At 67.4% G+C, this 46,063-nt stretch carries 43 protein-coding genes and 1 other RNA gene (1 of these 44 only partly in view); 17 read left to right on the top strand and 27 right to left on the bottom strand.

All coding sequences use genetic code 11. The annotated features are described in order from the left end of the window. Positions 1-746, bottom strand: a 746-nt coding sequence (locus VGI62_RS04955; RefSeq protein WP_331503285.1) for a GAF domain-containing protein, incomplete at its 3' end; no start/stop codon positions are given. 190 nt (positions 747-936) lie between these two features. Here VGI62_RS04955 and VGI62_RS04950 point away from each other — a divergent pair. The 3 genes from VGI62_RS04950 to VGI62_RS04940 all read left to right on the top strand — a co-directional run bounded on the left by VGI62_RS04950 (position 937) and on the right by VGI62_RS04940 (position 4,601). After that, positions 937-2,667 (top strand): alpha/beta hydrolase, encoded by a 1,731-nt coding sequence (locus tag VGI62_RS04950; protein WP_331503284.1) that lies wholly within the window; start codon positions 937-939, stop codon positions 2,665-2,667. A gap of 100 nt (positions 2,668-2,767) precedes the next feature. Next, on the top strand, positions 2,768-4,171 hold the full coding sequence (locus VGI62_RS04945) for an MFS transporter (RefSeq protein WP_331503283.1): 1,404 nt from the start codon (positions 2,768-2,770) through the stop codon (positions 4,169-4,171). Positions 4,172-4,181: 10 nt separating this feature from the next. Next, the gene (locus tag VGI62_RS04940) at positions 4,182-4,601 is read left to right on the top strand and encodes a GNAT family N-acetyltransferase (RefSeq protein ID WP_331503282.1); all 420 of its coding nucleotides are present in this window, start codon (positions 4,182-4,184) and stop codon (positions 4,599-4,601) included. Between the two features lie 24 nt (positions 4,602-4,625). On the opposite strand, the gene VGI62_RS04935 is transcribed toward VGI62_RS04940, so the two are convergent. Next, positions 4,626-5,876, bottom strand: coding sequence for an aspartate kinase (locus VGI62_RS04935; RefSeq protein ID WP_331503281.1), 1,251 nt, complete (start codon positions 5,874-5,876; stop codon positions 4,626-4,628). A 125-nt stretch (positions 5,877-6,001) separates the two neighbouring features. Between VGI62_RS04935 and ubiG the strand changes: the two genes are divergently transcribed. Both ubiG and VGI62_RS04925 read left to right on the top strand, forming a co-directional pair. Beyond that, positions 6,002-6,760 (top strand): bifunctional 2-polyprenyl-6-hydroxyphenol methylase/3-demethylubiquinol 3-O-methyltransferase UbiG, encoded by a 759-nt coding sequence (gene ubiG, locus VGI62_RS04930; protein WP_331503280.1) that lies wholly within the window; start codon positions 6,002-6,004, stop codon positions 6,758-6,760. Positions 6,761-6,792: 32 nt separating this feature from the next. Further along, entirely contained in the window at positions 6,793-7,596 is an 804-nt protein-coding gene (locus VGI62_RS04925; RefSeq protein ID WP_331503279.1) for an FkbM family methyltransferase, read from the top strand. Between the two features lie 163 nt (positions 7,597-7,759). Here the strand turns inward: VGI62_RS04925 and VGI62_RS04920 are convergent, their stop codons facing one another. Beyond that, positions 7,760-8,092: a carboxymuconolactone decarboxylase family protein gene (locus VGI62_RS04920; protein ID WP_331503278.1), complete on the bottom strand. Its 333-nt coding sequence runs from the start codon at positions 8,090-8,092 to the stop codon at positions 7,760-7,762. A gap of 271 nt (positions 8,093-8,363) precedes the next feature. Further along, positions 8,364-8,897: a cytochrome P460 family protein gene (locus VGI62_RS04915; protein ID WP_331503277.1), complete on the bottom strand. Its 534-nt coding sequence runs from the start codon at positions 8,895-8,897 to the stop codon at positions 8,364-8,366. A gap of 184 nt (positions 8,898-9,081) precedes the next feature. Here VGI62_RS04915 and VGI62_RS04910 point away from each other — a divergent pair, with 184 nt between their 5' ends. Both VGI62_RS04910 and VGI62_RS04905 read left to right on the top strand, forming a co-directional pair. Beyond that, positions 9,082-10,713, top strand: a complete 1,632-nt coding sequence (locus VGI62_RS04910) for a long-chain fatty acid--CoA ligase (RefSeq protein WP_331503276.1) — start codon at positions 9,082-9,084, stop codon at positions 10,711-10,713. Between the two features lie 85 nt (positions 10,714-10,798). Then, positions 10,799-11,752, top strand: coding sequence for an alpha/beta hydrolase (locus VGI62_RS04905; RefSeq protein WP_331503275.1), 954 nt, complete (start codon positions 10,799-10,801; stop codon positions 11,750-11,752). On the opposite strand, the gene chrA is transcribed toward VGI62_RS04905, so the two are convergent. Next, positions 11,742-12,941: a chromate efflux transporter gene (gene chrA, locus VGI62_RS04900; RefSeq protein ID WP_331503274.1), complete on the bottom strand. Its 1,200-nt coding sequence runs from the start codon at positions 12,939-12,941 to the stop codon at positions 11,742-11,744. The two genes, VGI62_RS04905 and chrA, sit on opposite strands and share 11 nt — an antisense overlap. A 168-nt stretch (positions 12,942-13,109) precedes the next feature. Here chrA and VGI62_RS04895 point away from each other — a divergent pair, with 168 nt between their 5' ends. After that, the gene (locus VGI62_RS04895; RefSeq protein ID WP_331503273.1) at positions 13,110-14,195 is read left to right on the top strand and encodes a Zn-dependent alcohol dehydrogenase; all 1,086 of its coding nucleotides are present in this window, start codon (positions 13,110-13,112) and stop codon (positions 14,193-14,195) included. A gap of 107 nt (positions 14,196-14,302) precedes the next feature. On the opposite strand, the gene VGI62_RS04890 is transcribed toward VGI62_RS04895, so the two are convergent. The 5 genes from VGI62_RS04890 to ctrA all read right to left on the bottom strand — a co-directional run bounded on the left by VGI62_RS04890 (position 14,303) and on the right by ctrA (position 20,965). After that, the gene (locus VGI62_RS04890) at positions 14,303-15,814 is read right to left on the bottom strand and encodes a carboxylesterase/lipase family protein (protein WP_331503272.1); all 1,512 of its coding nucleotides are present in this window, start codon (positions 15,812-15,814) and stop codon (positions 14,303-14,305) included. 111 nt (positions 15,815-15,925) lie between these two features. Then, complete coding sequence (locus tag VGI62_RS04885; RefSeq protein ID WP_331503271.1) at positions 15,926-17,260, bottom strand: M23 family metallopeptidase; 1,335 nt, start codon at positions 17,258-17,260, stop codon at positions 15,926-15,928. A gap of 136 nt (positions 17,261-17,396) precedes the next feature. Continuing rightward, on the bottom strand, positions 17,397-17,747 hold the full coding sequence (gene arsC / locus VGI62_RS04880; protein ID WP_331503270.1) for an arsenate reductase (glutaredoxin): 351 nt from the start codon (positions 17,745-17,747) through the stop codon (positions 17,397-17,399). A 24-nt stretch (positions 17,748-17,771) separates the two neighbouring features. Beyond that, positions 17,772-20,156: a M20/M25/M40 family metallo-hydrolase gene (locus VGI62_RS04875; protein WP_331503269.1), complete on the bottom strand. Its 2,385-nt coding sequence runs from the start codon at positions 20,154-20,156 to the stop codon at positions 17,772-17,774. 107 nt (positions 20,157-20,263) lie between these two features. Next, positions 20,264-20,965: a response regulator transcription factor CtrA gene (ctrA, locus tag VGI62_RS04870; protein ID WP_331503268.1), complete on the bottom strand. Its 702-nt coding sequence runs from the start codon at positions 20,963-20,965 to the stop codon at positions 20,264-20,266. A 306-nt stretch (positions 20,966-21,271) separates the two neighbouring features. Here ctrA and VGI62_RS04865 point away from each other — a divergent pair, with 306 nt between their 5' ends. The 3 genes from VGI62_RS04865 to VGI62_RS04855 are packed head-to-tail and all read left to right on the top strand — an operon-like array spanning position 21,272 to position 23,885. Further along, entirely contained in the window at positions 21,272-22,081 is an 810-nt protein-coding gene (locus VGI62_RS04865; protein WP_331503267.1) for an SDR family NAD(P)-dependent oxidoreductase, read from the top strand. A gap of 59 nt (positions 22,082-22,140) precedes the next feature. Continuing rightward, positions 22,141-23,478, top strand: coding sequence for a flagellar protein export ATPase FliI (gene fliI, locus VGI62_RS04860; protein ID WP_331503266.1), 1,338 nt, complete (start codon positions 22,141-22,143; stop codon positions 23,476-23,478). After that, positions 23,475-23,885, top strand: a complete 411-nt coding sequence (locus VGI62_RS04855; protein ID WP_331503265.1) for a flagellar export protein FliJ — start codon at positions 23,475-23,477, stop codon at positions 23,883-23,885. Before fliI ends, VGI62_RS04855 begins: the two co-directional genes overlap by 4 nt. Positions 23,886-24,010: 125 nt before the next feature. On the opposite strand, the gene VGI62_RS04850 is transcribed toward VGI62_RS04855, so the two are convergent. From VGI62_RS04850 to ssrA, 12 genes are all read right to left on the bottom strand, one after another. Then, positions 24,011-24,376, bottom strand: a complete 366-nt coding sequence (locus tag VGI62_RS04850; protein WP_331503264.1) for a DUF4282 domain-containing protein — start codon at positions 24,374-24,376, stop codon at positions 24,011-24,013. 94 nt (positions 24,377-24,470) lie between these two features. Next, a complete protein-coding gene (gene flhA, locus VGI62_RS04845) occupies positions 24,471-26,561 on the bottom strand; it encodes a flagellar biosynthesis protein FlhA (RefSeq protein WP_331503263.1) in 2,091 nt (696 codons plus the stop codon). A 94-nt stretch (positions 26,562-26,655) separates the two neighbouring features. Then, the gene (locus tag VGI62_RS04840; RefSeq protein WP_331503262.1) at positions 26,656-28,026 is read right to left on the bottom strand and encodes a sigma-54 dependent transcriptional regulator; all 1,371 of its coding nucleotides are present in this window, start codon (positions 28,024-28,026) and stop codon (positions 26,656-26,658) included. A 26-nt stretch (positions 28,027-28,052) separates the two neighbouring features. Next, positions 28,053-28,400, bottom strand: a complete 348-nt coding sequence (gene fliN / locus VGI62_RS04835) for a flagellar motor switch protein FliN (RefSeq protein ID WP_331503261.1) — start codon at positions 28,398-28,400, stop codon at positions 28,053-28,055. Positions 28,401-28,403: 3 nt separating this feature from the next. After that, a complete protein-coding gene (locus tag VGI62_RS04830; RefSeq protein WP_331503260.1) occupies positions 28,404-29,093 on the bottom strand; it encodes a flagellar assembly protein FliH in 690 nt (229 codons plus the stop codon). Further along, positions 29,093-30,127: a flagellar motor switch protein FliG gene (gene fliG / locus VGI62_RS04825; protein ID WP_331503259.1), complete on the bottom strand. Its 1,035-nt coding sequence runs from the start codon at positions 30,125-30,127 to the stop codon at positions 29,093-29,095. Before fliG ends, VGI62_RS04830 begins: the two co-directional genes overlap by 1 nt. Beyond that, complete coding sequence (gene fliF / locus VGI62_RS04820; RefSeq protein WP_331503258.1) at positions 30,124-31,767, bottom strand: flagellar basal-body MS-ring/collar protein FliF; 1,644 nt, start codon at positions 31,765-31,767, stop codon at positions 30,124-30,126. Before fliF ends, fliG begins: the two co-directional genes overlap by 4 nt. A 130-nt stretch (positions 31,768-31,897) precedes the next feature. After that, positions 31,898-34,285 carry a serine hydrolase domain-containing protein gene (locus tag VGI62_RS04815; protein ID WP_331503257.1) on the bottom strand — a complete coding sequence of 796 codons (2,388 nt, stop codon included), beginning with the start codon at positions 34,283-34,285 and terminating at the stop codon, positions 31,898-31,900. Between the two features lie 41 nt (positions 34,286-34,326). After that, on the bottom strand, positions 34,327-35,115 hold the full coding sequence (locus VGI62_RS04810; RefSeq protein ID WP_331503256.1) for a C13 family peptidase: 789 nt from the start codon (positions 35,113-35,115) through the stop codon (positions 34,327-34,329). A 5-nt stretch (positions 35,116-35,120) separates the two neighbouring features. Then, positions 35,121-35,606, bottom strand: a complete 486-nt coding sequence (locus VGI62_RS04805) for a PaaI family thioesterase (RefSeq protein WP_331503255.1) — start codon at positions 35,604-35,606, stop codon at positions 35,121-35,123. 10 nt (positions 35,607-35,616) lie between these two features. After that, positions 35,617-36,114, bottom strand: coding sequence for an SspB family protein (locus VGI62_RS04800; protein ID WP_331503254.1), 498 nt, complete (start codon positions 36,112-36,114; stop codon positions 35,617-35,619). Positions 36,115-36,286: 172 nt separating this feature from the next. Then, positions 36,287-36,648, bottom strand: a transfer-messenger RNA (tmRNA) gene (ssrA, locus tag VGI62_RS04795). Between the two features lie 128 nt (positions 36,649-36,776). Here ssrA and VGI62_RS04790 point away from each other — a divergent pair. Further along, a complete protein-coding gene (locus VGI62_RS04790; RefSeq protein ID WP_331503253.1) occupies positions 36,777-37,367 on the top strand; it encodes an inner membrane-spanning protein YciB in 591 nt (196 codons plus the stop codon). Between the two features lie 21 nt (positions 37,368-37,388). Here VGI62_RS04790 and ilvN read toward each other — a convergent pair whose 3' ends face one another. After that, on the bottom strand, positions 37,389-37,937 hold the full coding sequence (ilvN, locus tag VGI62_RS04785) for an acetolactate synthase small subunit (protein WP_331503252.1): 549 nt from the start codon (positions 37,935-37,937) through the stop codon (positions 37,389-37,391). A 152-nt stretch (positions 37,938-38,089) separates the two neighbouring features. On the opposite strand from ilvN, the gene VGI62_RS04780 reads away from it, so the two are divergent. Both VGI62_RS04780 and VGI62_RS04775 read left to right on the top strand, forming a co-directional pair. Next, positions 38,090-38,455, top strand: coding sequence for a nuclear transport factor 2 family protein (locus VGI62_RS04780; RefSeq protein WP_331503251.1), 366 nt, complete (start codon positions 38,090-38,092; stop codon positions 38,453-38,455). A 43-nt stretch (positions 38,456-38,498) separates the two neighbouring features. After that, positions 38,499-38,810: a DUF6665 family protein gene (locus VGI62_RS04775; RefSeq protein WP_331503250.1), complete on the top strand. Its 312-nt coding sequence runs from the start codon at positions 38,499-38,501 to the stop codon at positions 38,808-38,810. 184 nt (positions 38,811-38,994) lie between these two features. Here VGI62_RS04775 and VGI62_RS04770 read toward each other — a convergent pair whose 3' ends face one another. Both VGI62_RS04770 and miaA read right to left on the bottom strand, forming a co-directional pair. Next, positions 38,995-40,800, bottom strand: coding sequence for an acetolactate synthase 3 large subunit (locus VGI62_RS04770; protein ID WP_331503249.1), 1,806 nt, complete (start codon positions 40,798-40,800; stop codon positions 38,995-38,997). A 171-nt stretch (positions 40,801-40,971) separates the two neighbouring features. Beyond that, positions 40,972-41,901 (bottom strand): tRNA (adenosine(37)-N6)-dimethylallyltransferase MiaA, encoded by a 930-nt coding sequence (miaA, locus tag VGI62_RS04765; protein WP_331503248.1) that lies wholly within the window; start codon positions 41,899-41,901, stop codon positions 40,972-40,974. Here miaA and serB point away from each other — a divergent pair. Together serB and VGI62_RS04755 are read left to right on the top strand one after the other, a co-directional pair. Next, positions 41,900-42,796 (top strand): phosphoserine phosphatase SerB, encoded by an 897-nt coding sequence (serB, locus tag VGI62_RS04760; RefSeq protein ID WP_331503247.1) that lies wholly within the window; start codon positions 41,900-41,902, stop codon positions 42,794-42,796. The two genes, miaA and serB, sit on opposite strands and share 2 nt — an antisense overlap. A 48-nt stretch (positions 42,797-42,844) precedes the next feature. Continuing rightward, entirely contained in the window at positions 42,845-43,516 is a 672-nt protein-coding gene (locus VGI62_RS04755) for an HAD family phosphatase (RefSeq protein WP_331503246.1), read from the top strand. Here the strand turns inward: VGI62_RS04755 and hflC are convergent, their stop codons facing one another. Next, a complete protein-coding gene (gene hflC / locus VGI62_RS04750) occupies positions 43,517-44,413 on the bottom strand; it encodes a protease modulator HflC (protein WP_331503245.1) in 897 nt (298 codons plus the stop codon). Then, positions 44,410-45,618 (bottom strand): FtsH protease activity modulator HflK, encoded by a 1,209-nt coding sequence (hflK, locus tag VGI62_RS04745; RefSeq protein WP_331503244.1) that lies wholly within the window; start codon positions 45,616-45,618, stop codon positions 44,410-44,412. Before hflK ends, hflC begins: the two co-directional genes overlap by 4 nt. 120 nt (positions 45,619-45,738) lie before the next feature. Here hflK and VGI62_RS04740 point away from each other — a divergent pair, with 120 nt between their 5' ends. Beyond that, positions 45,739-46,063, top strand: the 5' portion of a protein-coding gene (locus VGI62_RS04740) for an Mrp/NBP35 family ATP-binding protein (RefSeq protein ID WP_331503243.1). 782 nt of this gene lie beyond the right edge of the window; the window shows 325 of its 1,107 coding nt (coding positions 1-325); its start codon is at positions 45,739-45,741; its stop codon lies beyond the right edge, outside the window.

Here is a 46,063-nt window from a genome sequence, read left to right as displayed (position 1 = left end):
GCGTCGACCAGGCCGGCGTTGCCCTCCAGCATCTGATCGATCTGGGCCTGCAGGCTGCCGACGGCGGCATTCAACCGGGCCTCTTCGGCCACCACGTCGTCGGACAGGAGCTGGGAAGGCGCGACCGGGGGCTCGTGCAGGACGGCCACGCCGTAGGCCAGGCCGTCGCCGAACTTGGAGCCCTTGAGCCGCTCCGGCCGATGCGGCGCGATCTCGACGCCCTTGAGCTCAGCCTCGCCGATCAGCTCGCCGGCGGCGACCATCTCGGCCAGCACCATGGCGACGATCTGCAGGTCTTCGACCTCGTCCTCGGTATAGACCCGCGCCGTGCGGTTCTGGACCACCAGCACGCCGATCGATCGGCCGCCGCGCAGCAGAGGCACGCCCAGGAAGGCGTGGTAGGGGTCCTCGCCAGTTTCGGGGCGGTAGGAGAAGGCCGGGTGCTCAGGGGCGTCCGCCAGGTTCAGCGGCCGGCCGAGCTTCATGATCTCGCCCACCAGGCCCTCGCCCGGCTTCAGGCGAGTGACGTGGACGGCGTTCGGATCGAGGCCTTCGGTGGCGAAGAGCTCGAAGTCGCCGGCCGCGCGGCGCATGTAGAGCGAGCAGACCTCAGCCACCATCGAGCGGGCGATAATGCGCACCACCATATCCAGGCGAACCTGCGCGGGGCCGCCGCCCGCGAGGGCCTCCCTGATCTGCCGAAGCAGGCTGCGCTGACCGCGTATCGCGACGCCTGGAACCGCCATCTTGGTCGCTGTGTCCTCCCGAATGCTTTTTCGCGTCCTAGCAGGTTTATGTCTCCGAACGGAGACAGAAAGGGGTGATTGCCGCGTTAACCGCCTTCGCCCGGCAATTGGGCGCCCGCGCTTGAGCTTTTCTGTGGACGGACGCATCGTCACCGCCGACGGATCAAGAAAAGTCGTTCGGGGGGACGCCATGCTGCGAAACTGGGGCTTCCTAATCCTGGGGCTGGTGCTGATCCTTGGGGGGTCGTACCTGGCGCACGCCGTCCAGACGTCCGGCGGTGTGACCCTGAAAGACGTCCGATTCGCGGGCGATAATGGGCTCACGCAGTCGGGCCTGCTCTACGTGCCCTCGAGCGCCACCGTCCAGCGTCCGGCGCCGGCGGTGCTGGTCAGCCACGGCTACATCAACACCCGCGAGATGCAGAGCCCGTTCGCAATCGAGCTCGCCAGACGCGGCTTTGTCGTGTTGGCGATGGACATGATCGGCCATGGTTATTCCGACGGCGCGGTCGGCCAGTCGAAGGATCTTGGCGGACCTGCCGCCCTGCGATTCCTGCAGAGTCTGCCGTACGTGGACCGCGGAAGCATTGGGCTCGAGGGCCACTCGATGGGCGGTGTTCCGGTGATGTCGGCAGCCGCCTCGCAGCCGGACGGCTACCGTTCGATCGTGCTCGAGGGGTCGACGCCCGGTTTCCTGGGAGCCAACTCACCGGCCAGTCCGAGGGACCTGGCCGTGGTGTTCGGCCAGTACGACGAGTTCGCGCCATTGATGTGGGGCGTGCCCAAGGGATCTCTGGTTTCCCAGTCGCATAAGCTCGCCAAGGCGTTCGGCGTGCCGGGCCCCGTAGTCGTAGGCAAGATCTATGGGACCATCGCCGATGGGACCGCGCGTGTGTTGGAGAACCCGCCGGTGACCCACCCGTGGGAGCACTTCAGCCGCGCCGGCGTCGGCGGAGCGGTGGACTGGTTCGAGAAGACGCTTGCCGGGGAGGCCAATCCGCTGCCCCCCGGCGATCAGATCTGGGTCTGGAAGGACGTCGGCACGGCGCTCGCCTTCGTGGGCTTCATCTGTCTGTTGATCGGCGCCTTCGAGGTCCTGCTGACCCTGCCGGTGTTTGCGAGCCTGAACCAGCCGGCCCAGCCCATCAGCGAGCGGCGGGGCGGCAGGTGGTGGCTGGCGTTCCTGCTGACGGCGGCGGTCCCGGCGCTCACGTTCTATCCGCTGATGAAGCTTGGTGTGTTCTTCTTCCCGATGCAGCTCTTCCCGCAGTCGATCCAGAACCAGCTGATCGTCTGGGCGCTGATCAACGCGGTGATCACGGTGGTGCTGAGCCTGGTGGTGCGGGGCGGCAAGCCGGTGTTCACGACGGACTGGCCGAAGTCGGCGGCGATCGCGGTGGCGACCGTCGCGGTCGGCTACCTCTCGCTGGTGGTGGTCGATGCGGTGTTCAAAGTCGACTACCGCTTCTGGGTGCTAGGGCTGAAACCGCTGGATGGTCGCCATGCCCTGATGGCGATCCCCTATCTCGTGCTCTGGGCGGTCTTCTTCCTGGTGGCGCTTCGCGCGCTGGCGGCGAACCTGGCGGTCAAGGGCGAGGGCTTCCTGATGCAGGCCGGCAGCTGGAAGATCGCGATGTGCCTGGGCTTCATCGTCCTGCTGGTCGTGCAGTATGCGACGCTGTTCCGGACCGGGCTGTTATTCACGCCCAGCGAACCCCTGAACACCATCGTGGCGATCCAGTTCGTGCCGCTGTTGGCGGTCGTGGGGGCGATCGCAGCGGTGACCTACCGGCGCACCAACTCTTACGTCCCGGGCGCGCTGATCTGCGCCCTGTTGCTCAGCTGGTATGTGACGGCCGGCACAGCAACGCACTGGTACCCGGGATTCAAATTGCCGGCGGCGGCGGCGCGCTCGCGATAGGCCTCCGCCGCCCCCATCTTCGCAAGGCCCCGGCCCGCCGGGCGCTGAGCGCCCGGCTCTTGCTGTAAGGGTTTGGGACCACCCCGAGTCCGGAGCCTGAGTGACGCGGTCCCTCGAACTGACTGAGAACGGTTGGGCGGATCTGCTGGCGGACGGCCGGTTGCCGCGCTTTGCGCTGATCTGCCTGGGGGTCTGGCTGAATGCCGCCGACAGCCTGGTGACGGCCACCATCATGCCGAGCGTCGGGGCGCAGCTCGGCGGCTACGCCTACTTCAGCTGGGCCACGGCAGGGTTCCTGGTCGGCGCGATCCTGGCCGGTGCGAGTTCGGGGCGGGTGTCGGAGATCTTCGGCCTTCGCGGCGCGACGGCGATGGCAGGCGTGATCATGGCGTTCGGCTGCGTGATGAGCGCGCTTGCGCCCGATGTCGGGACGTTCCTGACGGGGCGGCTGATCCAGGGCCTGGGATCGGGCTGGATCTCCGGCTTCGCCATGGTGGCCATCGCGCTCCTGTTCCCCGAGCGGCACCTGGCGCGGGTGTTCGCCGCGGTGACCTTCATCTGGGGCATCGCGACTGTGCTGGGGCCGCTGTTCGGCGGGCTGGTCGTGCAGACCGGGAGCTGGCGAGACGTCTTCTGGCTGTTCGCGATCCAGTCGGTGGTGTTCAGCGCCGCCGCGCCATTTCTGCTGCGGGGTTCGGCCAAGGCCGGCGGCGGGCCAGGCATTCCCTGGACCCAACTCGGGGTGCTGGGCGTCGGGGTGGCGGCCATCGCGGTGGCCGACGTCTTGCGAAGCCCGACGCTCTCCATCGGCCTCGTGGTGGCTGGGCTTGCCGTGCTTGGCCTGGTCTTCTGGATCGACGCCCGGGCGCGGGTGCGCCTGCTGCCGCACCGGGCCGGCGACCTTCGGACGGTCTGCGGGTCCGGCTATTTCGCGATGTTCGCCATGACCGCGGCGACGATGGGCTTCGCCATCTACGGGCCGCCGATCCTGCAGCAGCTCCGCGGGTTCTCGCCGCTCGCCGCCGGCTACACGATCGGCGCGGAGTCGGCGGCCTGGACGCTTTCGGCGATCCTGGTGGCGGGCGCCACGGGCGTCTGGGATGGGCGCTGGATCAGGCTTGGGGTTGGGTGCCTGATCGCAAGCCTGATTATCCTGGCGTGGACCATGGCGGAAGGCGCCTTCGCCTGGGTGCTTATCGGCGGCTCCTTGATGGGCGTCGCCTTCGGTCTTTCGTGGGCGTTCATGAGCCGGCGCCTGCTGCTGGCGCTTTCGGAGGAGGACAAGGCCATCGGGTCCTCGGCGATCACGGCGGTGCGTCAGACGGGGGCGGCGGCGGGGGCGGCGATCTCCGGCGTGGCCGCGAATCTCGGTGGGTTCTCCGCGGGGCTCACGGCCGAGAGCGCCCAGTCCGCCTCATTCTGGGTTTTCGTCTCGGTGATCCCGCTGGCGGTGGTCGGCGGTTTGGCGGCGTTCCGGCTGACAGGGTCGGCGGAGAAGGCCTAGGTTAACGGCCATGGAAATCCGCGTGCTTGGGCCCGGCGACGAGGATCTGCTGGTCCGCGCGGTGGCCCTGACCGACGAGGGCCCCCTGCCGCACGAGCGAGCGACGGCTCACCTGGCGGACGCGAACCTCGTGAACCTGGTGGCGTTGGAGGGGGGCGAGGCCGTGGGCTTCGTCTACGGCCATATTCTGCAGCGCTTCGAGGCTGTGAGCTTCTTCATCTATTCGGTGGACGTCGCCGAAAGCCACCGCCGGCGCGGGATCGGCAAGGCGATGCTGGCGGCCCTGCGCGATCTCGGCCGCGAGGGTCGGTGGGACGAGATGTTCGTGTTCACCAACGTGAGCAACGCCGCGGCCATGGCGCTCTACGCCGGCTCAGGCGGGATCAGCCCGCCGCCCGCCGACGTGGTGATGTTCGACTTCGAATGCTGACCCCGCCCCGGGGCGGGTGGCGTCCTAGAGCTGGTCCAACCCGTAGGCGGCGTGCAGGGCGCGGACGGCCAGTTCGGTGTAGGCGGCGTCTATCAGCACGCTGATCTTGATCTCGGACGTCGAGATCACCTGGATGTTGACGCCCTTCTCGGCCAGCGCGCTGAACATCGTCTTGGCGACGCCGGTGTGGCTGCGCATGCCGACCCCGATCACCGAGACCTTGGAGACCTCGTCGTTCACCTGAACATCGTCGAAGCCGATCGAAGGCTGGGCGGCGCGAACGATCTCCACGGCGCGCGCGGCGTCCCGCTTGCCGACCGTGAACTCCATGTTGGCGGTGTCCTGGGTGCGCGCGTGGCTCTGGACGATCATGTCGACGTTGACGTTGGCGTCGGCCAGCTTGCCGAAGATCTCCGAGGAGACACCCGGATGGTCGGGCAGGCCGAAGAGGCTGATCTTCGCCTCGTCGCGACTGTAGGCCACGCCGCTCACGATCCGCTTTTCCATGATCTCATCCTCGTCGCACACGACGGTGCCTTGGCCGGGGGCTTCACCCGGCTCTACGAAACTCGACAGCACCCGCAGGGGCACGTTCTGGGCCATGGCGAGCTCGACCGAGCGGGTCTGCAGAACCTTGGCGCCCAGGGACGCCATCTCCAGCATCTCCTCGTACGAGATCTTGGCCAACCGCCGGGCCTTGGATTCGATGCGAGGGTCGGTGGTGTAGACCCCGTCCACGTCAGTATAGATGTCGCAGCGCTCGGCTTTCAGGGCTGCCGCGACGGCGACCGCGCTGGTGTCGGAGCCGCCGCGCCCAAGGGTGGCGATGCGCCCATCGCGGGTGACGCCCTGGAAGCCGGCGATCACGGCGACCTCTCCAGCATCCATGGCGGCGGCCAGCCTTTCGGGCTGGACGTCGTCGATCCGGGCGCGGCCATGGGCGTCGTCGGCGATGATCGGGATCTGCCAGCCCATCCACGAACGGGCCGCCAACCCCATGTTGCGCAGGCTCATGGCCAGCAAGCCGGCCGTCACCTGCTCGCCGGAGGCCACCACCACATCGTACTCGTCGTCGGAGGGCGTCAGCCCCTGGGCCGCCGCGCCGGAGCCGTCGGTCCAAGCCACCAGCTCGTTGGTCTTGCCCGCCATGGCCGAGACGACCACCGCAACACTATGGCCCGCCTGGACCTCGGCGTTCACCAGCCGGGCCACGCGGCGGATGCGTTCCAGGTCGGCCACCGAAGTGCCGCCAAATTTCATCACCAGCCGGGACATTGGGTTGAGCGGTTCGAGCCTTGTTGCTGTGCCTGCGGACGGGGCGGAGCCTTCTAGCGGCGCTGGGCACGGCCTGCAACGCCTAGGCGTCTTCGTTTTGGCGAGGAAGGGGGCTATGGGGAGGCATGGCTTCGCAAGCGCACGCTCGTTCGAGCATCGATCCGGCTGAGGTCGAACGGTTCTCGCGGATCGCCGCTGAGTGGTGGGACCCGCGGGGCAAGTTTGCGCCCCTGCATAAGTTCAACCCGACGCGCCTGGCGTTCATCCGAGACCAGGCGTTGCACAGGTTCGGACGTGACCCCCAGGCACGTCGACCGTTCGAGGGCCTGCGGCTGCTCGACATCGGATGCGGCGGGGGGCTCTTGTCCGAGCCGATGACGCGGCTGGGATTTCGGGTGACCGGCGTCGACGCCTCGGAACGGAATATCGGCACGGCGAGCGCGCACGCAACGGAGCAGGGGCTGTCCATCGACTACCGTTGCTCGACCGCCGAGGCGCTGTTGGCGGCCGGCGAGACGGCCTTTGACGTGATCCTCAACATGGAGGTGATCGAGCACGTGGCCGATCCGGGAGCGTTCCTCCGCGATTGCGCCGGCATGCTGGCTCCTGGCGGGCTGATGATCGTCGCCACGCTCAACCGGACCCTGAAGGCCTTCGCCCTGGCCAAGGTCGGCGCGGAATACGTCCTGCGCTGGCTGCCCGCGGGCACCCATGACTGGTCGAAATTCCTTAAACCCGAGGAGCTGCGCGGGTTTTTGGCTGATCAGGCCGTGGCGGTCGACGGACCTTTCGGAGTGGCGTTCGACCCGCTCAGGGGCCGCTGGTCCCAGAGCCATGATGCTGACGTGAACTACATGATGACGGTGGTTCGCGAGCCGGCCTAACTATCGCCCCGCCGTGGAGAAGAAGTTCAAAGATGCCTTCAATACGCGTGCTGGGCCACGCCTTCCGGGTCTGGCGGCGCAACCTGCGATGGTTCAAGCACGAGCCGGAGACGCCGTATCTGGCGGACCTTTTGTCCGGAGCGCCGGTCTGCCTGCACGTGGGGGCCAGCGACGGGCGCCATTCCTACGTCATCACCCAGGTTGCGCGGCGCGCGCAGATCTATGCGATCGAGCCATCGGCTTACTCGTACCAGGTGCTGAAAGCGACGGTGGCGCTCCACAGGATCGGTGACCAAGTGACACCGGTGCACGCCGCGGTTGGCGACAAGGCCGGCCAGATGCTGTTGGTGACGCCGCGCAAGATCTCCGGACGTATGGGCCGCGCCTACGCCTTCGTCTCCGAGACCGCGCCGCAGGGACGGGCCAGGCCCGATCTCGAGGACACTGGCGCTGAAGTGCAACCGACGTCGGTCGTAACGCTGGACGCCTTTTGCGCCGAGCGTGGGATCGCGCAGGTCGATTTCATCCGCATGGACATCGAAGGCGCCGAGCTCATGGCGCTGAAGGGCGCGCAAGGCATCCTAGACCGCGACAGCCCCACGGTGCTCCTGGAGATCCATCCGACGATGCTGATGCAGCGCTTCGGCGGCACGGCCGAGGCCGTGGTCGAAGTCTTCGCCCGGCGCGGCTACCGCATGTTCGCCCTGAACGGGCGGCGACTGGAGGAGCGCTCGACCGTGGTCGAGGACGAGCCCTGGAAGGACTATTTCTTCATCCATCCGGCCCGCGCCTCACGTCTCCCCGACGGCGTATTCAAGGCGCGCATGGCCGCTTAGCTCTTTAACTGAAGACGCGAAGCCCGGTTCGGCCGTCAGCGCGCCCAACGGCGCGATGTGGCGCGCGCTTATGAGCGACCGGGTTCCGGGGCGGCCGGCAGACCGACGCTCGCCTCGGCGAGGTCGCTACCCGCGCCGGTGATCACCCCTTCGACGCGATCGGTCATTGCGAGGATTCCACCTCTTCGAACACACGCCGGGCGGCCGCTATGGCCGACGCCGCGGTCGGCCATCCGGCATAGAAGGCAAGGTGGGTGATCGCCTCGACCAGTTCCTCGCGGGTGAGGCCGTTCTCCAGCGCGCGTTTCAGGTGGAACGGCAGTTCGTTCGATCGGTAGAGCGAGACGAGGCAGGCGACGGTGACCAGGCTGCGATCGCGCTTGGACAGTTCCGGCCGTTCCCACACCTCGCCGAATAGCACCTCGGATGTGTAGCGCCCGAGCGCTGGGGCGATGTCGTCGAACGGGCTGCGAGCGGGGGTGGGCTGGTCGGTCATGGCGGATCTCCTGGCGGCCGGTGATGTCCGAAAGCTGCGCCGGTTATCGCTCGCCTTCCACCTCAATGACGGAGGCGCCGCGCTCCATCAGCGCCACGACAGCCGCGGTTAGTCAGCGACCCGGGCGGAGGTGGCGCCCCTCCGCTCGGCCATCCTTCCGAGCAGATCCACGAAGGCCTGGTTCCGCCGCGTCGCTTTGGACAGCGACGAGCGGATTTGCATGGGTTCCGGGGAGCGGTCAGTTCTCTGTGCCCGGACGGACCCCGAGGGCTCAACGCTTCTGATAGGGATGGAAGATGAAGTCCTTCGCCTTCACGGCCGTATGGCACGCGTTTCCGCAATCCGAGAGACTGGGATCGGCCGTGAACTTGTCGGATGCGGTTTCGTAGTTGAACAGCGCGTAACCCCAGCCGCCGCTCTTCGGAAATCTCTTGCTGTCCTTTTCGATAACGAAGGCCTGCGTGAAAACGTCCGGCACATCGACGACGAAGGGCGCTTCGGTGCTCTTCTTCGGCTTCCACTGCAGCTTCACGATCTTCGAGCCGTCCGGGAAGGGCTTACCGTTCCCGGGAATGCCGGCTTTGTAGGCGCTGATCATCGTCGGATTGGCGACGATCACTTTGAGTACTTCGTCTGTCCGGGCAGAGGAAACCAAGGCCCAGTCCTCGTATCCCCGGAAGTCGGCAAAGGCGATTCCGCCCGGCGAGGTCAGCGCGTACTTGGCCTGGGCGTAGATGGCCGAACCGCCCAGACCGGCGACCGCGCCGGCGGCTATCGCGGCGGTGAGATTCTGGCTGCGCTTCATGGCGATCCTCTTCTCTGTGGGTCGTGAACGAGCCTTTTCGGTACGTTCGCGGGCGAGTGGCGGAATGGGGTATATGCTCGCCGCGCGTACGGGGCGCGCGCGATCCCTCTGGACCGGCTTCGCATCTCGACGTCGTCGGTCCAGGTCCCTAGCTTCCTGCTCAAGCAACTGGAGCTCTTCGTCGATGCAGGCCCTGATGATGGATCGGCCGCTAAGGCTGCCGTCGATCCTGGAGTACGCCGCCCAGTACCACCCCGACCGGGAGGTGGTTGATCGGATGGTCGAGGGCCCGATCCACCGCTATGGCTACGCCGATGCGCTGAAGCGCACCAAGCGGATCGCCAACGCACTGGTTGGGCTGGGCGTGAAACCCGGTGACCGGGTGGCGACGCTGGCCTGGTCGACGCACCGGCATTTCGAGCTCTACTTCGCGGTCACCGGGATCGGCGCGGTGCTCCATACGATCAATCCGCGGTTGCATGCCGACCAGATCGTCTGGGTGGCCAATCACGCTGAGGACAGCTTTCTGTTCTTCGACAACACCTTTGCCGGCCAGGTCTCCGAGCTCGCCGAGCAAATGCCATTGATAAAGGCGAAGGTCGCGATGACCGATCGGGCTCGCCTGCCGGCCGAGGCGCCCAAGGATGCGCTGGTCTACGAGGACCTGGTCGAGGCGAACCCGCCGGACTTCGACTGGCCGGAGCTAGACGAACGGCAGGCCTCGGGCCTTTGCTACACCTCGGGCACCACCGGCAATCCGAAGGGAGTCCTCTACTCGCACCGCTCGACGGTGCTGCACGCCATGGCGCTCGGCCTGCCGGACGCGTTCAACTTCTCGGCCCGGGACGTGGTGATGCCCTGTGCCCAGATGTACCACGCTAACGCCTGGTGCACGCCCTACGCGGCTCCCTTAGTCGGCGCCAAGCTGGTGCTGCCAGGCCGGGCGTTGGATGGCGCGAGCATCGCTGAACTGATCGACCAGGAGGGCGTGACTTTCCTTCTGGGCGTTCCGACCATCTGGGTTGGGGTGGCCGACCACCTCGACCAGACCGGCGCTAGGCTGACATCGGTGAAGACCATAGCGATTGGCGGCTCCGCGCCGACCGCGGCCCTGGTCAGTCGCATCGAAGACCGCCTCGGCGGGCATGTGCGCCAGATCTGGGGCATGACCGAGACGAGTCCTCTTGGCGTGATCAACACCGCGTTGCCGGAACACGCCAACGAAGCTGCTGACGCGACGCTGCAGCGCAAGCTGAAGCAGGGACGCGGCCTGTGGGGTGTCGACTTGCGGATCGTAGGTCCTGAGGGCCAGGAACTGCCGCGTGACGGCAAGAGCGCAGGGAATCTGCAGGTTCGCGGGCCCTGGGTCTCGTCGGCCTACTTCAAGAACGACGGCTCAGCCGCCTTTACCGACGATGGTTGGTTCGACACCGGCGACATCGCGACGCTCGATGCCCAGGGGTATCTGCGTCTCACCGACCGGGCGAAGGACGTGATCAAGTCGGGCGGGGAGTGGATATCGACGCTGGACCTTGAGGAAGCGGTTTGCTCGCACCCGGCGGTCGCCATGGCCGCGGCCGTCGGCGTGCCGCATCCGAAGTGGGACGAGCGGCCGCTCCTCTTGGTGACCCTGCGCCCTGGCCAGACTGCCGATCCGGAAGACCTGAAAGCCCATGTCGCCGCTCGCGTCGCCAAATGGTGGACGCCAGACGAGGTGCGGATCGTCGAGTCCCTGCCGATCGGTCCCACGGGCAAAGTCCTGAAACGCGAATTGCGTGACCAATTGAGCACGCCTGAAAAACTCCGCGCGTCGTGAAAAATCCTTAAGCGAACCGGGGCTTGAACCGAGCGTTAGGCACCTCAGGTTACCAATAGGGACCTTTTGGAGGAGTTCGGCGAAGGTGACGCGCAAGCGGCCAAAAGGCGTCCTGGCCATGGGTTGGGCCTGCATCGAGTGCGCCGCGACCGGTCGCACTGAGCATGCGCCCACCTCGGCAGACTATCCCGATAGCGTGGTGCGCCGCACGAGCTTCACGGCCGGTGGCGGTCATGGCTGGCGGATCTCTGCGCTCGAGACGCCGCGAGATCGAAGCGCGCCTTGGAAGATCGTGGTGATCACCGGAGCGCCGTCCTGGGCCGAGTACTGGGCCGAGACACTGGCGGGGCTTCCGACGGACCGCGAAATGATTGTTGTCGACCGTCCGGGCTACGCCGGCTCCGAGCCCGCCGCGCCGGTGCCCGATATCCGCGTGCAGGCCGAGGCCCTGGCGCCCGTGCTCCACGCCGCCCGCGGCCAGAAGGTGATGTTGGTCGGCCAGAGCTATGGCGCGGCCATCGCCTCGCTCATGGCCGAGGCTAATCCCGGCAAGGTGGACAGCCTCGTCCTGCTCTCAGGCTTTTTCGGCGAGGCGGGGCCGACGGCGCGCTGGTTGATCGACGTGGGGTCCAAGGCGCTGAAGGTCATCCCGCGCGACCTGCGGCACGCCGTGATCGAGGCCTCTGGCCAGCGTCCGCAACTCGCCCATGCCAGGCGCGCGCTGGCGAGGCTGACGATCCCCATCCACATGGTTCACGGCGACAAAGACGACTTCGCCCCGATCGAGGTCGCCGAGCGGCTGGCCGAGGAGACGCTGACCCGTCGGCCGATCAAGTTCGTGCGCACGCAAGGCGCGAACCATTTCCTGAATGATGGTCCGGCCGAGGAGCTTTTGGCGACGCTCGAGGCCTGTATCCCGGCCCGCACCCGCTGGACCTTCCGTTGGCCGAAGCTGGCCGGGTTCACCCTGCCTTGGCGACCGGGACTGGGTTTGCGGCATCAGCCCGCGGCCGTCTGGTCTAGCACCGTCAACGGCTGAAGACGCCGATCGCCGCGGCGAAGCCCAGCACAACCAGCCATGCCGGCAATCTGGCGACCGCCAGGAAGACGAACGCGCCGGCTGCCAGGGCCCAGTCGCTCGGCCGTTGGATGGCGGTGGTCAGCACGGGATTCCAGAGCGCCGCGGCGAGGACGCCGACAACCGCGGCGTTGATCCCCGCCAGCGCCGCACGGGCCGCGGGCACTGTCTTCAGCCGATCCCAGAAAGGTAGGACCCCCAAAACCAAGAGCAGGCCAGGCAGGAAGATCGCGACGAGCGCGGTGAGGCCGCCGCGCCAACCGCTCGGAGCCACCTGCTGCGCTGCGCCGACGAAGCCCGCGAAACTGAAGAGCGGTCCCGGCAGAGCCTGGACCACGCCATAGCCGCTGAGGAAGCTGTCCTGATCCAGCCAGCCATGTTCGACGATCTCGCTCTGAAGCAGCGGCAGCACGACGTGCCCACCTCCGAACACCAGGGCTCCGGCGCGGTAGAAGATGGCGGCGAGGTCGAGCGTCGGATCGTTGAGCACGCGGGCCAACACCGGCAGTAGCCCGAGCAGAACCGCAAAGGCCGCCAGGGCCGCGATCGAGACCGGGATCGGAACCTTGCGGGTCGCCGGGTCGTCGGGCTCGACGGGTGCGGGCTCGCGCAGGAAGGCCAGGCCGAAGACGACGCCCGCGCCCAGGGCCATGATCTGGGCGACCGGGCCGTGGGCGATCAGCAGGCCGCCGGCGGCTCCGATGGCGATGCCCGACCGGATCGGTCCGACGGCCAGCGCGCGGGCCATGGCGACCAGGGCTTGGAGCACCACTGCGGCCACGGCGATCTGAAGGCCGTGCAGGAACCCCTTGCCAAGCAGTTCGGTCAGGGACGGCGCGGCGTAGGCGATCGCGATCATCGCGGTGGCGGCTGGGAGGGTGAAGCCCACCCAGGCGGCCAGGAGGCCACTGAAGCCGGCGCGGCGAAGGCCAATCGCCATGCCCAGTTGGCTGGAGGCCGGACCCGGCAGGAATTGGGCTAGAGCAAGGAGGTCGGCGAAGGCGGCTTCACTCAGCCAAGCTCGACGTTCGACGAACTCGCGGCGGAAATAGGAGAGGTGGGCCACCGGGCCGCCGAATGCGGTAAGGCCCTGGATCAGGAAGGCCTGGAACACCTCCAGGGCCCTGTATGGCGGCGGGGTCTCGTCCATCTGTCCTGTCTTGCGGCCAAGGCGCCGGGCTGTCGACCCCTTTGCGGGAAGGCGCTCATTTGGGGCCGTTGGGGCCCTTCAGGCAAAACCCCCTTGGCCGCGCCATCTGATCGGCGATAAGGCTTTTGGCGAAAGCCCGGCCAGCGGGCTCCAAACAGGGAAAACGCGATGAAGGCCGCCGTGCTACGCGAAGTGGGCAAGCCGCTTCAGATCGAGCAAGTCCAAATCAACAAGCCCGGGCCGCACGAGGTGCTGATCCGCACCGCCGCCGCCGGCCTCTGCCACTCCGATCTGCACTTCATGCAGGGATCCTATCCCCACCCGTTGCCCGCGGTTCTCGGTCACGAGAGCGCCGGCATCGTCGAGCAGGTGGGCTCGGAAGTCCGCACCGTGAAGCCGGGTGACCACGTGATCACCTGCCTCTCGGCGTTCTGCGGCCATTGCGAGTTCTGCCTCACCGGCCACATGAGCCTCTGCGTCTCGCCCGAGACCAAGCGCGACAAGGACGAGGAGCCTCGGCTGACGAGCGCGAACGGCCCGATGCTGCAGTACCTGAATCTCTCGTCCTTCGCCGAGCAGATGCTGATCCACGAGCACGCCTGTGTGGCGATCCGCCCGGACATGCCGCTCGACCGCGCCGCCCTGATCGGCTGTTCGGTGACCACCGGCGTGGGGGCTGCGATCCACACCTCGAACGTGCGGCCCGGCGAGACCGTGGCGGTCATCGGCTGCGGAGGCGTCGGCCTTTCGGCGATCAACGGCGCGGCCATCGCCGGCGCGAGCCGGATCATCGCCATCGACACCACGGCCTCGAAGGGCAACCTGGCCATGGAATTCGGGGCCACCGACTTCATCGACGCCTCGCAGACCGACGCCGTCAAGGAAGTGATCGAGATGACCAAGGGCGGGGTTCACCACGCCTTCGAGGCCATCGGGCTTTCCAAGACCGCCGAGCAGGCCTTCAACATGCTGCGCCGTGGCGGCACGGCCAACATTATCGGGATGATCCCGGTCGGCCAGATGGTCAGCGTCATGGGCGCGGCGTTCCTCGGCGAGAAGAAGCTGCAGGGTTCGCTGATGGGATCCAACCGCTTCCCGGTCGACATGCCGCGGTTCGTGGACTTCTACATGTCCGGCAAGCTGAAGCTCGACCAGATGATCTCCCAGCGCATCAAGCTGGAGCAGGTCAACGAGGGCTTCGAGGACATGAAGAAGGGCGAACTGGCCCGCTCCGTCATCGTCTTCGACGCCTAAAGTCCGGGGTCACAAAGGCGAAGCGCCCGGCCTCAGCCGGGCGCTTTTTTGTGGCGAGCCCGCGTCTTACCGAGGCCTCCCCTCCGTTCGGGGAGAAGACGGCGGCGTCAGGCCTGCAGAACCTTTCGGACCGCGCTCAGGGGATCGTTCACGGTCCGGCTTTCGACATCGAACAGCATCGTCGTCCGCGTGACCGCGTCGTAGGCTGGCCAGCCTGGGGCGCCGGTTCGGGCGAAGGCCAGCCAGGCCGTGGACATCTGGTCGGCGACCGCCTGCGGTTCGTCGCCCCGGCCGACGAAGTTCCGAGCCTTTTCGACATTGTCGAACACCAACGGGATCTCCAATGCGTGCGGGCTGCGCAGCCGGCCGCGACTGACCGGCGTCTCCCAGGTCAGCATGTACATCCACACCGGCGCGGCCTTTTGCGCGGCCTTGCGCTCGGCGAGCTTCAGCGAGCCGGCCCACATGCCCGTCGCCGTGGCCGCTGCCGCCGCAAGGTGGGTCTGATTGTAGTCGGGGTATGCACCCCGGAGTGCGGCCACCAGCGGCTCGGCCTTGTCGCCAGCGGCGGTCTCGGCGTGCTTGGCGAGGTCAGTGTCATCGAAGTTCCCGAACTTCGGATGTCCCAGCATGAACAGCGTCGACTCATCCTTGTTGGTGCCGATCATGACCGGCACGTCGGCGTTGAGCGGCGAGGCGTCCGGTTCGAAGGGGTCGCGAGGCAGCGCGAGGCCGTCGACGACCGGGGTGTAGAGGCGCATGGCCTCGCCTGCGACCTTGACGCTGGCGTGGGAGATGGCCTCGGTGGAGAGCGAGGCGAGTTTCTCCGCGCCGTCCACGTCCAGATCGGCGAGTAGCTGGCGGGCGATCTTGTCGGCGTCAGCGACCTTTTTGCCGGTGAGGCCGGGACCTGACTGGATCACCGCCTTGTGGAAGAGGCCGCGCGCACCGGGCATGGCCATCAGCAGAGAGACCTTCCAGCCGCCTCCGCTCTCCCCGAAGATCGTGACGTTGCCAGGATCACCGCCAAAGGCTGCGATGTTGTCTCTCACCCACTCCAGCGCCCGGACGATGTCCAGCATGCCGGCGAGCCCGGACTGGGCGTAGTCGGGGCCGAACACTTCCCCAAGGTGAAGGTAGCCAAAGACGTTCAGCCGGTGGTTGACCGTGACGGTGACCACGTCGCCTTTGCGGGCCAGGGCTCCGCCGTCGTACATCGCCGCCCCGCCAGAGCCGTTGGCGAAGCCGCCGCCATGCAGCCAGACCATCACCGGCCGCTTGAGATCGTCCAAGCCCGGCGTCCAGACGTTGAGGAAGAGGCAGTCCTCGGACGAGGAAGGCTCGTCCGGCGCCGGCGGGTCGCCGGGCGAGGTGCGGCGCTCGCCGGGCGCGAGGCCGGACTGGATGGCTGGCGCGCCATAGGCCGTGGCGTCGGCCGGCTCGGTCCAGGCGGCAGGCCGCTGCGGCGGCTTGAAGCGCGCGTAGCCAATCGGCGGAGCGGCGTAGCGCAGCCCCTTGAAGACCTTCAGGTCGTCTTCGACGTAGCCCCGGACCGGGCCGTTGGATGTCGCCACGACATCGGTGCGCGCAGCAGGCGCGAGCGTCAGATCATCCGCCATCTTGAACTCCTCCGCCGGCCTCTATCGGGCCGCGGAGGCATCAAACGACCACGCGGGCGTGGGCGCAAGCAGGTCTGTCTACAGTTTCGGCCTCGCCGGCAGCCGGGGTGTCTAGCGGCGCAGGCTCTCCGAATGGACGTCGGCGGCGGCCAGCGCCTGGCCCTTTGCGCTCAAGAGGGAGTCGATGTGCGCCTTCTGCTCGCGGAACCGCGCGAGTTCGCCGCCGGCAAGTTCAGAGCCCTGTGGCACCTTGGCCCCTATCGGGTTCACCCGCTGGCCGTTCTTCCAGATCTCATAGTGCAGGTGCGGTCCGGTCGCGAGGCCAGTAGCCCCGACGTAGGCCACGACCTGGCCCTGATGGACGTGCACGCCCGGGCGGACGCCGTTGGCATAGCGGGAGATATGGCCGTAGCCGGTGTCCCAGCCGGCGCTGTGGCGGATGCGCAGCCAGTTGCCGTAGCCACCCCACGGGCGGGCTTCAACCACGACACCGTCGCCGGCCGCAAGGATCGGGGTGCCGCTCCCGGCTCCGAAATCGATCCCCTGGTGAGCGCGGGTGTAGCCGAGCACCGGATGCTTGCGCATGCCAAAGAGCGAGGTGATGTGTGCCCCGTCGACCGGGGTGTGTAGAAGGAAGCCTTTGATATTTTTTCCGAACTCGTCGAAGTACTCGACATCGTTCCCTCGGGCGAAACGGTAGAATTTCACGCCGTGCAGCTCGGCGTACTGCAGTTCGCCCGCCTCGATCGTGCGGCCGGCCTCGGTGACCTTGCGGTCGAAGACCAGCTTGAAAGCATCGCCCGGCTGGATGTCGCGCTGGAAGTCGATCTTGTGGGAGAAGAGCTTGGCCACCTCGGCGGTGACGCTCGGCGTGGCGCCGATCCGCGCAGCGCTTTCGTAGAGTGAGCCTTCGATGGCGCCGTTGGCGACGGTGGTCTCGTCGCGGATCTTCTCGTCTAGCTCGCGCAGGCGAAGCGCGCCGTCGAAGCTGCGAGACAAGGTGATCGCGCTAGCCGGCCCGGTGCGCAGCGAGAGCCCGATCAGCCGCGCCTCGCCGCTGTTGGAGCGCGGCCTGGCGATTGCGGCGTCGACCAGCATTCCGGCCTTGACGTGGACGGTGTCCATCGCCTTCGCCAGCATCTCGACGGCCAGGTGAGCCTCGGCCGGGGCGACGCCGGCGCGCAGAACGGCCCCTTCAAGGGTCTCACCGCGCAGCAGCTTGACGGGGACGGACTGCGGCGGGGCGAACCCGGCGCGCGCTTCGGCATGGGTGAAGGCTGCGTTTTGCAGAGCCGAGGCGGCGGCGGGGTCCAGGGCGGGAGATTTTGGCGGCGCGAGGCGAGAGGCGAATATCCCGCCGAGGCTCACGGCCAGCACCCCGATCGCTCCGGCCGCCACGCCGGGCCCGAACCGTTTGCGCACGGCCTTCAGGTCGAACCTCTGCATTGTCCCCCCAGCGTAGCCCGAGTCGGATTGGCGCCGGCCCCCATCAGCAAGCCATGTCGATGCTCGGCGGGCGGCAGGGCGGACCATGGCGCAGCCGGCGGGCGGCGCCGCCTAGGCTTTTTGCCGCGGTGAGATGCTAGAGCAGCGTCAAGGCCAACTCTGCGGGGCGGCAGAGCGCCGCGCCTTTCGGCGTCACGACGATGGGCCGCTCCACCAGGATCGGCTGCAGGATCATCGCGGCGATCAGGGCGTCCTCGGAGGCGGCCGGGTCGGTGAGGCCGAGTTCGTGGGCCTCGGTGCCGCGCACCCGCAGGATGTCACGGGCCGAACGATCCAGGCGCTTGAGCAGGTCCTGAAGCTGGTCCTTCGTCCATCCGGCCTTGAGGTACTCGACGACCCTGGGCTCGATGCCCTTTTCGCGCAGCAGGGCCAAGGTGTTGCGCGAGGTTCCGCAGGCGGGGTTGTGGTAGATCGTCACGTCGGTCATGGCGGTGGCTTTAGCGCGTGCGGCTCACCAGGAAAAGTTTCGCCTGCCCACGACCGAGGTGGAGTCGGAGGTGTCGAAGGCCATGACCGCGGCAGGCCGCCTGGGCAGGGGGACCGCGCCGGCCGGCCAGCGTTCGAGCTTGGCCACGTAGCCGACCTGCATCTTGCCCGGTCCGCCGGGCCGGATCATCAGGTCGAGGCCCTGAGGCGCTGCGGCCCACTGCACGGTCGTGTCCTTGCCTGGGGCAAGCGCGATATGCGTGGGGGCTCCAGCCAATTGCTCGATGGTGGCCGGGACATCCGGCTTCAGCATGAGGACCAGGGTCCGGGCGCCGGGCGGTGGGACGGCGCGCAGCAGCACAGCCCCGTCGGTCTGCCTCGAGAGGGTGATCTCCGGCTCGGCCTCCTTGAGGAATGGCGCGGGCGTGGCGTCGACCGGGCGGCGGAACGACCAGTGCGAGAGCTTGGCGATCTTGCCGCCGCCTTGCGTCAGCGCCCGATCGGACCAGGCCGATCGCTCGGAGGCGTTGCTGACGCGCCATGCGCGGCCGGTGTCCTGGTCGATCAGATAGCCGACGTAGGACGCCTCAGGGTGACGTGCGTCGTAGGGATGGTTGAAGCGCACTGCAATCAGTACGGCCACGCCCGCCACCAGCAGGATGGGACCGATCAGCCGGGCCGGCGGGGCGCCCTCGTCCGGCTGCGCCAAGGGCCAGATGAGCAGCGCCGCCAGAAGCAGCGGCATGCCCATGAGCTCAGCCAGGTCGAGCGCAAGGTAGGCGTCGTGCGCCAGGCCGCCGACCCAGCCTAGCCCGATCGCGGCCAGGAGGGCTGTGGCGGCCAGGGCGGCAACGCCTTTGCGGGCGCTCAATGTGCTGGCCGCGGCTGCGAGGCCGGCCAACGCCAGCGGCCATGCGAAGACGAGGGCGGCGACCGGCGCCACGGCCTGGACGACAGTCGCCAGCACCAACCCGAGCGCCAGGACCCCGGTCCAGGCTCCGGCGCGGCTTACCGGTCGGCCGTAGGAAACCACGGCGAGTATTGCCGCAACGAGGCCCAGGCCGAGCCCGACCTTGTCCAGGCCTGCGAAGGCGCAACTGCCGAGGCCTGCGAGCAGCGGAACGAGCGCGATTGCGCGGCGGCCGCGCGCCAGTTCGGCGGCTGCAAGCACAAGGAAGCCCAGGCCCAGCAGGAAGGTGGCGATCTCCCAGCGGGTTGCCTGGGCCAGCAGGAAACGCTGCTCCATGCCTCCGAACCCGGCGCCGGTGGCCAGACGCGCAAAATGGAGCACCGCGCAACCGCCGATCACCGCGAAAAGGCCTGCGCCGGCGCCGCGCAGCACATCAGTCCAAGGGAAAGCCTCGATGCGCCGCGCGCGGACCAGGCCAAGCACGATCAAGCCCGCCACTGTCAGAAGGATCAGCCAGCCGACGGCGGGGGGATAGGCGAGGGTCAGGCCACCGGGCGCCTGGCCGTAGGCGAGGTCGGGGCTCTTGGCCGGCAAGGTCGGCGAAAAGGCGATTGCCTGGGCGCTGGCCAGCACCTGCCGGCCCATGTCCTGCAGCGTGCCCGGGTCAAGGGTGGCCGGGGTTGAGGTCGGCGAGTGATATTCGAACTGACGGCCGAGGAAGGCGTAGTTGAGGCCGGCGACGCCGGCATTTTTCGACACCGTGAAGTCAGTGTCGTTAGGCATCCGGGCGTAGATATAGCCGATGAGCGAGGAGGCTCTCGGGTTCGGCGCCGTGCGGCGAAAGAGGTCGATGGTCGCGCCATTGCCCTCGCCGGTCTGGAACATCTGCACCCGGCCGGCTGCCCCGCGCGCGTCCATGTTGAAGATGAAGCCGATGCGTGCAGCCGTGGGATCCCGGTCGAAGAAGGCTCTGGCGCCCAGCAGGCCGGCTTCCTCCCCGTCGGTGAGCAGCACGATCACGTCACGGGCCGGAGCGCCGCGGGCGGCGATGGCGCGGACGGTCTCGAGGGCTGTCGCGATGCCGACTGCGTCGTCGGCCGCGCCTGGGGAAGCCGGGACGCTGTCGTAGTGCGCCATCAGCGCCGCGGCCGGCAGGCTGCGGTCTCGGCCGGGTAGGACGCCGATCAGGTTCTCAACCCGACCGCCGGTCACCGCGTCCTTCCGGCCGCGCGGTTGCTCAAAGCCCACGCCCGGATGCACCTGGGGGCTCAGGCCGAGCGCGGTCATTCGCGCAAGCAGGTAGTCACGTACGGCGTGGTTGGCCTCTGATCCAATTGGATGGGGCTTCGAGCCGATGGCGACGATATCGGCCATGGCGCGCGCGGCCGAGAAGGCGGTGGCGGGGGCGTTTGCACGCACGACCTGGGGCGTCCGCTCGCCGGCCCAGCCGATCAGCGCCGCCCCGGCAAGCGCGGCGAGCAGCGCAAGCAGTCGTCCCATGGGCCGTCCTCCAGACGTGCTTTTAGGCGAACCTGGGGTGGCGGCGAAAACGAAAACGCCCGCCGGGTGAGGGCGGGCGCTTCAACCTTCTTCGGAACAGATCGGCGTCAGGCGGCGACCGAGGCGGCGATCTCCTGGGGGTCGCGCAGGACGTAACCGCGGCCCCAGACCGTTTCGATGTGGTGTTTGCCCTCGGCGGCTGCGGCGAGCTTCTTGCGCAGCTTGCAGATGAAGACGTCGATGATCTTCAGCTCAGGCTCATCCATCCCGCCGTAGAGGTGGTTGAGGAACATTTCCTTGGTCAGGGTGGTGCCCTTGCGGAGCGAGAGCAGCTCCAGCATCTGGTATTCCTTGCCCGTCAGGTGAACGCGAAGTCCATTCACTTCGACCGTCTTGGCGTCGAGGTTGACGAGGATGTCGCCGGTCTTGATCACCGATTGGGCGTGACCCTTGGAGCGGCGGACCACAGCGTGGATGCGGGCCACCAACTCGTCCTTGTGGAACGGCTTGGTCATGTAGTCGTCGGCGCCGCCCGAGAAGGTCTTCACCTTGGTGTCGATTTCGGCCGAGCCCGACAGGATCATGATCGGGGTATTGATTTTCCCGACCCGCAACGTGCGCAGCACGTCCATGCCGCTCATGTCAGGCAGGTTGAGGTCGAGAAGGATCAGGTCGTAATCGTAGATCTTCCCCAGATCGACGCCTTCTTCGCCCAGATCGGTCGTATAGACGTTGAACCCCTCCGACTTCAGCATCAGCTCGATGCTTTGGGCGGTGGCGCTGTCGTCCTCGATCAACAGTACCCGCATCAGCCTCTCCTACCCGCGTTCCCGCTTGTCCGGCGAATTTAGTGAATCCGCCCCGGACCTCGCCGTTAACCTGCCGCCGAGTTAATTTAGGACTGGTTAATTGGAAGTGTCCGTTCGATCCGAATCGTTAAGCCGATGCGGAATCCGCAGCAAGCGCCGCCGGGCGGGCCGGGAGCGGCTGAGGTGTTGAATCTTTTGTGATTGGACAGCCTCGGCGAACAGGGCGGGGCGGAACAGGCCTTGGAGCCGCCTGGTTTCATCCCCAGGTTTGTGCCCAGGTTCCGGCGGCACGTTGGGAGGAATTTCATGCGCGGAAGGTTCAAGCCCCTCACGGGACAGGTCGTCGTCGTCAGTGGCGCGGACTCCGGGTTGGGCCTCGAAGTGGCGCGGCGCACCGCGCAGGCCGGGGCTGCAGTCGTCCTTGCAGGAGCCGATGAGGCGGCCGTCCGGCGGGCCTGCGAGGAGATCGGCAAGGCCGGCGGCCGTTGCCATCCGGTGGCCGGCGATGCGGCGCAGGCCCAAGGCTGCGACCGCATCGCCCGCGCCGCGGCCGCTCGGTTCGGCCGCATTGATAGCTGGATCGAGGCCGGCGCGGAGGAAGCGGGCCTCGCCTTTGCCGCCCAGGCCCTGGTGCGCCACGCGGGCGAGCGTGAGGGCGTGGCCGCGCTGGTGGGATACGGCCGACGGCTTGGGCGGGCCGCGCGCACCGAGCTTCGCCGTGCGCGCGGTGAAGTCGCCGCTACCCTGATCAAGCTTCCAAAGGACTGGCGCGACGATAGCCCGGCTGAGCCCGCAATTCAGGCAGCGCTGCACGCCCTGACAAAGCCGATGGGCGAGATGGCGGTTGCCACGCACGGCTCGCGCCTGACGACGGCGACAGAGGTCAGGAAACACCCCGGCGTTGTGTTGGGGGTGGGCGTGCTCGCGGTCGCAGGCATCGCGGCGTGGTTGGGCCGCGACAGGATCGCCAAGGCCGCTGTTGCGGCCCGCCCGAGGATCGTGCGCGCCGTACGACCCGTCCTGGTCAGCGCGGTGAAGCGCCGGCCGCTGCAGGCGGCGAAGCTGGCCGCGGCGCACCCCAAGGAAGCCGCGAAGCTGGCCAAGGCTCTGCGCTGATCTTCACCACCCCTTAAGCTTGACCACGGGATTCTGGGCCTCGAATCCGAGGGCTGTTCTTGAAGAGTCTTGTGGCCGCGGTCGAGCGGCTCGATCCCCTGACCGTGGCCGGCCGCGTGGCCGCCGTAAACGGCCTCCTGATCGAGGCGCGCGGCGGGCTCACGAGGCTGGCGGTGGGCGCTCGCGCCGAAATCAAGCGCTTCGGGGAAAAACCGCTTTCCGCCGAGGTGGTGGGCTTCCGCGACACCCGCGCGTTGCTGATGCCGTTCGGCCCGGTAGAGGGCGTCGCGCCGGGCGCCGAGATCCGCATTGAGCCGCTGGGCTCGGCTGTACGGCCGACCAAGGCCTGGCTCGGCCGCGTGGTCGACGCTTTCGGCAATCCGATCGATGGCAAGGGCCCGCTGGGGCAGGGAGCCGCAGCCTATCCCTTGCGCGCCGCGCCGCCGTCGGCCCATGCGCGGGCCCGTGTCGGCGAACGTCTGGACCTTGGTGTGCGCGCCATGAACGTCTTTGCGACCTGCTGCCGCGGCCAGCGCCTGGGCGTGTTCGCCGGCTCCGGCGTCGGCAAGTCCGTGCTGCTCTCCATGCTGGCCAAGAACGCCGACTGCGACGCCGTCGTGGTCGGGCTCATTGGCGAGCGCGGCCGGGAGGTCCGCGAGTTCATCGAGGAGACCCTTGGTGAAGAGGGGCTGAAGCGTGCCATCGTCGTGGTCGCGACCTCTGACGAGCCGGCGCTGAAGCGTCGCCAGGCCGCCTACATGACCATGGCCGTCGCCGAATACCTGCGCGACCAGGACATGGAAGTGCTGTGCCTGATGGACAGCGTCACCCGTTTCGCCATGGCCCAGCGCGAGATCGGTCTGGCCGCCGGCGAACCGCCGACCACCAAGGGCTATACTCCGACGGTCTTCACTGAGCTTCCGAAGCTCCTGGAGCGCGCCGGACCAGGGCCGATCCGGCCCGATGGCACGCGAGCCGGTCCGATCACCGGCATCTTCACCGTCCTTGTGGATGGCGACGACCACAACGAGCCGATCGCCGACGCCGTCCGCGGCATCCTGGACGGCCACATCGTCATGGAGCGCGCCATCGCCGAGCGAGGCCGTTTCCCCGCGATCAACGTCCTGAAGTCGATCAGCCGGACCATGCCGGGCTGCCACGCCCCGCCCGAGCGCGAGATCGTAAAAGCCGCGCGCCAGACGCTGTCGGCCTACGCCAACATGGAAGAGCTCATCCGCATCGGGGCCTACCGCGCCGGCGCCGATCCGCAGGTCGACCGGGCCATCGCCCTAAATCCCGCCCTGGAGTCGTTTCTGGCCCAGGATAAGGACGAGGTGACCAGCCTCGAGGCGGGATTCGAGCGCCTGAACAGCATTCTTGAAAGCGTGCCTGCATGAGTTGGTCGCAATCCCTCGTAAGGTTGGCCGCCTACGAGGTGGAGAGCCGCCAACAACGCCTGGCCGAGATCGCAAGCCGGTTGGCGCAGTTGGAGATGGGCTTGGCGCTCCTGTACGCCGAGGGCGAGGCGGAGGCGCAGCGGGCCAAGGAGGACGCTGAAGCGGGCTGGTACCACGTGGGCTACGCCGAGGGCCTGCGTGTTCGCAAGGCCGCCATCCAGGCGCAGATCGACGCCACGCTGGCGGAAGAACGCGGCGCACGCGATGCGCTCGCGCAGGCCTTCGAAGAGCAGAAGAAGTACGAGCAGGTAGCCGAGAGCCTGCGGATCGCAGCGGTCAAGGCGACCGCCCGGCGGGAGACCGCTGAACTCGACGAGGTCGGGATGCGCGCGGCGATGCGCCGCTGAAGGAGCCGCCCGGCGCGGGGCGCAAGGGGATCATTTTCGCTAGGGCTGGCGCGCTGTCGGCGAAAGCCGCCATGGCGGCTCGGTCGGGCGGAGGAGCGGATGGTCCGCGGGGCCGACCGGCGGGCTTAGGCGCCGCCCACTCGCTTGCGCTCGGCTTCCACGTCGGCGCGCAGGACGGCGAGGTCTTCGCTGATCTTGAAGATCGCTACGTAGAATTCGCAGAACGAGCGCCAGAGCAGTACGAGCGCGCCGAGCACCAGGAGGCCGCCGATCACCACGGGCACGGCCAGTAGCAGGCCGAACGGGAAGGGGTCGCGGATCGCCACGCCCACCGCCGCCCCGATGGTCCCGAACGCGCCGAGCGCGATCAGCGCCAAGCCTGCCCAGTAGATCACATGGATGACCTGGCTGGTCATCAGATGCTCGAACGTAAGAAGGTCCCACAGGACGGCGGAGCCCACGCCCTTTGGTCGGTTGAGAGGTCGCCGCATCCGATTCCCAAGACTTTACGGGGTGCAAGCCGCCCCGGCCGTCGAACCGCTACCAGCCCGGGAGGGCGCCTGCAACGGCCCAACGGTCGCGGTGCTAGATCGTCCCCACTGTCTTAAGCTTGGCGCGGGGATGCACCTCGTTCTGGCTAAGCACCGGAGTCTGGCCCCGGAACCGCTCGATGATTGAGCGGACATAGGGCCGAATGGCGGGGCTGGTCAGCAGAACCGGGGAGTCGCCGGCCAGCGCCGCGCGCTCGAAGGTCTCGCGGACGCCGCGGACGAAATCCTGCAGGCGAGAGGGCGCGAGCGCCAGTTGCTTGTCGTCGCCCTGTCCGACCAGCGCGTCGGCGAAGGCGTTTTCCCAGTCGGACGTCAGGGTGACGATCGGCAAGGCTCCGTCATCGCCGCGGTAGGCGAAGGAAAGTTGACGGGCGAGGCGGGCGCGGACCTGCTCGACGAGCAGCGTGACGGACGCGGTGTGCGGCATGGCCTCCCCGATGCCCTCCAGGATCGCCGGCAGGTCGCGGATCGAGACACGCTCGCGCAACAGGGCCTGCAACACCCGCTGGATCGTGGCCACGGTCACGATGTTGGGCACCAGGTCATCGACCAGCTTCTTCTGTTCGGCAGGCAGGTCCTTCAGGAGCTTCTGGACCTCCGAGTAGGAGAGCAGGTCCGGCATGTTCTCCTTGAGGATTTCGGTCAGGTGGGTGGTGAGCACCGTGGCGGGGTCGACGATGGTGTAGCCGCGGAAGGTCGCTTCCTCGCGCAAGCCCTCGTCGATCCAGGTGGCGGGCAGCCCGAAGGCGGGTTCGCGGACATGTTCGCCGGGTAGGTCCACCTGGCCGCCCCGCGGGTCCATGGCCATCATAGAGCCCAGTCGCACCTCGCCGGCGCCGGATTCCATCTCCTTGATGCGGATCGCATAGCCCTGCGAAGGCAGGCGCATGTTGTCGAGGATGCGCACGCTGGGCATCACGAACCCGAAGTCGGTTGCCAGCGTCCGGCGCAGCGCCTTGATCTGGTCGGTCAGCCGGCGGCCCTCGAGATCGTTGATCAACCCGAGGAGCCCATAGCCCAGCTCGATCTTGATCTCATCGATGGCGAGCGTCTGGGCGATCGGCTCTTCCTGGGCCTCCTCCTGAGACTTTATCTCGACGGGTGGCGGTTCCATGGACTTTTGCGACCGCCGCCAGGAGAGCGCCCCCGCCCCGATCGAGATGGCCGCGAAGGGGATGATCGGCATGCCGGGGACGAGCGCGATGACCCCAGCTGCGGCCGAGACGATGCCGAGGCTTACGGGGTTCATCGCCAGCTGAGTGACCAGGGCCTTGTCCGCCGAGCCCTCGACGCCTGACTTGGACACCAGGAAGCCTGCGGCGATGGAGATGATCAACGCCGGAATCTGGCTGACCAGGCCGTCGCCTATGGTCATGAGGGTGTAGGTCGTGGCCGCCTGGGCGATCGGGATGTGGTGCTGCAGGACCCCGATCAGAATCCCGCCGATGACGTTGATGGCGACGATGATCAGGCCGGCGACCGCATCGCCGCGCACGAACTTGGATGCGCCGTCCATGGAGCCGAAGAAGGTCGATTCCTGTTCGAGCTCCTTGCGCCTGCGCTTGGCCTCGGTGTCGTCGATCAGTCCGGCCGAGAGGTCGGCGTCGATGGCCATCTGTTTGCCGGGCATGCCGTCGAGGGTGAAGCGGGCGGCCACTTCAGCGATCCGGCCCGAACCCTTGGTGATCACGGTGAAGTTCACGATCACCAGGATGGCGAACACGATCAGGCCGATGACGAAGCTGCCCCCCGTCATCAGCTTGCCGAAGGCCTCGATGATGTGGCCCGCGCCATGAACCCCTTCGTGGCCGTGGCCGAGGATCAGGCGCGTGGACGCGATGTTGAGAGCCAGGCGGTAAAGCGTGGTGACCAGGAGCACCATCGGAAATCCGGTGAACTCCAGCGGCTTCTTGATCAGCAGCGAGGTCATCAGGATCAGCACGGCGCTGGTGATCGAGATCGCCAGCAGCAGGTCCAGCAGAAAGGCCGGAATCGGCAGGATCAAGAGGACGACGATGCCCACCACGCCGAGCGCCAGGGCCACCTCGCCGCGCGCCACCCAACCCAGCACGTCGCGCGCGTTAGGGGCCTGGCCGTATCGCGAAGGAAGCGAGGCGTCAGCCATGTCCTACCTCTCCTGCGAAGCAGGCAGGCGACAGCGCTTGCGCAACAGCGAGTGCAGCGGGCGAAGTCGAGGCGCCGTGACCCGAGAAGCCCGGCTAGGCCGCATTGGCTGCGCCCATCTGGGGCGCGGGCACCGGGACGCCGGCCTCGGTGTATTCCTTGAGCTTGTTGCGAAGCGTGCGGATCGAGATGCCCAGGATGTTGGCCGCGTGGGTGCGGTTGCCGAGGCAATGGCCGAGGGTATCGATGATCAGCTGCTGCTCGACGGCAGCCACAGTCTGGCCGACGTAGCTGCGGCTGGCGGTTTCGGCGGCCAGGCTGGCCGCCTGTGCGGCGCGGGCATGGGGGTCGGCCGCGGCGAGCGGCTGGCCGTCGGGCAGGCGGATCGCCTGCTCCTCGATCTCGGCGCCGGTGGCCATCAGCACGGCGCGGTGCATGGCGTTCTCGAGCTCACGGACGTTGCCCGGCCAGCGGTGGCTGGCGAGGCGACGCTTGGCCTCGGCGGACAGTGCTCGCTCGGGCGCGCCATTGGCGGCGGTGTACTTGCGCACAAAGTGCTCGGCGAGCGCCAGGACGTCGCCCGGACGTTCCCGCAGAGGGGGCAGCCGCAGGTTCACGACGTTCAGGCGGTAGAGCAGGTCCTCACGGAAGGCTCCTTCCCGCACGGCCTGGGAGAGGTCGCGATTGGAGGTGGCGAGGATACGGATGTCGACCTTGACGGGCTTGGCGCCGCCGACCCGGTCGATCTCGCGCTCCTGGATGGCGCGCAACAGCTTGGCCTGCAGGCGTACGTCCATCTCTGAGATTTCGTCGAGCAGCAGCGTACCGCCGTTGGCTTCCTCGAACTTGCCGATCCGGCGGGCGACCGCGCCGGTGAAGGCGCCCTTCTCATGGCCAAAGAGCTCACTCTCCAGCAGGTTCTCGGGGATGGCGGCGCAGTTGACGGAGATGAACGGACGACTGGCGCGGCGCGACTTCTGGTGCACGTAGCGGGCGATGACTTCCTTGCCGACGCCGCTTTCGCCGGTGATCAGGATCGAAGCGTCGGACGGCGCGATCTGGTCGGCCATGGCGATCAGGGCCTGCATGGAGGCATCGCGCACCACCATGGGGCGGTTGTCGTCGGCGACGGCGGCCAACACCGCGGCGATCAGCTGGGCGTCGGGCGGCAGAGGGATGAATTCCTTGGCGCCCGCCCGGATCGCGGCCGCCGCGCCGGCCGCGCCCGCGCCCACGCCACAGGCCACGACCGGCACGCGAATGCGCTCGGCCTCGTTCATGGCTATCAACTCGGCGATGTCGAGTTCGTAGTCGACCATGAGCAGGTCGGCGCCCTGGCCGGCCCGCAGCGCGTGGGTCGCCGCCTCGATCGTTTCGACGTGGCTGACTTTCGCGCCCGCGCTCATCGCCATTTTCACGGCGGTTGAGAGCTGTCCGTTCAGTTTTCCGACCACCAGCAGCCGCATGGCTAATCTCCTTGGGACGGCAGGCCTCAAGCCTGGCCGTCACCGTCCTTGATGATTTCCGTCATGGTCACGCCGAGGCGTTCGTCGACGATGACGACCTCGCCGCGGGCCACCAGGCGATTGTTCACATAGATATCGATGGCCTCGCCGACCTTGCGGTCGAGCTCCAGCACGCTGCCCTGGCCGAGTTGCAGGAGCTGCGCGACCGAGAGGCTCGCGCGGCCCAGCACAGCGGAGATGTTCACGGGCACGTCGAACACCGGCGCGAGGTCGGTCGCGGTCTTGTGCTCGTCCTGCGTGTCCGGCAGGGCCCCTTCGCCGGCGGCGAATTCGTCGAGCTTCAGCTCAGTGCTGCTTTCGGACGGTTCGGACATGGCCTAGCTTTCGAATGTCGAGGTGTCGGGCGCGGCCGTTTCGCCGCCGGGGATCAGGTGTTCGGCGTGCAGGCCTTCAGCGGCGAGCGCCGCGTTGAGGGCCCCGGAGACGCGCTCTACGGCCGCGGCGGGATCGAAGCTTGCCGCGCCATCGCCAAAGTCGAGGGTGAAGGCGTTGGGTGCGAACCCAGGGGCGGCCCGCACCTGGATCGAGCCTGGGTAGCCGACCTGCCGGGCGGTCTCCTCGAGCACCACTTGCAGACCCTGGGCGAGGCTTGCGTCGGCGCTGAGGATCAGACGAGGGGCGGCCTCGATCTCACGCGCCAGCGCCTCGAGGGCCGCCTGCACTGGGGCGTGCGGGAATCTTTCGAGGGCCGCGGCGGCGATCGCTCTGGCGCAGGCGAGCGCCAGTTCGGCGGAGCCTACGCGATGTTCATGGGCGACACCGGCCAGCCTGGGCATGGCTTCGAGGCAGGCGGCGGCGATCGCGGCCAGGGCTTGAGATTGACGTTCGGCGACGCCGGCCAGCGCCTGGGCCTCGCCTTCCGCAAAGGCGGCGGCGCGGATCGCCTCGACCTCCTCGGCCATGTAGCTGCGCTTGAGCCGGGGCGGCGCGGCCAGGACCTCGCCTGTCGATTCGAAGACGGTGCCGAACAGAAACTTCTCGTGCCCGGGGTTTTCTGGCGGCGCCATCAGTACACCAGCTCGTCGTCATCGCCGCCGGCGCCTGCGAGGGCGATTTCGCCCTTGTTGGCGAGGTCCTTGGCGACCTGCACCATGGCCATCTGGGCCTGCTCGACCTCGCGCAGGCGCACCGGGCCCATGCTCTCCATGTCTTCGCGCATGATCTTGCCGGCGCGCTCGCTCATGTTGGTGAAGAACATCTCCCGCAGGGCGTCGGAGGCGCCCTTCAGGGCCAGGGCCAGCTGGTCCTTTTCGACCGAACGCAGCAGGGTCTGAACGCCACCCGGATCGAGCTTGCAGAGGTCCTCGAAGACGAACATCAGGGCGCGGATTCGTTCTGCGGCCTCTCGGTTGCGCTCTTCAAGGGCGGTGATGAAACGGGTCTCGGTCTGGCGGTCGAAGGCGTTGAAGATGTCGGCCATCATCTCGTGGCTGTCGCGCTTCGAGGTGCGCGCCAGGTTCGACATGAATTCCGTGCGCAGGGTTTGCTCGATCTTGTCCAGGATCTCGCGCTGCACCGGCTCCATACGCAGCATGCGGGTGACGCACTCGAGCGCGAAATCCTCTGGAAGGCAGGTGAGCACGCGAGCGGCATGGTCCGATTTGACCTTCGAGAGGACGACAGCGACCGTCTGGGGGTATTCGTTCTTCAGGTAGTTTGCGAGCACGAGCTCGTTCACGTTGCCGAGCTTGTCCCACATGGTGCGGCCCGCCGGACCGCGGATCTCCTCCATGAGGGTATCGACCCGGTCGCTCGGCATGATCGAGGCGAGCAACTTCTGCGTGAGCTCGATCGAGCCGGTGATGGCGCCGCCGCCCATGCCCGAGACGAACTCCACCAGCAGGTCCTCGACCACCTGGGCGGTCACCTGACCGAGGCCGGCCATGGCCTGGGAGATGACCTTGATCTCCTCCTCGTCGAGCTGGCGCCAGACCCCGGCGTGGTCCTCGCCCAGCGCCAAGAGCACCACGGCCGCCTTTTCAGGCCCGCTCAACCTGCCGGAGTCGACAATCGCCTTGGTCTTGGAAGCCCGCGCGTTCATGCGGATTCATGCAGCCAGCTGCGGATGATCGAGACGGACTCCTCTGGGTGCTTGTCGACGAACTCCGCGACCCGCTTGACCGAACTCGCCTTCACCTGGCCCTCGATGCGGGCGATGTCGATCTTCTGTTCGAGCTGCTCGTTGGGGGCGGGCAGGGCCATCTGCTGGCCGGTGACCGGGTCGAGCGAGACCTGCAGCGGCTGAGCGGCCGGGGCGACTCCCATGCGGGCAGCCTGGGGGCCGGCGAGCGCCAGGGGTCCGCCGGCGCCGACGGCGCCGCGCAACAGCGGCCGCACAATGAACAGCATCATCAGGATCGCGACCACCGCCATCACCGCAAGCTCCGCGGCGCGCATGATGTCGTTCTTGTCGAACCCCATCAGCGGATTGGCCGCGGTGACGCCATCGGGATCCTCCGGGCTTGGGAAACGCACGTTGACCACGGTGACCTGATCTCCGCGGTCCTTGTCGTAGCCGACGGCTGTGCGCACCAGCTGTTCGATCTGCGCCATCTCGGCGGCTGAGCGCGGGGTGTAGGCGCCGGGCTTGCCCTTGGTGGAGGGGGCGCTCACCCCGTCGACGGCGACCGCCACGGAGATCTTCTTCACCTGGCCGGGCTCCTGCACCATCGTCCGAGTGGTCTTGGTGATCTCGTAGTTGGTGGTGGATTCCTGGCGTCCGCTGGCGGTGCTGGAGTTCTCCGAATTGCCGCCGATCTTGGCGTTGCCCGGGATGTTGGCGGCGGCTGACGTTTGACCGTCGGATGAGCCGGAACCCTCCTTGGAATTTTCGTCGGTCGTGCTCTCGGAGCGGACCACCTGGCCATCCGGGTCGAAGCTTTCCTTCTGTTCGGTGACGTGGGCGAGGTCGACGTCGGCGGTGACGTTGACGCGGGCTTTGCCGGCGCCGACGATCCCCTCGACCATGGTCTTCACCTGCTTGGCGATCCGTTGCTCGACCTCGCTCTTGCGGCCGTCGGCCTCCGCGGCCATGCCGGTGTCACCGCCGGAGAGGGTCTTGGCATGCTGGTCGACCACGGTCACGTGGTCAGGTTTCAGGTTGGGGACGGCGCCGGAGACCAGGTTCTGGATGGCGCGCACCTGATCAGGACCGGGCTCGCGGCCGCCAACGCCAATGGAAACGGCTGCGGAAGGCTGCTCGGCCTCCTCCTCGAAGATCTGGCGCTTGGGCAGCACCAGGTGGACGCGGGCGGCTTCGATGCCGTCCAAGGCCCGAATCGTACGGCTGAGCTCTCCCTCCAGCGCGCGCTGGCGGTTCAGCTGCTGGACGAAGTCGGTCTGGCCCATGGCGTTGGTGTTGTCGAAGATCTCGTAGCCGACCGAGGCCGCCGTCGGCAGACCCTTCGACGACAGCATCAGCCGCGTCGAGGCGACCTGGTCGCGGGGCACCAGGATGGTCGAACCATCGCCCTTCACCTCGTATTTGATACCGCCCTGATCGAGCGCCTGGGTGATCGAGCCGGCTTCCTTGAGATCAAGGTTGGAGTAGAGCAGGGCCTTGGGTTGGCCCAGACCCATGGTCAGGGCGAAGAGCGCCGCAGCGACGCCGGCGCCGATCCCCAGGATCGCGGCCAGGCGGCCGATCCCGAATCTCTGAAGCGCCGCCAGGATCTGGTTCAACGCGGGCGTCCTTCCGCAAACTCAAAACGGGCGGTCGCACGCTTTTGCCCCACCGCTAGGCAGGATTTACCCAGTGCTTGGTAAACGGGGATTTAAGCGGCGCCGTAACGGTCGGTCGGACGAACGTTGTTCAGCTCCAGGGACTGAGCGCCCCCCAGAGCGCCAGGACCACCGAGAGCGCCGCGTAGATCAGGACCGTGACGCTGAAGAACGCCTTGCGCAGAGGGGTCCAGGAGTCCACTCGCCGGCCGCCGCGCCAGATGGCCGGGATCGCGACGAAGGTGGTGACGGTGAGCGCTGCGGCCACCAGAGCGCAGGCGGAGGCCGTAACGATCAGCACGCCTGGCCAACGATACATCACCTCGGCCTGGTCGCCGGTCTTGGAAGCCCAGAGGCCGAAAAGGACAAAGGCCGACAGCCAGAGCACCGCCTGGATGTTCTGCACGAGGCTGCCGCGGCTCTGCACCTGATTCTCGCGGAACTCGCGTCGGTTGCGCACCACGACCCCTCCCAGCGTGGCCAGCGCCGCCGCCGCGGTCAAGGCGGCCAGGACAGCCAGCGTCCGCGGCCGGCGCCACACAGGCGCGCGCTCAAACACCTGAGTGCCGCTCGCGACCTGGAAGGCCCGCGGAGCCCCGGCGGCGATGTCGAAGGCAATCCGTTCGGGACCCTGCGTTGCGATGAACCGGCCCTCTTCGAGGGGCCCATCAGGAACCCAGGTTTTGACGCCGCCGCTGTCGGCGGTGACGAGTCGACCGCTGCTGGTGACGGTGACGTTTGCGCCCCCGATCAGCTGACCGACGAAGCCCTCGAGGCCCGAGTAGGTTCGTCTTGTGGTCAGGTAGTAGCCGGCGAAGCTGTCGCCGCGTTCGGCGAGTTCCGGCGCGCCGGCGCGTGGAAAGACCTCGGGCGCTGCGTAGAAGTGTTGCACGATCCGCTCGGGCAGCCGGCTGACCAGCGGGCGTCCGGTGTCGGTGTTGGTCGAGATGAAGACGCCCAGATTGAGGTCGGGGACCACCACCATGTTGGAAAAGAACGACAGCGTCGCCCCGCCGTGGCCGTATCCGCGATACCCGCCTGGCAGGTCGAAGACCATGAAGCCATGCGCCCATCCGTTGATGCCCGGCGGCGTTTGGCGAAGCGGCGAGCGGAAGGCCTTGGCTGCGAGGGGACCATAGATGGTTGTCCCACCGAACTGGCCGCCATCGAGCTGCATCAGCATGTAGCGCGCCATGTCGCCGGCCGTTGAGGAGCCCGCGCCCGCGGGCGCGATCTGGCCGATGAACTCGAAGTCCCGGCGGGCAAATCCCACGGGCGTCCAGCGATAGCCGTCGGAGATATCGCCGGCCAGGGCGGCCGGCATCGGCTCGGGCAGGCCCGCCTTGGGCTCGTGCGGCTCGCGGAAGGTGGTGTGCCCCATCCCGAGGGGGACCAGGATTTCGTCTTCGATCAGCCGCTCGTAGGGCCGCCCGGCAGTGTAGGCCACGGCCTCGCCGGCAAGCGCTGCGCCATAGTTGGAGTAGCTGGAAAGGACGCCTGGCGCGCGGACACGCCGCGGACGCTCCTGGCGCAGATAGACGTCAAGCGGCCGCACGCGGCTGTAGTCGCGCTCGAAGAGTTGGCCCAGCGCACGGTCTTCGAAACCCGGCGAATGGTCCATCAGGTTCTCCACCCGCACGGGCTGGTCGAACCCGCCGTCGCGGACCTGCACCTTTTCCGGAAGGTAGAGGTTGACCGGCTGGTCCAGCCGCATGTGCCCGGCCTCGACCTCCTTCATCAGCGCAATCCAGGTGAAGGTCTTCGAAATCGACCCCACCCGGAAGAGGGTGCGGTCGGGGTCGACCGGGCGATTGGGGGCGAGGCTGGCAAAGCCGTAGCCCTTCTTGAGCAACACCTGCCCGTTTTGGACGACGGTGACTGTCGCTCCGGCGATGTGCTCGCGGCCCATGGCGTCCTTCACGACACCGTCGACAAAGGCGTTCAACTCCGCGGGCGGAATCGTTTGGCCGACCGCAAGTTTGGCGCCGGAGGCCGCCACGGCGGCGGCGGTGGGCAAAGGCGCAGCCGCCGCTGCGGTCGTCGGTGGGGAACTGCTCTGCTGCGGAGAAGTCGGCGCGCCTTCAGCCTGGGGAGATGGCCTCAGCTCCCCTGCCTTGGGCGCCGGCGCGGGACCAGGCACGCTCGGCGCCGGCGGCTTGGCGGTTGCGGGCTGGGTTGTCTCCGCGTTCTTCGCGCCATCCGTTGTCGATTTCGGCTTCGTAGCCTGCGCCGGCGAACCTGGTTTCGACTTGCCGGGGCTCGGACGCAGCTTCGAGTAGGGCACAGGCCCTTTGGGCAGGGTCTGCTGGGAGGGAATGTGCGGATAGGTCGACGTCGCGGGGTTCGCCTCCTGCTGCGCCGATGCGCCCAACGGCTGGACGAGCAGCAGCCCAAAAGCGGCGACGACGGCGGCAAAGACGGTGGACCGCATCGAGGAACCCGGACCGAGCAGAGCGCTCACATCCTTGTAGGGTGCCAAGTGAGTCCTTCAAAGCGCAGGTCGAGGCAGGTGCGCCCGGCTTAGTTTCGCCCCGGCGGCTTCGACGGCGCGGCGCTGGCGAGCGAATAGAGCGGAAGAAGGGGCTTCAGGGCCGGCCCGATAAAGAGCTGCGGCTCGGAGGGCGGCTTCATCCCCTCCTTGATCTCGCGTACGGCCACGCACCGCTGCACGGTCACGCCGAGCGTGGCGAAATCCGGCGCGCTCGGCATCGACTCGAGCACGCACTGATCGAAGTAGGGATATTTGTCGGCCTCCCCGCAGCCGAAGGAACTGCGGTCAGGCCGCGCTGCCGTCAGGACCATGCGATTGGCGCTGGCCAGGGCTGGAACGAATACGCCCGAGAAGCAGGCCGAGATGATCACCACGGTCGGCCGCTTGCCGCAGGTCTGGTCGAGCATGCCGGCGAGCACACCGGGTGGGAGCAGCTGCTGGTCGACGACCACACCTTGGGGAGCGCCGTGCGAACTGAAGTAGATCAGGCATCCGCCGGTAGCCCGCGATGTCAGGTCGGCAAGCGCGTTGAAGATGCCCTGCGGCTCCGACTTAGCCGGGTTGGTGTCCTTGTATCGTTCCGGCCGAACGGAAAACTGGCGCAGGTTGCCAGGCTCGAAGCCGGCCTGTTCAAAAGCCCGGGCGACATCTCGCCGCGCGTTGTCAAAGGCCTCCGACGGGCCGCCGGAGTGGGCGTGCCAGTCGCCGGCGATCACCACGGCGCTCCAGTCGCTGAACGCTGAGGCCGCGGCGGCAGGCGTCGTCTGCGCAAGCCAGAGGCTCAGGATCACCCAGGCCAGGCGCGCGACGGGCCGCACCTATTTCACTTCTTGTAGGTCTGGAACGGCGTCGGGATAGCCGTGCCGGTCGCCTTGGCCAGTAGCCGGCCCTCGGCGTCGTAGAGTTCGCCCTCGGTGAAGGCCACCTGCCGACCCCACTTGGCGACCCGGCCGACGCCGCGCAGCTTTCCGGGCAGGCCAGGACGAAAGAAGCTGGTCTTCATCTCCAGCGTCGGAGCGACCGCGGTCATGCCGGAGGCCACCATGCACGCGACACTCATGCATTCGTCCAGCATCGCGCACAGGAAGCCGCCCTGGATCTGCTTCATCGGATTTAAGAGGCGGTCGGCCCGGGCTTCGAACTCGACCTCGACCGTCCTTGTCGCCTGGTTCACCGACAACATCCGAAACCCCAGGGTCTGGGAGCCGGTCGGCTGGTTCTTCGTGCGCAGGAACCGTTCAAGGATAGCGCCGTCGGTCAGGGGCTCCGGGGCCGCGGACTGAGGCTCCGTGGTCGCAGCGTCGCTCATGCGGGGCGGCTCACTTCTTTCTGAACTGGTCGAGCGAAACGATTTTCGCCTCGCCATCGGCGGGCGCAGGCTCGCCCTCTGCGACGGTCTTGATTTCGGGTTCGGCCTGGCGGCCTGCGGCGCCTTCGGGAGCGGCCGGCGCTTCGAACTGCAGCAGGAACTGAACGCTCGGATCGTAGAACCGGGTGACCGCGGCATAGGGCACCGACAGCCGCTTGGGCAAACCGCCGAACTGCAGGGTCACCGAGAAGAAGGTCTCGCCCGGCGCCAGGTCCCAATACTGGTGCTGCAGGACGATGGTCATTTCGTCGGGATACTTGCCCAGCAGGTCCGACGGCCCAGACACGCCCGGCGCCTCGGTCTTGAAGGTGATGTAGAAATGGTGCGCGCCCGGCAGACCTTCCGGCGCCGCCGCACGCTTCAGTGCTGTCTTGACGACCCCACGCAGTGCGTCTTGGGCCATCGCCTCATAGCGCATCAAATCCTGGGCCGGCGGATCCTGGGCCATGGAGACTCCGAATAAACGCGGGTTGGAACCTAGCGCCTGACCCGCAACGCGCAAAGCGGCTTCATGGCTGCGGCGAAAAAGGTGAACGCCGGGGGGATTTCAGATGTTGGCGGTCTTTTGTGCAGGCGCCTCGCATCCCTGCCGACAAGATGTGCGCGCCTACCCGCTGGTAGGTGGAGGGCTTCTGTTGGCAGGCGCCCTCCGGGCCCCGCCTAAGGATCTGAACCCCTAGGACTTAGATTGAGAACCGTCGAACCGCTTACGCGGCCAGGCGGACTTCTCCAGCGAAGTTATCGTTCGCAGTTAGTTTTAAGACCCGGAACGGTGGGTCAGGCCGGAAGAAAGCAACACCTTTACACGTCTGTCGATGCTGATCGGCCCCTCGCTTCCAGGCGATAACCCGGAGGAAGATTGGTGGAGCCGCCGGGAATCGCACCCGGGTCCAGTCCGCTTATTGCGTGCGCGTTTATCTCCATAGTCAGAGCAAGCCCTGACCCGGCGAATATAGGCTGGTGTCGTTAGCAATAGAAGAACTGTCTGTTCGCGAAGCGCGAATGACCGGGCGTTTTCCGCCAATCGCCGCGCTGCCTTCGTGAGCGGGTTAGGGGGTTTCCGGTGGCCGCCGTAGCCTTGCAGGCGTAAGTTTTCACTGGAGATTTTCCATGAACGGCCTGCTCTACGCGGCGCGCCCGCTGATCTCGGACTTCTTTCCCACCATCGTCTTCGCTGCGCTGGTGGCGATGAAGGTGGACGTGCGCGTGGCCACGGGCGTCGCGCTTCTGATCGGTGTGGCGCAGGTCACGATTCAACGGCTCCTCAAGCGGAAGATCGAACTCCTCCAGTGGGCGTCTCTTGGCTTGGTCGTGGTGTTCGGGACGCTCGGCATCCTCACCAATGACCCGCGCTTCCTGATGGCCAAGCCGACCATCATCTACCTGGCGGTCGGTGCGGTGATGCTGAAGCGCGGCTGGATGCTGCGCTACCTCCCGCCGATCGCAGGCGAGCACGGCAAGCCGCTGATGATCATCTTCGGCTATGTCTGGGCGGGCTTGATGGGGCTGACTGCGCTCGCCAACCTCCTGGTCGCGGTGGCCTTTCCAAATGCGTGGCCGGCTTTCATCGCCGTGGTCCCGTTCGCCTCAAAGGTCGCCCTGTTCGCCGTGCAATATACGGTCATCCGCTTCCACGTGCGGCGTCGGATCATCGCTGAAATGGCGCAGGGACCCCGACAAGACCAGCCCCAGCCGGCTTAGCAGGCGCCCCTGGTCGCCCCCTCAGAGCACTTCGACGCCGCGCTGGATTGAAAGCACGCCGGTGCGCGAGACCTCCACCAGGCCCAGTGGCCGCATCAGGTCGGTAAACTTATCGATCTTCGACGGCGAGCCGGTGAGCTCGAAGACAAAGCTCTCGTGCGTGGTGTCGATCACCTTGGCGCGGAAGATGTCGGCGACCCGCAGAGCTTCGACACGGTCGGCGCCGATCCCTTTAACCTTCACCAGGGCGAGTTCGCGCTCCAGGCCGTTGGGGTCGCGGGTCACGTCCTGCACGTGGCGGGTGGAGACCATCTTGGTGAGCTGGGCCTCGATCTGGGCCAGCACGTGCGGCGTGCCGCGGGTGACGATGGTGACGCGGCTGGTGTGGGCCCGGCGGTCGGTCTCCGCGACGGTCAGGCTTTCGATGTTGTAACCGCGCGCCGCGAACAGGCCGACGAGGCGGTGCAGCACGCCCGGCTCGTTGTCCACCAGGACCGCGAAGGTGGCCAGGCTCTCCACCTCTTCGGTGTGGGCGAGGTCGTAGACGGAGGCGGGCTGGGTGTCGGTCATGGTGGTCCTGTATTCGGCCTTGTCTCAATCGGGCCGGTTCGCACGTCTCATAGCACGAGCTCGCCTGCAAGCCGTGAGCGACGCCGAGACCTGCTGACAGGACGGTGTCATAAGCTCGGTCCAGGATGGGCTCGAAACCAAGGAGATGAGCCATGAGCACCCAAGACATCGCCAACGATCTCGTCGCGCTCTGCAAGCAGGGCAAATTCGCCGAGTCCGGTGAGAAATACTGGGCCAAGGACGTGGTGAGCGTCGAAGCCGGCGCGCCCGGCGGCGGCGACCCCGTAAGCCGGGGCATCGACGCTGCGCGCGGCAAGGGCGAATGGTGGTCGGCCAACCACGAGGTCCACGCCGTCGAGGTCGAGGGCCCTTATGTCAACGGCGACCAGTTCGTCGTTCGCTTCAAGATGGACATGACGCCGAAGGCGACCGGCCAGCGGGTGACCATGGACGAAATGGCCGTCTACACACTCAAGGACGGCAAGATCGCCGAGGAGCGGTTCTTTTACGGCGGTTGAAGCGAGGCTTGCGTAGCGGTGGCGCGGCGCCAACATGGTCGCCATGTCCTCGCTACGCATGCCCCAGGCCTACCTCAAGCGGCTCGGCGCCGATGCCGGCGAGGCGGCGCTTCGGTATGAGATTGTCGAAGAGCAGGCCGCAGCGCTCGGACGGATGGGGCGCAAGGCCGAGGCGGCGTTGGCGGCGCTGAAGGCGCATGAGGGCGCCGGGCGAGCCGAGGCGTTGAAGGCCGCGGCCGATGCTGTCTGGTGTCTGCTCGTACAGCGCGACGTCATGGGCCTGCGAGACCGCGCTCGCATTGTCGCCGACTACGACATCCCCCGCGAAGTGATGGCGCGGCTGGGCGCGCGCTAGCTCGACGCCAACGTTGCTGCAACGCCGCCGCGCTACCCGAACCTGTTCTTCACGGATGGCGACTGGCCGCTAGGCCGCTTTCCAGCCGGCGATGGCGACGCGCCTCGTGGGGCGCCCGCCTGAACGATCCAGCCGCCGTTCGGCGCCTCTATTGGACCATCAGTTGAATGGCCGGCCCTCGCCCTCACACCAGGCGCTTGCCGGCCTCGTCGATGATCGAGCCGAGGTCGCGGGTGTCCTCGGCCATGATCATCTCATTGTGCGCCTTGCCGGAGGGAATCATCGGGAAGCAGTTTTCTTCCTTGGTCACCCGACAGTCGAAGATGACGGGCTTCTTGACGGCGATCATCTCGCGGATCTTGTCGTCGAGCTCGTCGGGGTGATCGGCGCGCAGCCCCACGCCGCCATAGGCCTCGGCCAACTTCACGAAGTCGGGCAGGCTGGCGGAATAGGAGTGTGAGTAGCGCTCGCCGTGGAGCAGTTGCTGCCATTGGCGGACCATGCCCATCCACTCGTTGTTCAGGATGAAGATCTTGATCGGCAGGTCGTGCTGAACGGCGGTGGAAATCTCCTGCATCGTCATCTGCACGGAAGCGTCGCCGGCAATGTCGATGACCAGGCTGTCCGGGTGGGCCATCTGCACACCCACGGCCGCGGGCAGGCCATACCCCATGGTTCCCAGCCCGCCTGAGGTCATCCAGCGGTTGGGCTCTTCGAAATGGTAGAACTGGGCGGCCCACATCTGGTGCTGGCCGACCTCGGTGGTGATGTAGACGTCTTCGTGCCGGGTCAGCTCGTAGAGCCGCTGGATGGCGTGCTGCGGCTTGATCAGCTTGGCGTCGGGCCGGTAGCGGAAGCTGTCGACCGCGCGCCAGCCATCGATCTGCTTCCACCACTCGGCCATGGCCGCCTCGCTGGTGGCGAAGTTGTTCTGCTTCCACACCGCGATCAGGTCGGCGAGCACGCTGGCCGCGTCGCCCACGATGCCGACGTCGGCGCGAACGTTCTTGCCGATCGAGGAGGCGTCGATGTCGATGTGGATCTTGCGCGAGCCGGGCGCGAAGGCGTCGAGGCGCCCGGTCACCCGGTCGTCGAAGCGTGCGCCGACGGCCACCATGACGTCGCAGTCGTGCATGGCGTTGTTGGCCTCGAACGCGCCGTGCATGCCCAGCATGCCCAGCCACTGGGGATTGGAGGCCGGGAAGGCGCCCAGGCCCATCAGGGTCGAGGTAACGGGCGCGCCGGTCAGCGCCGCGAACTCGCGCAACAGCCTTGCGGCCTCGGGCCCGGCGTTGATGACCCCGCCACCGGTGTAGAGGATCGGCCGGCGGGCCTTGGCGATCATGGAGGCGGCTTCTGCGATGCGGCTCGGGTCGCCCTTGGTGCGCGGCGCGTAGTTGTGGACATGCTGGACCTCGGACGGGCCCTGGTAAGTCCCCTTGGCGAACTGCACGTCCTTGGGGATGTCGATGACCACCGGCCCCGGCCTTCCGGAGGTCGCGATGTGGAAGGCCTCGTGCAGGATGCGCGGCAGGTCCTCGACCGACTTCACCAGGTAGTTGTGCTTGGTGCAGGGCCGGGTGATGCCGATGGTGTCGCATTCCTGGAAGGCGTCGGTGCCGATCAGGTGGGTGGCGACCTGCCCGGTGATCACGATCAGCGGGATCGAGTCCATCAGGGCGTCGACGATGCCCGTGACCGCATTGGTGGCGCCTGGGCCGGAGGTGACCAGCACGACGCCGGGCTTGCCGGTGGAGCGCGCATAGCCCTCCGCGGCGTGGGTCGCGCCTTGCTCATGACGGACGAGGACATGCTTCAGCCGCGGCTCGGCGAAAAGGGCGTCGTAGATCGGCAGCACGGCGCCGCCCGGATAGCCGAAGAGCACATCGACGCCCTGGTCGATGAGCGCGCGCACAACCATCTCGGCGCCCGAGAGCGTGATGGCTTCAGCGTCGGCCGGTTGCGCGAGGATGGTCTGGTGGGCAGTCATGGGATCGGCTCGGGGTTGGGGCAATAAAAAAGGCCCTCTGGGGGCCTGGTGCAAGCGACCGTTGACGGGCTGACATCGAAGTCAGTCCGCGGCGGGTCGCCTTACGAGTACGAGGATCTTGCGCACGAGAATTCCCTGGAACGATTGGATCAGGCATTTCGCATGCTGCGCCTAGGGCGTCAAGGCAGGGTCGAGCGCAAGAAACTGCCTCCATTGGGCTTCGGGCTCGATATCCGTGAGCCGTGGCCAATCGGTCATCCGGCCCCGCATCCAGGTGGTCTGGCGCTTGGCGTAGCGGCGGGTCTCCTGTTGGGCCGCGGCCAGCGCCGCAGATAGCGTGGCCTCGCCTCGCAAGTGGGCAGCGAACTCGCGCAGGCCGACGGCCTTCATCAAGGGCAGCCGCGGGTCGAGGTTTCGCTGCGCCAAGGCCGCCACTTCGTCGAGGACGCCGGCTTCGACCATGGCTGCAAGCCGCGCGTTGCAACGGGCGGACAGCGCTTCACGCGGCGGCTCCAGGGCGACAGCGCGCCATGTGCCGGGACCGAGCAGGGGCTCGGTCTTGGCCTGATGGACGCTCAAGGGCACGCCGCTGGCGGTCCAGACGCTCCAGGCGCGGACCAGCCGCTGGCGGTCGCCGCTGTTGATGCGCGCCTCTGCGGTCGGGTCGGCTTCGGCCAGCCGACGCCGAAAGGCCGTCTCACCCATGGCCTCGAACTCGTCGGCCGCCTGGCCGCGCAGGTCGGACGGGACCTCGGGGACCTCCGCCAGGCCGCCGGTGAGCGCCTGGAAATAGAGGCCCGTCCCGCCGACGACGATCGCGCGGCCGCCGCGCATGGCGATGCTGCGCAGGCTCTGCGCGGCAGCCCGCAGCCACCGACCGGCCGACCAGCCGTCGGCGGCGTCGACGGTTCCGAACAGGTGGTGCGGGGCCTGGGCCTCCTCCTCCGGCGACGGTCGAGCGGTCAGAAGGCGCAGATCGCGGTAGAGCTGCATGGAGTCGGCATTGACGATTTCAGCGCCGGTCGTGCGGGCCAGGCGAAGCGCCAGCGCCGACTTGCCGCTTGCCGTGGGTCCGGCGATCAGCCACATGCGGTAGTCCATGGAGCTTGTCCTTACCCTCGTCGCGCCGCCCAATGCAGGGGCTTTCTCAATGAACCTGCGCGAAGTTTTCGCCAGTGCGGGGGCGCGCGGCACGTCTTCGCGCAAACTGGAGGCGGGCGAGGGCGCTGTCACCGACGTCTTCCTGGAGGCCGAGGATCTCGCCGCGGTCCGCGCGGCCCTGGCCGCAGCGATGGCTGAGCAGAAGCTGGATTGGTGCGTGCAGCCCGTCGCGGACCGGCGCAAGAAACTTCTGGTCGCCGACATGGACTCGACAATCATCAACGTCGAATGCCTGGACGAGCTGGCCGACTTCGCAGGGCTCAAGGCGCAGATCTCGGCAATCACCGAGCGGGCCATGAGAGGCGAACTCGCTTTCGAAGGCGCATTGCGCGAACGGGTGGTCATGCTGAAGGGCCTGCCGGTGGCAACCCTGCAGCGGGCTTACGACGAACGCGTCCGGCTCAATCCAGGCGCCCGGACTTTGGTCAGGACCATGGCTGCGAACGGCGCCCGGTGCGTGCTGGTTTCCGGGGGGTTCTCATTTTTCACGAGCCGGGTGGCGCAGGCAGCCTCGTTCCATACCCATCGCGGCAACACGCTGATCGAAGAGGCCGGCGCGCTGACCGGTGTCGTCGGCGAGCCGATCCTCGGGCGCGAGGCGAAGCTCTTGGCTCTGACCGAAGAGGCCGCCGCTAAAGGCGTCCCGCTCTCCGCGACCTTGGCCGTCGGGGATGGGGCCAACGACCTGGCGATGATCGAGGCGGCGGGACTTGGCGTCGCCTATCGCGCCAAACCTGTCGTGGCGGCCCAGGCCGACGCTCGGGTGGATCACGCCGACCTCACCACGCTGCTGTACTTCCAAGGTTACGCTGTGGGCGACTTCGTTACAGACTGAAGCCGCCGTTGATTTGCCCGCCAGTCCCGACTCCGCCGAGTCCGCGCCATGAACCTCCCCCGCCAGGTAAAAGCAGTCGTCTTCGACATGGACGGCCTGCTGGTCGACACTGAGACGGTGGTTTTCGCTGCGATGCGCCAGGCGGCGGGCGAAATCGGCGGCGAAATGCCGTTCCAGACCTTTCAGAGGATGGTCGGCCTGCCGCACGCGGCCAGCGACCCGATCCTGGTCGAGCACTTCGGAAAGGGCTTTGATCTTGCGGCCTACTCAGCCTCGGTCAGCCGCTATTTCCGCGCCGAGCTGGCGGCTGGGATCGCCTTGAAGGCTGGCGTGGTCGAGATCCTGGACGCATTGGACGCACTGGACCTCCCGCGCGCCATAGCCACCTCGTCCAGCCGTGAAGCTGTGGAGCAGAGCCTGGGGCCCCACGGCCTGCTGGATCGCTTCGGCGCCTTCATCACCCGCGACGTGCAAGGGCGGGGCAAGCCGCACCCTGAGCCCTTCCTGCGGGCTGCCGCGGCCCTGTGTGTCGCGCCGCAGGATTGCCTGGCGCTGGAAGACAGCCACAACGGCGTCCGTTCGGCCTCGGCCGCCGAAATGATGACGGTGATGGTCCCCGACATGCTGGATCCAACCGAGGAGATGCGCACGCTCACCGTGCGCATCGCTCGCGACCTTCACGAGGTGCGGGAACTCCTGGAGGGGCAGCGCCGCGGTTAGCTAGCGTCGACCGCTTGGACCCTGTTCGAAATATTTGAAGAAGGCGCTGTCGGGCGAGAGCACCAGGGTGGTGTCGCCCTGGCCCAGGCCGGCCTCATAGGCCTGCATCGAGCGATAGAAGGATGCAAACGCAGGGTCCTTGCCGAACGCCTGGCCGAAGATCCGCGTGCGCTGGGCGTCGCCCTCGCCCTTGGTGGTCTCGCCTTCCTGCTGCGCCGTGGCGATGGTGATGGCCACTTCCTTGTCGGCGCTGGCGATGATCTCACGCTTCTGCTGCTCGCCCTGAGCTCGGTACTGGGCGGCGATCTGCTGGCGTTGCGTCTGCATTCGCCGATAGACCGAGGCCTGGTTGGCGGCCGGCAAGTCGGCGCGCTTGATGCGGAAGTCGATGATCTCCAGACCCAGCCGCGATTCCTTTGCGCGACGGGCCACATCGAGCCTCGACTGACGCATCAGCCGGTCGCGTTGGCCCGATATAATGTCCGACTGGTTGATCTGGCCCAGCACCTCACGAAGCGAGGAGTTCACCAGCCGCTCAAGGCGGTCCTGCGCCGTGCGCTCGTCGCGCAGGGTCCGGTAGTACTGCAGGGGGTCGGAGATGCGGTAGCGCAGGAAGGCGTCGACCACGAGCCGCTTCTGGTCAGCGGAGATGACCTCTTCCTGGTCAGCTTCCAGCGCCAGGTTGCGCCGGTCGAACTTCACCACGTTCTCCACGAACGGCTGCTTGAAGTTGAGCCCCGCTCCCGGTTGACCCGGCGCATGGATGACCCGGACCGGCTGGCCGAAGCGAAGGACGATGGCTTGTTCGCGCTGTTCGACGACGAACAGGCTGTTGGCGACGATGATCAAGGCGACAAAGGCCAGGACCGCGTAGAACACCAGCGGATTGCGGGTCATTGTGCGGCTCCGCGTTGCGTCTGCGCGGGCGGCGTGGTGGCGTCCGTTGACGGCGCCGTCGGCGCCGCCGGCGCGGCGGGCGCGACTGCCGCCGGTCCTGAACGAGGCCGGAAGACGTCGGGCGGCAGGATCACCGGCGCGGTCAGCCCTTTGCCTGAGATGACCACCTTGTTGGAGTGCTCCAGGACCTGCTCCATCGTCTCCAGATACAGCCGCTGGCGCGTCGCCTCGGGCGCGTGGCGGTATTCATTGTAGATGGAATTGAACCGCGCCGCGTCGCCGGTGGCGGTGCGCACGGCGCGCTCGCGGTAGCCCTGGGCGTACTGCACGATCTTGGCGGCGTCGCCCTTGGCCTCGTTGACCACCCGGTTCCTGTAGGCGTCGGCCTCGTTGACAGCCGAAGCGCGATCCTGGTCCGCGCTCAGGACGTCGCGGAAGGCGGCGACAACTTCCTGCGGCGGGTTAACGCCGCGGATCTGCACTTCGACGATGCTGACGCCGGCGCCCCAGGAATCCAGCGTCTTCTGCATCAGCTCGGCGGTTTGCAACTGCACCTGGCCGCGGCCGGTGGTGAGGATCGGGTCCAGCGGCGTGCGCCCGATCACCTCGCGCATGGCGCTTTCGGCGACCGCCTTCACGGCTTCCTCGGGATTTCGCGTCGCGAAGAGGTAGCGCGACGCATCGGCGACCCGCCAGGTGACGCTGAAGTTCAGGTCGATGATGTTTTCGTCGCTGGTCAGCATCAGGCTTTCTTGCGGGATGTCCCCATCCGCAGTGCCTGTGCCGCCGATATCTATGCGGTTCAGCGACGTTACCGGCACCTTCTCTACGTCCTCGATGGGCGTGGGCAGGTGATAGCGCAGGCCCGGCGCCTCGGAGCGGGAATAGGCGCCGAAGGTGGTGACCACCCCTTCTTCGTTGGGCTGCACCATGTAGAGGCCAGATAACGCCCAAAGCGCGAAGACCGCGCCTGCGACCGCCGCGATGGCCCCGGGCCGCACGCCGCCGCCGGGACCTCCGCCGAACAGGTTACGCAACCTTAGAACCAGGCGGTCCAGCCCAGCGCCGAAGTCAGGGCCGGGAGGTCTCGGGCCCCGGCCGCCGTTGCCCGGTGGTCGGCGCTGGGGCGCATCCCTGCGCCCGCCGTCATCGCCCGATGGGGGTGAGCCCCAGGGGCCGGGATTGGCGTTGTCGTTCCAGGGCATGTGCCGGGTCGGTCTTTGCGAGAAGCTTTGTTGTTGTCGATCCAGGCGCGGCGGGCGTGTAAACCCGCGCAGTCCTGCGGATATGAGACCCAACAGGGGTCAAAGCAAGCTTAAGGCGCCATGAGCGACGAGAACGCACCTAACCGAGACGCCATCCTGGCGGCCCTCGACACCGTCCGCGATCCCCGCTCGGGGCGCGGACTGACCACGGCGGGCCTGGTACGCGGCCTGACGATTCGCGGCGCGAAGGCCGCCTTCATGCTCGAGGTTCCGGCTGCCGAGACTGAACTCTACGGCCCCGTGCGCGAAGCCGCCGAGCGCGCACTGGCTCAGGTTCGAGGGGTCGAAACCGCGCAGGTCGTGCTGACCGCCGAGACCGTCGGCCCGCCCCTGAAGGTGACGCCACGCCGCACGACCGCTCGGGTGCAGGAGGATCCGCAGGCCC

This window comes from Phenylobacterium sp. (genome assembly GCF_036495085.1).
Taxonomy (GTDB): Bacteria; Pseudomonadota; Alphaproteobacteria; order Caulobacterales; family Caulobacteraceae; genus Phenylobacterium.
The sequence above is the reverse complement of the archived record's forward strand: the minus strand, read 5'-3'. Positions and strand labels throughout refer to the sequence as shown.

Bases quoted from the DNA above. Each gene is read 5' to 3' on its own strand.
- ilvN (WP_331503252.1), bottom strand. From the start codon at position 37,937: ATGACCGACACCCAGCCCGCCTCCGTCTACGACCTCGCCCACACCGAA.
- VGI62_RS04885 (WP_331503271.1), bottom strand. From the start codon at position 17,260: ATGCAGAGGTTCGACCTGAAGGCCGTGCGCAAACGGTTCGGGCCCGGC.
- VGI62_RS04800 (WP_331503254.1), bottom strand. From the start codon at position 36,114: ATGGCCCAGGATCCGCCGGCCCAGGATTTGATGCGCTATGAGGCGATG.
- VGI62_RS04940 (WP_331503282.1), top strand. From the start codon at position 4,182: ATGGAAATCCGCGTGCTTGGGCCCGGCGACGAGGATCTGCTGGTCCGC.
- VGI62_RS04755 (WP_331503246.1), top strand. From the start codon at position 42,845: ATGAACCTCCCCCGCCAGGTAAAAGCAGTCGTCTTCGACATGGACGGC.
- VGI62_RS04840 (WP_331503262.1), bottom strand. From the start codon at position 28,026: ATGCGGCTGCTGGTGGTCGGAAAACTGAACGGACAGCTCTCAACCGCC.
- VGI62_RS04770 (WP_331503249.1), bottom strand. From the start codon at position 40,800: ATGACTGCCCACCAGACCATCCTCGCGCAACCGGCCGACGCTGAAGCC.
- fliN (WP_331503261.1), bottom strand. From the start codon at position 28,400: ATGTCCGAACCGTCCGAAAGCAGCACTGAGCTGAAGCTCGACGAATTC.
- VGI62_RS04890 (WP_331503272.1), bottom strand. From the start codon at position 15,814: ATGGCGGATGATCTGACGCTCGCGCCTGCTGCGCGCACCGATGTCGTG.
- VGI62_RS04875 (WP_331503269.1), bottom strand. From the start codon at position 20,156: ATGGGACGACTGCTTGCGCTGCTCGCCGCGCTTGCCGGGGCGGCGCTG.
- VGI62_RS04920 (WP_331503278.1), bottom strand. From the start codon at position 8,092: ATGACCGACCAGCCCACCCCCGCTCGCAGCCCGTTCGACGACATCGCC.
- fliG (WP_331503259.1), bottom strand. From the start codon at position 30,127: ATGAACGCGCGGGCTTCCAAGACCAAGGCGATTGTCGACTCCGGCAGG.
- VGI62_RS04935 (WP_331503281.1), bottom strand. From the start codon at position 5,876: ATGTCCCGGCTGGTGATGAAATTTGGCGGCACTTCGGTGGCCGACCTG.
- ubiG (WP_331503280.1), top strand. From the start codon at position 6,002: ATGGCTTCGCAAGCGCACGCTCGTTCGAGCATCGATCCGGCTGAGGTC.
- chrA (WP_331503274.1), bottom strand. From the start codon at position 12,941: ATGGACGAGACCCCGCCGCCATACAGGGCCCTGGAGGTGTTCCAGGCC.
- VGI62_RS04830 (WP_331503260.1), bottom strand. From the start codon at position 29,093: ATGGCGCCGCCAGAAAACCCCGGGCACGAGAAGTTTCTGTTCGGCACC.
- VGI62_RS04950 (WP_331503284.1), top strand. From the start codon at position 937: ATGCTGCGAAACTGGGGCTTCCTAATCCTGGGGCTGGTGCTGATCCTT.
- ctrA (WP_331503268.1), bottom strand. From the start codon at position 20,965: ATGCGGGTACTGTTGATCGAGGACGACAGCGCCACCGCCCAAAGCATC.
- VGI62_RS04855 (WP_331503265.1), top strand. From the start codon at position 23,475: ATGAGTTGGTCGCAATCCCTCGTAAGGTTGGCCGCCTACGAGGTGGAG.
- miaA (WP_331503248.1), bottom strand. From the start codon at position 41,901: ATGGACTACCGCATGTGGCTGATCGCCGGACCCACGGCAAGCGGCAAG.
- VGI62_RS04805 (WP_331503255.1), bottom strand. From the start codon at position 35,606: ATGAGCGACGCTGCGACCACGGAGCCTCAGTCCGCGGCCCCGGAGCCC.
- flhA (WP_331503263.1), bottom strand. From the start codon at position 26,561: ATGGCTGACGCCTCGCTTCCTTCGCGATACGGCCAGGCCCCTAACGCG.
- hflK (WP_331503244.1), bottom strand. From the start codon at position 45,618: ATGCCCTGGAACGACAACGCCAATCCCGGCCCCTGGGGCTCACCCCCA.
- hflC (WP_331503245.1), bottom strand. From the start codon at position 44,413: ATGACCCGCAATCCGCTGGTGTTCTACGCGGTCCTGGCCTTTGTCGCC.
- VGI62_RS04780 (WP_331503251.1), top strand. From the start codon at position 38,090: ATGAGCACCCAAGACATCGCCAACGATCTCGTCGCGCTCTGCAAGCAG.
- VGI62_RS04895 (WP_331503273.1), top strand. From the start codon at position 13,110: ATGAAGGCCGCCGTGCTACGCGAAGTGGGCAAGCCGCTTCAGATCGAG.
- serB (WP_331503247.1), top strand. From the start codon at position 41,900: ATGGAGCTTGTCCTTACCCTCGTCGCGCCGCCCAATGCAGGGGCTTTC.
- VGI62_RS04790 (WP_331503253.1), top strand. From the start codon at position 36,777: ATGAACGGCCTGCTCTACGCGGCGCGCCCGCTGATCTCGGACTTCTTT.
- VGI62_RS04925 (WP_331503279.1), top strand. From the start codon at position 6,793: ATGCCTTCAATACGCGTGCTGGGCCACGCCTTCCGGGTCTGGCGGCGC.
- VGI62_RS04915 (WP_331503277.1), bottom strand. From the start codon at position 8,897: ATGAAGCGCAGCCAGAATCTCACCGCCGCGATAGCCGCCGGCGCGGTC.
- VGI62_RS04865 (WP_331503267.1), top strand. From the start codon at position 21,272: ATGCGCGGAAGGTTCAAGCCCCTCACGGGACAGGTCGTCGTCGTCAGT.
- arsC (WP_331503270.1), bottom strand. From the start codon at position 17,747: ATGACCGACGTGACGATCTACCACAACCCCGCCTGCGGAACCTCGCGC.
- VGI62_RS04775 (WP_331503250.1), top strand. From the start codon at position 38,499: ATGTCCTCGCTACGCATGCCCCAGGCCTACCTCAAGCGGCTCGGCGCC.
- VGI62_RS04850 (WP_331503264.1), bottom strand. From the start codon at position 24,376: ATGCGGCGACCTCTCAACCGACCAAAGGGCGTGGGCTCCGCCGTCCTG.
- VGI62_RS04910 (WP_331503276.1), top strand. From the start codon at position 9,082: ATGCAGGCCCTGATGATGGATCGGCCGCTAAGGCTGCCGTCGATCCTG.